Origin of the sequence: Thermococcus paralvinellae (assembly GCF_000517445.1) — an archaeon.
Classification (GTDB): Archaea; Methanobacteriota_B; Thermococci; order Thermococcales; family Thermococcaceae; genus Thermococcus_B; species Thermococcus_B paralvinellae.
In genome coordinates, this window is record NZ_CP006965.1 from 1,856,476 (window position 1) to 1,911,057 (window position 54,582).

65 protein-coding genes, 3 tRNA genes, 1 rRNA gene and 3 pseudogenes (2 of these 72 cut by a window edge) are annotated in these 54,582 nt (G+C 39.0%); 41 read left to right on the top strand and 31 right to left on the bottom strand.

Annotated elements, in window-relative coordinates:
* Together TES1_RS10120 and TES1_RS10125 are read right to left on the bottom strand one after the other, a co-directional pair.
* Positions 1–472, bottom strand: partial view of a mechanosensitive ion channel family protein gene (locus tag TES1_RS10120; RefSeq protein WP_173391304.1) — the 5' end (the start) only. It extends 596 nt beyond the left edge of the window; the window shows 472 of its 1,068 coding nt (coding positions 1–472); its start codon is at positions 470–472; its stop codon lies off the left edge, out of view.
* A 2-nt stretch (positions 473–474) separates the two neighbouring features.
* Positions 475–1,113: a DUF432 domain-containing protein gene (locus TES1_RS10125; protein WP_042682447.1), complete on the bottom strand. Its 639-nt coding sequence runs from the start codon at positions 1,111–1,113 to the stop codon at positions 475–477.
* A 104-nt stretch (positions 1,114–1,217) separates the two neighbouring features.
* Between TES1_RS10125 and TES1_RS10130 the strand changes: the two genes are divergently transcribed.
* A complete protein-coding gene (locus tag TES1_RS10130) occupies positions 1,218–1,988 on the top strand; it encodes an HD domain-containing protein (protein WP_042682449.1) in 771 nt (256 codons plus the stop codon).
* Entirely contained in the window at positions 1,988–2,656 is a 669-nt protein-coding gene (locus tag TES1_RS10135; protein ID WP_042682450.1) for a DUF434 domain-containing protein, read from the top strand. Before TES1_RS10130 ends, TES1_RS10135 begins: the two co-directional genes overlap by 1 nt.
* Here the strand turns inward: TES1_RS10135 and TES1_RS10140 are convergent.
* The 9 genes from TES1_RS10140 to TES1_RS10180 all read right to left on the bottom strand — a co-directional run bounded on the left by TES1_RS10140 (position 2,653) and on the right by TES1_RS10180 (position 8,523).
* Complete coding sequence (locus TES1_RS10140) at positions 2,653–3,522, bottom strand: DUF5305 family protein (RefSeq protein WP_144080615.1); 870 nt, start codon at positions 3,520–3,522, stop codon at positions 2,653–2,655. The two genes, TES1_RS10135 and TES1_RS10140, sit on opposite strands and share 4 nt — an antisense overlap.
* Positions 3,523–3,723: 201 nt before the next feature.
* A complete protein-coding gene (locus TES1_RS10145; RefSeq protein ID WP_042682454.1) occupies positions 3,724–4,641 on the bottom strand; it encodes a COG1470 family protein in 918 nt (305 codons plus the stop codon).
* Positions 4,638–5,702, bottom strand: a complete 1,065-nt coding sequence (locus TES1_RS10150; RefSeq protein WP_042682456.1) for a signal peptidase I — start codon at positions 5,700–5,702, stop codon at positions 4,638–4,640. The genes TES1_RS10145 and TES1_RS10150 overlap by 4 nt, the downstream gene beginning before the upstream one ends.
* On the bottom strand, positions 5,699–6,196 hold the full coding sequence (locus tag TES1_RS10155; protein WP_158505963.1) for a DUF1102 domain-containing protein: 498 nt from the start codon (positions 6,194–6,196) through the stop codon (positions 5,699–5,701). Before TES1_RS10155 ends, TES1_RS10150 begins: the two co-directional genes overlap by 4 nt.
* 68 nt (positions 6,197–6,264) lie before the next feature.
* The gene (locus TES1_RS10160; protein WP_042682457.1) at positions 6,265–6,801 is read right to left on the bottom strand and encodes a DUF1102 domain-containing protein; all 537 of its coding nucleotides are present in this window, start codon (positions 6,799–6,801) and stop codon (positions 6,265–6,267) included.
* 17 nt (positions 6,802–6,818) lie between these two features.
* Entirely contained in the window at positions 6,819–7,418 is a 600-nt protein-coding gene (locus TES1_RS10165; protein ID WP_042682459.1) for a DUF1102 domain-containing protein, read from the bottom strand.
* Positions 7,419–7,517: 99 nt separating this feature from the next.
* The gene (locus tag TES1_RS10170; protein WP_042682461.1) at positions 7,518–7,964 is read right to left on the bottom strand and encodes a DUF7344 domain-containing protein; all 447 of its coding nucleotides are present in this window, start codon (positions 7,962–7,964) and stop codon (positions 7,518–7,520) included.
* Positions 7,961–8,179 (bottom strand): hypothetical protein, encoded by a 219-nt coding sequence (locus TES1_RS10175; protein WP_042682462.1) that lies wholly within the window; start codon positions 8,177–8,179, stop codon positions 7,961–7,963. Before TES1_RS10175 ends, TES1_RS10170 begins: the two co-directional genes overlap by 4 nt.
* Positions 8,180–8,447: 268 nt before the next feature.
* Positions 8,448–8,523, bottom strand: a tRNA-Gln gene (locus TES1_RS10180).
* 148 nt (positions 8,524–8,671) lie between these two features.
* On the opposite strand from TES1_RS10180, the gene TES1_RS10185 reads away from it, so the two are divergent.
* Entirely contained in the window at positions 8,672–8,929 is a 258-nt protein-coding gene (locus TES1_RS10185) for a hypothetical protein (RefSeq protein ID WP_042682464.1), read from the top strand.
* A gap of 96 nt (positions 8,930–9,025) precedes the next feature.
* Here the strand turns inward: TES1_RS10185 and TES1_RS10190 are convergent.
* From TES1_RS10190 to rrf, 3 genes are all read right to left on the bottom strand, one after another.
* A tRNA-Lys gene (locus tag TES1_RS10190) sits at positions 9,026–9,103 on the bottom strand.
* Between the two features lie 128 nt (positions 9,104–9,231).
* A tRNA-Asp gene (locus TES1_RS10195) sits at positions 9,232–9,309 on the bottom strand.
* A 9-nt stretch (positions 9,310–9,318) separates the two neighbouring features.
* Positions 9,319–9,440 (bottom strand): 5S ribosomal RNA (rrf, locus tag TES1_RS10200).
* A gap of 93 nt (positions 9,441–9,533) precedes the next feature.
* Between rrf and scpB the strand changes: the two genes are divergently transcribed.
* The 4 genes from scpB to TES1_RS10220 all read left to right on the top strand — a co-directional run bounded on the left by scpB (position 9,534) and on the right by TES1_RS10220 (position 12,471).
* Positions 9,534–10,109, top strand: a complete 576-nt coding sequence (gene scpB, locus TES1_RS10205) for an SMC-Scp complex subunit ScpB (RefSeq protein ID WP_042682465.1) — start codon at positions 9,534–9,536, stop codon at positions 10,107–10,109.
* A gap of 123 nt (positions 10,110–10,232) precedes the next feature.
* Complete coding sequence (locus TES1_RS10210; RefSeq protein WP_042682467.1) at positions 10,233–11,300, top strand: OB-fold nucleic acid binding domain-containing protein; 1,068 nt, start codon at positions 10,233–10,235, stop codon at positions 11,298–11,300.
* Positions 11,300–11,671, top strand: coding sequence for a hypothetical protein (locus TES1_RS10215; protein WP_042682469.1), 372 nt, complete (start codon positions 11,300–11,302; stop codon positions 11,669–11,671). The genes TES1_RS10210 and TES1_RS10215 overlap by 1 nt, the downstream gene beginning before the upstream one ends.
* Positions 11,668–12,471 carry an OB-fold nucleic acid binding domain-containing protein gene (locus TES1_RS10220; RefSeq protein WP_042682470.1) on the top strand — a complete coding sequence of 268 codons (804 nt, stop codon included), beginning with the start codon at positions 11,668–11,670 and terminating at the stop codon, positions 12,469–12,471. Before TES1_RS10215 ends, TES1_RS10220 begins: the two co-directional genes overlap by 4 nt.
* Before the next feature lie 37 nt (positions 12,472–12,508).
* Here the strand turns inward: TES1_RS10220 and TES1_RS10225 are convergent, their stop codons facing one another.
* Genes TES1_RS10225 through TES1_RS10235 form a run of 3 tightly spaced genes read right to left on the bottom strand, consistent with a single transcriptional unit; the run spans position 12,509 to position 14,849 of the window.
* Positions 12,509–12,889 carry a hypothetical protein gene (locus tag TES1_RS10225; protein ID WP_042682472.1) on the bottom strand — a complete coding sequence of 127 codons (381 nt, stop codon included), beginning with the start codon at positions 12,887–12,889 and terminating at the stop codon, positions 12,509–12,511.
* Positions 12,886–13,731 carry a geranylgeranylglycerol-phosphate geranylgeranyltransferase gene (locus TES1_RS10230; protein WP_042682474.1) on the bottom strand — a complete coding sequence of 282 codons (846 nt, stop codon included), beginning with the start codon at positions 13,729–13,731 and terminating at the stop codon, positions 12,886–12,888. The genes TES1_RS10225 and TES1_RS10230 overlap by 4 nt, the downstream gene beginning before the upstream one ends.
* Before the next feature lie 47 nt (positions 13,732–13,778).
* On the bottom strand, positions 13,779–14,849 hold the full coding sequence (locus tag TES1_RS10235) for a Clp1/GlmU family protein (RefSeq protein ID WP_042682476.1): 1,071 nt from the start codon (positions 14,847–14,849) through the stop codon (positions 13,779–13,781).
* A gap of 167 nt (positions 14,850–15,016) precedes the next feature.
* On the opposite strand from TES1_RS10235, the pseudogene TES1_RS10240 reads away from it, so the two are divergent.
* Positions 15,017–15,489 (top strand): annotated as a pseudogene (locus tag TES1_RS10240) (Lrp/AsnC ligand binding domain-containing protein).
* On the opposite strand, the gene engB reads toward TES1_RS10240, so the two are convergent.
* Positions 15,461–16,033: a GTP-binding protein EngB gene (gene engB / locus TES1_RS10245; protein WP_042682477.1), complete on the bottom strand. Its 573-nt coding sequence runs from the start codon at positions 16,031–16,033 to the stop codon at positions 15,461–15,463. The pseudogene TES1_RS10240 and the gene engB overlap by 29 nt on opposite strands.
* Before the next feature lie 95 nt (positions 16,034–16,128).
* Between engB and TES1_RS10250 the strand changes: the two genes are divergently transcribed.
* A complete protein-coding gene (locus TES1_RS10250; RefSeq protein WP_042682480.1) occupies positions 16,129–16,791 on the top strand; it encodes a hypothetical protein in 663 nt (220 codons plus the stop codon).
* On the opposite strand, the gene TES1_RS10255 is transcribed toward TES1_RS10250, so the two are convergent.
* Positions 16,788–16,958: a preprotein translocase subunit Sec61beta gene (locus TES1_RS10255; RefSeq protein WP_042682481.1), complete on the bottom strand. Its 171-nt coding sequence runs from the start codon at positions 16,956–16,958 to the stop codon at positions 16,788–16,790. The genes TES1_RS10250 and TES1_RS10255 overlap by 4 nt on opposite strands.
* Positions 16,959–17,103: 145 nt before the next feature.
* Between TES1_RS10255 and TES1_RS10260 the strand changes: the two genes are divergently transcribed.
* The 9 genes from TES1_RS10260 to TES1_RS10300 all read left to right on the top strand — a co-directional run bounded on the left by TES1_RS10260 (position 17,104) and on the right by TES1_RS10300 (position 21,655).
* Positions 17,104–17,481: a 30S ribosomal protein S6e gene (locus TES1_RS10260; protein WP_042682483.1), complete on the top strand. Its 378-nt coding sequence runs from the start codon at positions 17,104–17,106 to the stop codon at positions 17,479–17,481.
* 90 nt (positions 17,482–17,571) lie between these two features.
* Positions 17,572–18,804: a translation initiation factor IF-2 subunit gamma gene (gene eif2g / locus TES1_RS10265; RefSeq protein ID WP_042682485.1), complete on the top strand. Its 1,233-nt coding sequence runs from the start codon at positions 17,572–17,574 to the stop codon at positions 18,802–18,804.
* Positions 18,805–18,838: 34 nt separating this feature from the next.
* Positions 18,839–19,249, top strand: a complete 411-nt coding sequence (locus tag TES1_RS10270) for a type II toxin-antitoxin system VapC family toxin (RefSeq protein WP_042682487.1) — start codon at positions 18,839–18,841, stop codon at positions 19,247–19,249.
* 83 nt (positions 19,250–19,332) lie between these two features.
* The gene (locus tag TES1_RS10275) at positions 19,333–19,869 is read left to right on the top strand and encodes an inorganic diphosphatase (RefSeq protein ID WP_042682488.1); all 537 of its coding nucleotides are present in this window, start codon (positions 19,333–19,335) and stop codon (positions 19,867–19,869) included.
* A gap of 48 nt (positions 19,870–19,917) precedes the next feature.
* Positions 19,918–20,487 (top strand): DNA-directed RNA polymerase, encoded by a 570-nt coding sequence (locus TES1_RS10280; protein ID WP_042682490.1) that lies wholly within the window; start codon positions 19,918–19,920, stop codon positions 20,485–20,487.
* Complete coding sequence (gene spt4, locus TES1_RS10285; protein WP_013468283.1) at positions 20,484–20,669, top strand: transcription elongation factor subunit Spt4; 186 nt, start codon at positions 20,484–20,486, stop codon at positions 20,667–20,669. Before TES1_RS10280 ends, spt4 begins: the two co-directional genes overlap by 4 nt.
* Before the next feature lie 2 nt (positions 20,670–20,671).
* Positions 20,672–21,214 carry a GTP-dependent dephospho-CoA kinase gene (locus TES1_RS10290; RefSeq protein WP_042682492.1) on the top strand — a complete coding sequence of 181 codons (543 nt, stop codon included), beginning with the start codon at positions 20,672–20,674 and terminating at the stop codon, positions 21,212–21,214.
* On the top strand, positions 21,204–21,503 hold the full coding sequence (locus TES1_RS10295) for a 30S ribosomal protein S24e (protein ID WP_042682494.1): 300 nt from the start codon (positions 21,204–21,206) through the stop codon (positions 21,501–21,503). Before TES1_RS10290 ends, TES1_RS10295 begins: the two co-directional genes overlap by 11 nt.
* A complete protein-coding gene (locus TES1_RS10300) occupies positions 21,503–21,655 on the top strand; it encodes a 30S ribosomal protein S27ae (protein WP_042682877.1) in 153 nt (50 codons plus the stop codon). The genes TES1_RS10295 and TES1_RS10300 overlap by 1 nt, the downstream gene beginning before the upstream one ends.
* Positions 21,656–21,736: 81 nt before the next feature.
* On the opposite strand, the gene TES1_RS10305 is transcribed toward TES1_RS10300, so the two are convergent.
* The gene (locus TES1_RS10305) at positions 21,737–23,023 is read right to left on the bottom strand and encodes a S8 family peptidase (RefSeq protein WP_042682496.1); all 1,287 of its coding nucleotides are present in this window, start codon (positions 23,021–23,023) and stop codon (positions 21,737–21,739) included.
* A gap of 172 nt (positions 23,024–23,195) precedes the next feature.
* Between TES1_RS10305 and TES1_RS10310 the strand changes: the two genes are divergently transcribed.
* Positions 23,196–23,795, top strand: a complete 600-nt coding sequence (locus tag TES1_RS10310) for a HemK2/MTQ2 family protein methyltransferase (RefSeq protein WP_042682497.1) — start codon at positions 23,196–23,198, stop codon at positions 23,793–23,795.
* On the opposite strand, the gene TES1_RS11000 is transcribed toward TES1_RS10310, so the two are convergent.
* The gene (locus TES1_RS11000; RefSeq protein WP_158505964.1) at positions 23,773–23,916 is read right to left on the bottom strand and encodes a hypothetical protein; all 144 of its coding nucleotides are present in this window, start codon (positions 23,914–23,916) and stop codon (positions 23,773–23,775) included. The genes TES1_RS10310 and TES1_RS11000 overlap by 23 nt on opposite strands.
* Positions 23,917–24,071: 155 nt before the next feature.
* Between TES1_RS11000 and twy1 the strand changes: the two genes are divergently transcribed.
* The 11 genes from twy1 (at position 24,072) to TES1_RS10365 (ending at position 37,453) form a co-directional block, all read left to right on the top strand.
* The gene (twy1, locus tag TES1_RS10315) at positions 24,072–25,055 is read left to right on the top strand and encodes a 4-demethylwyosine synthase TYW1 (RefSeq protein ID WP_042682499.1); all 984 of its coding nucleotides are present in this window, start codon (positions 24,072–24,074) and stop codon (positions 25,053–25,055) included.
* A 96-nt stretch (positions 25,056–25,151) separates the two neighbouring features.
* Positions 25,152–27,404 carry a prenyltransferase/squalene oxidase repeat-containing protein gene (locus TES1_RS10320; protein WP_051408225.1) on the top strand — a complete coding sequence of 751 codons (2,253 nt, stop codon included), beginning with the start codon at positions 25,152–25,154 and terminating at the stop codon, positions 27,402–27,404.
* 7 nt (positions 27,405–27,411) lie between these two features.
* Entirely contained in the window at positions 27,412–28,506 is a 1,095-nt protein-coding gene (locus TES1_RS10325; protein ID WP_042682501.1) for an FtsZ/tubulin family protein, read from the top strand.
* Complete coding sequence (locus TES1_RS10330; RefSeq protein WP_042682503.1) at positions 28,499–29,131, top strand: hypothetical protein; 633 nt, start codon at positions 28,499–28,501, stop codon at positions 29,129–29,131. Before TES1_RS10325 ends, TES1_RS10330 begins: the two co-directional genes overlap by 8 nt.
* A 3-nt stretch (positions 29,132–29,134) precedes the next feature.
* On the top strand, positions 29,135–29,791 hold the full coding sequence (locus TES1_RS10335) for a class III signal peptide-containing protein (RefSeq protein ID WP_320406863.1): 657 nt from the start codon (positions 29,135–29,137) through the stop codon (positions 29,789–29,791).
* A 2-nt stretch (positions 29,792–29,793) separates the two neighbouring features.
* Entirely contained in the window at positions 29,794–30,225 is a 432-nt protein-coding gene (locus tag TES1_RS10340) for a hypothetical protein (protein ID WP_042682506.1), read from the top strand.
* The gene (locus tag TES1_RS10345; protein ID WP_042682508.1) at positions 30,206–30,676 is read left to right on the top strand and encodes a hypothetical protein; all 471 of its coding nucleotides are present in this window, start codon (positions 30,206–30,208) and stop codon (positions 30,674–30,676) included. The genes TES1_RS10340 and TES1_RS10345 overlap by 20 nt, the downstream gene beginning before the upstream one ends.
* A complete protein-coding gene (locus TES1_RS10350) occupies positions 30,673–32,124 on the top strand; it encodes a hypothetical protein (protein ID WP_042682510.1) in 1,452 nt (483 codons plus the stop codon). Before TES1_RS10345 ends, TES1_RS10350 begins: the two co-directional genes overlap by 4 nt.
* A complete protein-coding gene (locus tag TES1_RS11140) occupies positions 32,121–34,289 on the top strand; it encodes a hypothetical protein (protein WP_042682511.1) in 2,169 nt (722 codons plus the stop codon). Before TES1_RS10350 ends, TES1_RS11140 begins: the two co-directional genes overlap by 4 nt.
* Positions 34,274–36,679: a DUF2341 domain-containing protein gene (locus tag TES1_RS10360; protein ID WP_084340047.1), complete on the top strand. Its 2,406-nt coding sequence runs from the start codon at positions 34,274–34,276 to the stop codon at positions 36,677–36,679. Before TES1_RS11140 ends, TES1_RS10360 begins: the two co-directional genes overlap by 16 nt.
* 6 nt (positions 36,680–36,685) lie before the next feature.
* Positions 36,686–37,453 (top strand): DUF2101 family protein, encoded by a 768-nt coding sequence (locus TES1_RS10365; protein ID WP_042682515.1) that lies wholly within the window; start codon positions 36,686–36,688, stop codon positions 37,451–37,453.
* A 299-nt stretch (positions 37,454–37,752) separates the two neighbouring features.
* Here TES1_RS10365 and TES1_RS10370 read toward each other — a convergent pair whose 3' ends face one another.
* From TES1_RS10370 to TES1_RS10380, 3 genes are all read right to left on the bottom strand, one after another.
* On the bottom strand, positions 37,753–38,319 hold the full coding sequence (locus TES1_RS10370) for a GMP synthase subunit A (RefSeq protein ID WP_042682516.1): 567 nt from the start codon (positions 38,317–38,319) through the stop codon (positions 37,753–37,755).
* Between the two features lie 9 nt (positions 38,320–38,328).
* Positions 38,329–39,252 carry a glutamine-hydrolyzing GMP synthase gene (gene guaA, locus TES1_RS10375; protein WP_042682518.1) on the bottom strand — a complete coding sequence of 308 codons (924 nt, stop codon included), beginning with the start codon at positions 39,250–39,252 and terminating at the stop codon, positions 38,329–38,331.
* A 136-nt stretch (positions 39,253–39,388) separates the two neighbouring features.
* On the bottom strand, positions 39,389–40,147 hold the full coding sequence (locus TES1_RS10380; RefSeq protein WP_042682519.1) for a sulfide-dependent adenosine diphosphate thiazole synthase: 759 nt from the start codon (positions 40,145–40,147) through the stop codon (positions 39,389–39,391).
* Between the two features lie 81 nt (positions 40,148–40,228).
* On the opposite strand from TES1_RS10380, the gene thiC reads away from it, so the two are divergent.
* From thiC to TES1_RS10395, 4 genes and pseudogenes are all read left to right on the top strand, one after another.
* Positions 40,229–41,518: a phosphomethylpyrimidine synthase ThiC gene (gene thiC / locus TES1_RS10385; protein WP_042682522.1), complete on the top strand. Its 1,290-nt coding sequence runs from the start codon at positions 40,229–40,231 to the stop codon at positions 41,516–41,518.
* Positions 41,518–42,177 (top strand): phosphoribosylaminoimidazolesuccinocarboxamide synthase, encoded by a 660-nt coding sequence (locus TES1_RS10390; protein WP_042682523.1) that lies wholly within the window; start codon positions 41,518–41,520, stop codon positions 42,175–42,177. The genes thiC and TES1_RS10390 overlap by 1 nt, the downstream gene beginning before the upstream one ends.
* A pseudogene (locus tag TES1_RS10885) lies at positions 42,174–42,296 on the top strand (DUF1246 domain-containing protein); the annotation flags it as partial. The gene TES1_RS10390 and the pseudogene TES1_RS10885, both read left to right, overlap by 4 nt.
* A 16-nt stretch (positions 42,297–42,312) precedes the next feature.
* Entirely contained in the window at positions 42,313–42,918 is a 606-nt protein-coding gene (locus tag TES1_RS10395) for an IMP cyclohydrolase (RefSeq protein WP_042682524.1), read from the top strand.
* On the opposite strand, the gene ribH is transcribed toward TES1_RS10395, so the two are convergent.
* The 6 genes and pseudogenes from ribH to guaB all read right to left on the bottom strand — a co-directional run bounded on the left by ribH (position 42,915) and on the right by guaB (position 48,079).
* A complete protein-coding gene (ribH, locus tag TES1_RS10400) occupies positions 42,915–43,376 on the bottom strand; it encodes a 6,7-dimethyl-8-ribityllumazine synthase (RefSeq protein ID WP_042682526.1) in 462 nt (153 codons plus the stop codon). The genes TES1_RS10395 and ribH overlap by 4 nt on opposite strands.
* The gene (locus tag TES1_RS10405; RefSeq protein ID WP_042682527.1) at positions 43,373–44,542 is read right to left on the bottom strand and encodes a bifunctional 3,4-dihydroxy-2-butanone-4-phosphate synthase/GTP cyclohydrolase II; all 1,170 of its coding nucleotides are present in this window, start codon (positions 44,540–44,542) and stop codon (positions 43,373–43,375) included. Before TES1_RS10405 ends, ribH begins: the two co-directional genes overlap by 4 nt.
* Positions 44,523–45,092: a riboflavin synthase gene (locus TES1_RS10410; protein WP_042682529.1), complete on the bottom strand. Its 570-nt coding sequence runs from the start codon at positions 45,090–45,092 to the stop codon at positions 44,523–44,525. Before TES1_RS10410 ends, TES1_RS10405 begins: the two co-directional genes overlap by 20 nt.
* Positions 45,077–46,120 (bottom strand): bifunctional diaminohydroxyphosphoribosylaminopyrimidine deaminase/5-amino-6-(5-phosphoribosylamino)uracil reductase RibD, encoded by a 1,044-nt coding sequence (gene ribD / locus TES1_RS10415; RefSeq protein WP_042682530.1) that lies wholly within the window; start codon positions 46,118–46,120, stop codon positions 45,077–45,079. Before ribD ends, TES1_RS10410 begins: the two co-directional genes overlap by 16 nt.
* A gap of 87 nt (positions 46,121–46,207) precedes the next feature.
* A pseudogene (locus TES1_RS10855) lies at positions 46,208–46,389 on the bottom strand (carboxylating nicotinate-nucleotide diphosphorylase); the annotation flags it as partial.
* Between the two features lie 232 nt (positions 46,390–46,621).
* Positions 46,622–48,079, bottom strand: coding sequence for an IMP dehydrogenase (gene guaB, locus TES1_RS10420; RefSeq protein ID WP_042682531.1), 1,458 nt, complete (start codon positions 48,077–48,079; stop codon positions 46,622–46,624).
* A 599-nt stretch (positions 48,080–48,678) separates the two neighbouring features.
* Here guaB and TES1_RS10425 point away from each other — a divergent pair.
* From TES1_RS10425 to TES1_RS11205, 4 genes are all read left to right on the top strand, one after another.
* Positions 48,679–48,903, top strand: coding sequence for a hypothetical protein (locus TES1_RS10425; RefSeq protein WP_051408227.1), 225 nt, complete (start codon positions 48,679–48,681; stop codon positions 48,901–48,903).
* A gap of 403 nt (positions 48,904–49,306) precedes the next feature.
* On the top strand, positions 49,307–49,483 hold the full coding sequence (locus tag TES1_RS10860; RefSeq protein ID WP_084340048.1) for a zinc finger domain-containing protein: 177 nt from the start codon (positions 49,307–49,309) through the stop codon (positions 49,481–49,483).
* A 13-nt stretch (positions 49,484–49,496) separates the two neighbouring features.
* A complete protein-coding gene (locus tag TES1_RS10430) occupies positions 49,497–49,772 on the top strand; it encodes an elongation factor 1-beta (RefSeq protein ID WP_042682533.1) in 276 nt (91 codons plus the stop codon).
* A gap of 101 nt (positions 49,773–49,873) precedes the next feature.
* Entirely contained in the window at positions 49,874–49,996 is a 123-nt protein-coding gene (locus tag TES1_RS11205) for a hypothetical protein (RefSeq protein WP_265100803.1), read from the top strand.
* Between the two features lie 14 nt (positions 49,997–50,010).
* Here TES1_RS11205 and TES1_RS10435 read toward each other — a convergent pair whose 3' ends face one another.
* Positions 50,011–51,024, bottom strand: a complete 1,014-nt coding sequence (locus TES1_RS10435) for a tetratricopeptide repeat protein (protein WP_173391306.1) — start codon at positions 51,022–51,024, stop codon at positions 50,011–50,013.
* A gap of 514 nt (positions 51,025–51,538) precedes the next feature.
* Between TES1_RS10435 and TES1_RS10440 the strand changes: the two genes are divergently transcribed.
* The 3 genes from TES1_RS10440 to TES1_RS10450 form a co-directional block, all read left to right on the top strand.
* Entirely contained in the window at positions 51,539–53,401 is a 1,863-nt protein-coding gene (locus TES1_RS10440) for an anaerobic ribonucleoside triphosphate reductase (protein WP_042682536.1), read from the top strand.
* 39 nt (positions 53,402–53,440) lie between these two features.
* Positions 53,441–54,160, top strand: a complete 720-nt coding sequence (locus TES1_RS10445) for an anaerobic ribonucleoside-triphosphate reductase activating protein (RefSeq protein WP_042682538.1) — start codon at positions 53,441–53,443, stop codon at positions 54,158–54,160.
* 380 nt (positions 54,161–54,540) lie between these two features.
* Positions 54,541–54,582 carry the 5' end (the start) of an alkaline phosphatase gene (locus TES1_RS10450; RefSeq protein ID WP_042682540.1) on the top strand. Its footprint extends 1,449 nt past the window's final position, so the window shows 42 of its 1,491 coding nt (coding positions 1–42); its start codon is at positions 54,541–54,543; its stop codon lies beyond the right edge, outside the window.

Genomic DNA, 54,582 nt, shown 5'->3' on the forward strand with positions numbered 1-54,582 from the left:
CAGTGAAACCGGCTATGTTAAGTGCTATTAAGAATGCAATGGTAAGGAGAGAATAATAGAATAGCTTAGCTTTCAGTTGCATTTCTGGTAGATTGCCTTTTTTTGCTCCACTCATTAAAAGATAATCCTTCGATTTCTTTGCAATGAGATATGAGAAGTAAAACACAAGAAAAGCCGTTATTATGTTACTTAGTGTTGTCCCGGCTATTCTAATAGACAAAATGCCCAGTGTATCAAGGGAGTATATCATAGCAATTACGATGACTAGCTTTTGTACCGTGTTAGCGGTGTCCTCATTAATTATCCACACATATTTCGTTGTTCTTGAAAGCTCGATAATCCATTTTTTGAGAAGGTTTGCTAATACTAAGCCAATAATGGCAATAGCTATGGCTTTTCCAACTGAGAGCATGGTTATATTGGCCAACGGCATTGAGGAGAGCAGTGCAGTTGTATTTAGTGGAATCTCCATCTTTACCACCTCATCAAGAAGTTGGGTAACGACAGTGCCTCTCTAGTGGGGGTTAATCCCTCCTTTGGGGGTTTTCCAGTATTGTTGACTTCGGGAGTGTGGTTTTTTGTAGTAATTATTAGGAGGGGATAATAGGCTTTATCACTTGTGTAGAACAATACACTGTCTTTTATCGGAAAGACTATCCTGTCGAGCATTTTCCATTCTTTAGAGGGATTACTAATAATTATCTTGGCTACCCCAATTGAATCAGGTTCTTTTATGTAAAAGTCACTCTTATGGTATCTTGTAATAACACCAACATCCATCGTTCCGTAAAGGGCATATTTCTCTTTTCCAAGCAGAAAGTGGTCTATTGTGAGATTCCCAACTTTTACATCAACTTCTATTGGTGCTTCGATATATCCAGAAATTGCATCCTTTGGGGGGACAGCAATTGGTTCGTTCAGCTTAACCATTAGAAGCCTAACTCCATAACCAACGGCTGGGGAGGGTAGAATTTTAAGTCTATCAGCTTTTTTTATTATTCGTCTAACCTCATCTCTCCGGTAAACAACAATTTCGTCAGTTTCTTCGGTGAGATGAATTTTTTTGTCCCAAACTTTGATGAACTTTGTTCTCAGCTCATATTCTCCAAACATAAAGAAAAATAGGAGTTGGAAGATTTAAATTTTGCTAAGTGTTTTTAAGGAGTTAAAAATGTTTAAATGAGAAAGCTAGAAACAAAATGATGGGTGGCTGAAAAATGTATGAAAGGGATAAGCTCTTAAGCGAGATTAAGTTTCTCATGGAAAATGACTACTTGTTTGAAATGTTTAAACGAACTTTTGAAAAGTATGAATACTACTTTAATACCACAAACTACATTGTCCTAAATGTTTATCAGTTTAATGATCATGGAAGTATTCATGTCCTTTTGACGACTAGAAGAGCATTGGAAATCCTAAGAATTCTCAAAAAATTTGGTATTCAAACAACAGCAGAAAAACTTGGCAAGCCTTTTGAGTGGAGCAAATTCATAGTTGCATTTGGTGCTTTGTTCCATGATATTGGAAACATGATTCACCGCGAGAACCACTACCTTTTCAGCACGATTTTAGCAGAACCAATCATAGATGAACTTGCCAAGGAGTTTGAGAAGACGGACTGGCTGCTTTTGAAGGCACTGACTCTTAATGCAATATATACCCATGATGAAGCAACGCAGTGCACAACAATTGAAGGTAGTTGTGTTACAGTTGCTGATGGCTGCGACATGGAACAGGGACGTTCAAGACTTGTTCACAAGAAAGACAAGGTTGACATTCATTCAGTTTCAGCACTTGCAATTGAGAAGGTTGAAATAAGCGAAGGAGACAGCAGAACACCAATAATCATAGATGTCAAAATGAAGCACCTATCTGGAATCTTTCAGGTTGACGAAATCCTGACTAAAAAAGTTAGGAACTCTTTGTTGAATGGAAAAGTTAAGATTAGGATTCATGCAGAAAACCAATTGCTGGAGAAGGTGGTTTAATGCTTTCTCCTCTTTTTGAGGCGTATTTGGATTTGAAGTATTTGCTCAATAGAGGATATAAGAAAAACGTTGCATTGAATTTTGTAGCTAATCACTACAAGCTGAAAAAGGAGGATAGGTATCTCTTAACTAGATGTGTGTTTAGTGATAAAGAAATAAAAGCCAGAGAAAAGAAGAGAAAGCCAATTGATTTTATACGAAATAAAGTCCTAGCTGTTGATGGGTTTAATGTTCTAATAACTTTGGAATCGGTTCTTGAAGGAAAAGCTATACTTTGCGAGGATGGTCTTGTTAGAGATTTAAAGTATCAAAGGGGATATAGGCTTAGTGAAAAAACTAAAGAGATGTTATTTTTCCTCTTGGAGTTTTTATCTAAGTTTAACCCAAAAGAAGTCATCCTTCTCTATGATAAGCCTATCAGCAAAAGTGGAGAAATTGCAAAGCTCACAAATGAAATTATGAAAAAAGTTGGTCTTTCTGGAACAGCAGAAGCCACAACTTCTGTGGATTTTGAACTTAAGAAATTTCAAATTGTTGCAACTTCGGATTTGGCTGTTGTTGATAAGGTAAAATATGTTGTGGATATACCACAGGAATTCTCAAAGAGTAAGGGAATTAAAATAAAAGAGCTCGAAGAAATTTTAAGAGCGGGAATAGAGATTTATTAACTCTCTTCTAAATCTCTCCTGTATTCATAGACGATTCCATCATCTACAATTGCATAGACGTCATTATCCCCTTCTTGATAATGCATTATTGGCTTATCAATCAAGTCAAATGTCTTTCTCAGGTCTTCTTCTGTAGCAAGTGTGATTTTCTTATCTACTTTATTTGGAATTCCTTTAATTATGTATCTCTTTAGGTCTTCGAGTCCATCTTTTGCACCATTTGCTTTTGCTGTGTACACCATTCCAAAGATTGGGAGAGCACTTAAAAGTGCTAAAATTGGGAATGCTTTCTTCGCTGTGCTGACACTAGTTGGTTTTCCGAGAACACTCAAGAAGTTTGTCTTAACTTCCCTGTCAACTAAGTTTTTCTTAGTTTTGACTTCCTCATTTGTGAAATATATGAGCCCGTTTCCTGAATCTATGACCATGTTAATGGTTTGCTCAAATTTTTCATTAACCTCCTTTCCGTTAACTTTTCCTTTGGCTGAAACTTGGACTATAATTTTTATGTCTCTTGAAAGTCTTTTAATGCCAAGACCCTCCGTAACTTCTGTTGTTCTCTTATTTATCTCATTTAGATCAAAGCTTATTGCCTCTACTATCATTCCATTTTCAAGATCTCCGCTTCTTTCTACGAGCTTTTCTTCCCAAAATATTATCTTTTCTTTGCCTTTTGATGTGTAATATGTTGTCACTATGGTGAGCTTGTATTTTCCAGTTATTTCCTCTCCAGGAGTGAGAGTGTAAACGTAAACTCCTGCTATTGACTCAGTTATGTCTTTTGGATAGTACTCCATGCTCTTTACGTTCCCATAAAGGGATACATTAGAAAAGAATGCTTTGTGCTGAAAAACACCTTTCTGCATATAGCTTCCCACATTCTTAGTGGTTCTTGTTACAGACTCTTTTTGAAAAGCTAGTACACTATAAGTTGAGAATAACAAAAAGAATATGAGTAGCATTCCAAATGTTATCTTGCGTTTCTTCGTCTTTATTTTTTTCAAATTAGTTTTCATCAACTTTAATACCTCCAATTTTGTTATCTATAATAATGAAAAATGTCAGCTCTATGGGCAGGGACAGCAGTGATCACAGTTGTCTATAGCTTCAACCTCTATCGAATCTGTTTCTATCTCATAACCCACAATCCAAGCACCATCATTGAGTGCATACGTTCCTTCACTTGTGAACTCTTGGTGTCCCGCAGGGTTAACTCTTGTATAAATTGTTATGTCCATATGTTCGCTTTCACCTTTTCCAACAGTTACTACCCATTCCATATGGGTGGAGCCCATATTCCCTCCTCCTTGTTTCACAAAGGTATAGCCTCCGTCTGTTGCTGAAGTTTGGCTTAGGTCAACTTCAAATTCTGCTGGAATGACGTCTTTAATTGTAAATTCTTCCTCTGGGCCGTAGTTGGTTATTTCTATCCTTATGGTCCAGCTTTGGTTTGTTTTTATTGGCACAGTTGTGTTTCCACTTATGAGAATTTTTGTTAGCTCTACTTGAGGCTCAATTACATTAATTTTCAGTGGACAGACACTTATCTCGGCATCTCCTCTATCCCACTCCGCATAAAGCATGATTGGAACTTCGTAGCTCCCTACTGGGGCATCACCGGCTGCACTTACATTTCCTTCAAAGGAGTATTCCTCTAGGTCAAACAGAATAACCCATCCACTTTCAAGGTCTACATTTACTCCAGAAGGTAAGCTTGAGTAGTCTCCTTCAATTCGTGCTTCTAACGTTTCTCCAAGCTGGTTTTTTATTGTTAGAGCATTAAATGTCAGAGACCTTCCCTGCTCTACTGTAACAACTGCAGAATAACCACTCTGAGTACACTGGTAACTTATGTATGATTTATTGCCTTGGACTATATCAACCCAAACTTTTCTTTCACTTTCATATTCTCTGAAATTCCCGCTAGAGCCAATGAGTATCATAGAACTCGCTAGCAAGATTAAAAACACTGCACTCCATTTCATAATCCAACACTCTCCCTGAGTTTATTAAAAATCCTTGAGCGATGAAGTCTATATCTGACTATGTCTTCGTTTCCAGTTCCTACTGCAAAGTAGAGGAGAGCCAAGAAGAATGATGCTTCTGCGAGATATGCAACAAATGGTAGATAAGGACTTACACGATAAAGTTTTGTTAGAGTTCCTTCAGGTAAAATTGGCAGATATGCATAGATGTTAATTTTCTCTCCATAGACTCTTGTATCTTCCGGAACACTTACCCGAACTTTTATCTTTTCTTTATTGTTTCCAGGTATCTTAAACGATTTTTCACCTAAAATTTCAACCCTATCCCCTTGGGCCTCAACGAAGTATAAGAATGGGTAAATGGCATTATTTTCTAATGTCAGCTCTTTTTCAAAAGTTGAGCCTGGCAAATACCATCCTTCTCTCTGACCACTGGCGAGGGTTGAGGAATAGCTGAAAGTTAAAGTTCCCCATGAGAGCATCATCGAGAGGATTAAAACTGCCACTATTAGGGAGGCAGTTACTGCATAAAGTGTTTTAAATTTCACTCTTATGTACTTCCTTTTACCCTTCTTTTTTCTCTCCTTTCCACTGGTTGTCAAGAGGATTGCTCCAAGAACTAAAAACACTATTGCAATATACAGGTTTGAGCTTTTTTTAGAGAGATCTTTTATATAATCTCCTGCTCTTGGTATCTTTAAAGGTTCTCCCCCAATTGTCACAACCTCGCCTATCACTGCATCTTGTGCTATCTTTGGGTTTTTGTCTTCTTGCTGATCCGTTGCAACATTATTGTCACCTTTTGTTATGTATCCCTCGTAATCTTTTGCATAGACCCTATGAACTGTCCATTCATTATTCATTTTAAAAACAATAATATCATTGACATCGCCTTTTGAGAATGGATTTATGAAAAACAAATCTCCTTTCTCCAATGTAGGCGTCATGCTATCCGAGTAAGCATAGGATATAAGGATTGGTCTATCAAGAACAAATCCAGCTATTGATGTGATCAGGAATAGACCAACAACAAATGTAAAAAGAAGCTCTAGAAATTTCATCCGCACGCACCTTCATAAGCTTGTATTTTAAAGCTTCCAGAAACTTCACCAAGGGTATAATTTGTGGTGTTAATATAGATACCAACATTCACTGACTCATATTCACCCAGTGTAAAGCTAATACTATCCTCGGGTGTCATGTTTGAGTAGTAAAATCTTAAGCCATCCATTTGTGAAGTAATAATTACGCAAATAACTGATGTTCCTGTTTGGGTTACATTGTTCTCTACTCTCATAACGTCATCAAACTTGTAAATTGCATCTCTCGACAACCCCTCTCCGTATCCGGGGTAAAATGGATTATCCTCACTAATATCAATTGTCAAATTTCCTCCATGATAGAGAAAAGCATACGGTGGGAGTGGTGTCTCAATAGTAAATGCACCATTACCATCTTCAAGAGCATAAGAAATAGGTACTGGTTTGTTAATGCTAATTGAGAAGAACAATACGAAAATTACTGCTACAGATAATATTATCTCCTTATTGATCACTTTTATCGCCTCACAAATAAAAACTAAAATATCTGAGAGCAAATGCTCTCAATAAACTAGATTCATCATCACGGGCATGCGCCTGCAATTGCATGTATCTGAAGTTGTGTTTGATAGGTTCCTAGTGCCATGTTTGTGTTGTCGAATATAAACCCAATTGGGACTGGGCTTCCATGGTATACTGTAAATGTTATTGAAGCAGCTGGACCTGCACTTGGGCTACTATAGTCGCCTGCGAATACTTCAACATCGTACGAACCTGAAACGCTGAGGGTTACACAAATTGGGTAGTCAGTTTGATTGTTTTCCCAAAGATCGTTGCTAACATTAAACATTTCTTCAAAAACATAGGTTGTGTTCGGGCTGAGTCCAAGTCCACCCCAAGCTGGCCTGTTTGGGTTATATTCGCTGATATCAATGTACAATTTTCCATTGCTTAAGCGTGCATATGGTTGTACTGGTGTCAAATCAATTAGCTCATTGTCATCTGCAACAATAGCAACTGTGATGTCTCTGTCTGCTTCATAATACCTAAAGTTGGCTCCAGCGCCAACCGCCAACATCATCCCTACTAAAAGTAGGGCCAAACCAATAAGTTTATTCATTTTTTATACCTCCTTACTCACTGTCCGCACTTGCCAACCAAAGCAGCTGGCTCTGTCCCAAGTCTGTAGGCTTTTATTCCCATAGCAACGTTCCATATGTCTCCTGGACTATCGCCATCTGCACTCAAGTCAAGACCAATCTTAACTGTATCTCCTGGTGTAACTACGAAACAAACATCCTCATCTGCTGTATCTGATGAACTAGCTATGGCTCCAGTTGCTACTTCATATACATCTCCCTCATGTCCGTAGAACTCTACGTTAGTGCTGTTTGAGGTTATCCTAACAACTATAGTCATGTTCTCCCAAAGGTCGTTGCTAACTTCAAAGACTTCATCAAAATTGTATTCACTTGATGGGCTTATTCCGTTTCCATATCCTGGATAGTTTGGGTTATTGACTGAGAAGTCAATTACTAGAACACCGGTTACGTCGTCTATGTATGCATAGGGTTGTATTGGTGTTAAATCAATTAGCTCATTGTCGTCCGGAACAATATGCCAGTGGACGCTTCTGCTTGCATTGTAATCACTAAAATTGGCTCCTGCACCAAGCACGAGACCAAAGGCCACTAAAAGGCCGAAAATTCCAAGTGCTAACTTTTTCACTTTTTTCATCTCCTTATTTTTCGGAGCCCCCTTGAATAGGGACTTCAAAGGAAATCTTTGCAACTGATGTATATAGGTAATTAGAAAATTCGAAAGGGTAATCGGTAATTACCTCTCTCCTTTTATGATTTTTCTTTCTTTCATCCTTTGAACTATGGATAAAGCCAAAAAGGCGCTTGAAATCACAAAACCCTCCCAGCTTTGTGCTATGTAACTCAATATCACTGAGCTAAGAGCAAGTATGGTATAAACAGTGGCCCATCTCACATCATTTTTATTTACAATCTCCATGTAGACATCAACGTTTTCAGGAATTCGGATGAGTTTAATGGTTCCATGCTTAAATTCTATTATTCCCTCCCTTTCCATCTTTGGAATGTGAGTTTGTATCAGGCTTACATAAACGCTTTTTCTGTGTTTCCTGTCAGTATTCCCTTCTTTTTCTGCAATGTATCTAACTAAATCTCTGAGATCAGCTTCTCCATTTGATTTCTGTAAGAACTCTATGACACACATTCTCCTATCGTTCCCCAAGATCATGGCTGAGGTAGTCATTTATCTCGCCTCAAACGGTAATGTCGCCGATGATTGGTGTTGATATAGTACACCTCTATTATGTTTTCTTTGATAAGGCTTCTAAGTACGCTTTCAACTTTTTGTCTCGTACACTCAATCCCTCTCTCGTTAAGCTTCCTAGTAAGAATAGCAACAGTTGAATAACCTTCTCTACGTAGAATATCAATGATATTCTCTCTAAGTTTCTGCTTCATACTACTCACCTTACGGTATTGTCGTATGCTTATACTATAAATACTTTCCTAAAAAGTCTGATTTTTAGAAAATTGTAAATTTTAGAGCATATAACTCTCAAAAAAAGAAAATTTGCTTTTTATTATTATTTAATCTTTCGCTTTTGAAATGGAGTAATTTGAAAAGTTTTTTAATTTTTGGAAAATTTACAATTAGTTTCATGAAAACAACAACTTGATTACTTGAAATCCAGCAATAAGAAAATTTTAAATCTGGAGCCCGGGGGTTTGGTAGCCCCGCGGGGATTCGAACCCCGGTCGCGGGATCCAGAGTCCCGCATGCTTGGCCGCTACACCACGGGGCTATGCCCATGAACATTCACACGATGAAGGTTTTTAAATTTTACTCCTTTTCTCTCTTTAGGTTTTTTCATGCTCCCAATACTCTCTCTGCATCTATGCAAAAGCAAAAATTTATATTTTTCTTCCGTGTAATCATTACCGGGGATTTCAATGGACTTTGCCCTCTTTATGGAAAGATATGGATACAAAATTCTGTTGCTGATTGTTAGCGCAGCTGTACTTGCAGTCATTCTCACGCCTTTTGTGATGACTTTCTGGGCCTTCAGCAGTAGCGGCATTGTGGCCGCGGTTATCGCGGTAATAGTGTTCGCAATAGGCATAGCATTAATGGTCGTCCCGAAATTCTCGAATTTTGCTGACAAGATAAGGCAGACTCACATCATTGAAGACTGGAACGAGAAAAAGTGAGTCTCTACAAGAAATAAGAAAGCAAATTTTACACTAATGAACAATTTTCGCTGATGCAAGGTTTAGCCAAGCAAACTGTTTGTTAGAAAAGTTTGTTGGCGGGCCGGGCGGGATTCGAACCCGCGACCACCGGGTTAAAAGCCCGGTGCTCTGACCAGGCTGAGCTACCGGCCCTCGCTTAGGGATAAGCCAATGTCATTTTATAAGCTTTACTATTGTTTAGTCCCAATAACAGTTGACCAACAGGAAGACTATTGTTCAATTTTGCACTCTTTCAAAGCTTTGATGCAGAAAAGTTTGTTTGGCGCCCGGGTCGGGATTTGAACCCGAGTCGCGGGAGTGACAGTCCCGCATGATGGGCCGGGCTACACCACCCGGGCGCTTTGAGTGGCCGGCGGCGTCCCCGGTTTCCCGCCCCCTCTCGGAGGGCAGTACACCCGGGATCGCTGGCGGGCTTAACTTCCGGGGTCGAAACGAGACCGGGTGTAACCCCGCCGCTATGGCCGCCGTACCGATACATACTCACCGTTAGTTGATTTATAAAGTTTGCGGTGTTGAAAAAGATTAATAATGCTGAACTCCTAAAACTTCAAAGGTGGTGATAATGGGATTAATTGAGGATAAGGCTTTAGTTGAGGCGGCTCTTTTCGTTGCCGGGAGGCCTTTGAGCATAAAAGAACTCTCAAAAGCGCTTGGAATAAGGTCTCTTGATTATCTAGAAAAACTGATTGAGTTAATTGCTGCGGAGTATGCTGAGAGAAAAAGTGCAATCGAAGTTGTTAGGGTTTTGGGAGATAAATATGTTATGCAGGTTAAGCAGGAGTACTCTCAGAGGGTAATTCACCTGATGCCAAAGCCTGACTTAAGGACTGGTGAGCTAAAAACCCTTGCATTAATTGCATATCTCCAGCCAATAGAGCAGAGCAAGATAATAAAACTCAGGGGAAGTCAAGCATATGAACACATCAAGCGTCTCCTTCAAATGGGGTTAATTTATGCTGAACCCTATGAAAGGACTAAGCTTCTAGGAACAACTCAAAAGTTTGCTGAGCTTTATGGATTTCCAGAAAATGACCCACTGCTAATTAAAGAGGCATTCAAAAAGGTTGTTCATGCTGAATATGCCGATTTAATCGAAAAACTTGAGAAAACTGAAAAAGGTGAAAAAGAGGCTGAGTAATTTCTTGGAGCTTTAGTTTTCTAATTTCTAAGCAAAAAAGAAAATTCGTGGTTATTTTGTAAAATTTGGAGCTTCAAAAAGTTTAAATACTTGAATTGAAAATTACTATCTAGGTGAGTGTATATGACCGTGTTGACCAAGGAACAGATTGTTGAGCTTATCCGAAAACAAAAAGGACTCAACTTAGATGAAATCGAGGAAAAAATTGCTGAAATAGTTCAAAGAGATAAAATCTCAGAGCATGCTGCTGCTCTATTACTCGCTGAGCAGCTAGGAGTTAACTTGGAAGAGACAGTTTCTCTGATGTACATCGCTGATTTAGTTCCAGGCATGAGGGATGTGAACATAGTCGGCAGGATTATGCGCAAGTATGGAGTCAGAGAGTACATTAAGAAAGATGGAAGCAGGGGGCAAGTTGCAAGCCTCTTAATTTATGATAGCACTGGAAGAGCTAGAGTAGTTCTCTGGGATGGGAAAGTTTCCGAATACTATAATAAGCTTCAGATTGGGGACATAATAAAGGTAATTGATGCAAATGTCAGAGAAAGCTTGGCGGGACTTCCAGAGCTTCATGTGAACTTCAGGAGCAGAATAATTGTGAATCCAGAAGACCCAAGAGTAGAAGAGATACCTCCGCTTGAAGAAGTTAGGACATATTCATATTCAAGAAGGAAAATTGCAGATATTATGGGTGGGGAAAAGTTTGTTGAGCTCAGAGGAACAATTGCAAAGCTTTACAGAGTTATAGTTTACAATGCATGTCCAGAGTGTAAGAGGAAAGTTGACTATGATCCAGGAATGGAAGTGTGGATTTGTCCGGAGCATGGGGAGGTAACACCGCTAAAAATGACAGTAATTGACTTTGGAATTGATGACTCAACAGGCTATATCAGGGTTACACTGTTTGGTGAAGACGCTGCTGAGCTTTTGGGGGTTGATCCAGAGGAAATAAGCGAAAAGCTAAAAGAGCTGACAGAGATGGGAATGACAATCAAGGAAGCTGGAAGAAAATTAGCCGAGGAAGAGTTCTATCCACTACTTGGAAGGGAAATAATCGTTAGAGGAAACGTTGTCGAAGACAGATTCTTAGGACTTCTCCTCAAAGCGTCTTCATGGGAGGATGTGGATTATAAAGGAGAGATTGAGAGAGTTAGGAGAGAGCTCAAAGGCATTCTTAAGGAGGTGTTCTGATGGAAGAGCTTCAACCACAAATTAGACGTAGAAAACCAGCTGTGGAGAGAAAAATCGGTGAGATAACTGAAGAAGATACAAGGGTTGCATTAATTGGAAAGGTAGTCAAAGTGGATAAGCTTGACTATTTATTCTGGCTGGATGATGGAACTGGTGTTGCTGTAATCGAGACAGAGGAAAATGTCCTTCCAAAAGTTGGAGAGACTGTTAGAGTAATAGGCAGAATAATCAGAAATGAGGGAATGCACATTTATGCCGAGGTTGTTCAAGACTTTGGTGACGCAGATTTGGAAGCTTTAGAAGAAATTCAAGAGCTTGAGAAAAAAGTTTTGCCAAAAATTGAAAATGCCTTGGCGTGGTGGTCAGAATGAAGAAGCGCTTACCCGCTACAAGAGTTTATATTAAAGACATCCTTGAGGGATTCTATGTCAAAAGCGAGGGTGACTTTGAGCCCAATTATCTAATCACAAAAGATGCGAGAAAAGTTTACAGAGCTAAGATAGTTGCAACTGTTGTGAGAGACCCAGTAATAGCTGAAGATGAGACGTATGGAAAGTTTCAAGTTGATGATGGCACTGGTGTAATCTGGGTTCTGGGATTCAGGGACGATACAAAGTTTGCCAAGCTCGTTAAAAAAGGCGACTTAGTGCAGATTATTGGAAAGATTGCAGAGTGGAGAGGGGATAAGCAGATTTTGGTTGAAGGAGTTTCAAAAGTTCATCCAAACATGTGGATTCTCCACCGCTATGAGACACTGAGAGATAAGGTGGAGCACATAAAGAAGGCCAAGATTGCGTTTGAAATCTACAACACATATGGCATAACAGCAAAAGCCAAGGTAATTGCAAAGAATAAGGGGATAAGTGAAGATTTGCTTGAAACAATTGATGAGCTCTATGCAATAATGATTGAACAAAGGGCAGAGGAAGCATTGGAAGAGGAAATGTTCGAGGAAGAAGAGAAGAAAGTTGATGAAACCCTTGAAGAGGCCAAAAAGGCTATACTTGAGATATTGAGATCAAAAGGTGAAAGACCAGTTTCAAGAAAGTATATAGAGAGAAAACTGCAGGAGAAGTTTGAGCCAGATGTCATTGATGACGCTATCAGGGAACTCCTGGCAGAAGGGGAAATCTACGAACCAGAAATTGGCTATTACAAGATTCTGGCTTGATTTTATTTCCTTCTTTGTTAAAAATAGAAAAATAAGCTTAATATTGTTCTCTCATTGTCCTTATTACTGGGTCATAAATAAGTGTTGAGGTTATGCTGTCCACACTCCTAAAAAATTCTTCCTTTCCTTCTTCAAACCTCATGTTATCAACTTTGATTATTTCACACCTGCTACCAAGAATCCACTTTCCGAGGATTATTTTTTCTTTTCCATTGTATGAGGCGTCAATTCTTATGAGGCCGTATGGTACATCTGCGGTCCACCAGTTTGCTTTAAAGTCTATTTTCCATCCTAGCTTTTCTAGTTCCTTAACCATAATATCCATTGTTTCTCCGGGACCATAAGGAGTTCTAAAAGTAATAACGAGCCATAACTCATCTCTCCCAAGATTTTCCTCAAATACCTCTTGAAAAGTCATAATCTCACCCCCGTTGTGATTGAACCAAGGAGGAAGCTAAACACAGCCAGATATATCGCGGCTTTTAATTTTTTCTGGGCCTTTCCAGCTATTTCAGGTGTTGGATTCTTCAAAAGCTCAAAAACTGCGGCTAAAATTAATCCATCAACAACTATCATTGGCAGATATCCGATTCCAATTCCCACTTTTATTGGCAAAAATGATGCCATAACTGTCATTATCCCAAATAAAGACGCCAAATAAGCAGATTTCTTAATTCCCCACACAATTGGTAGAGTTTTTGCTCCTTTCGCTTTGTCTCCATCAATATCTTCGATGTCTTTCATAATTTCTCTAGAGAGGTTTACCATAAAGGCGCACAATGCTAAATATCCGGCTAGTCCAATTTTGCCTACTGCAATTGCACCATAGAGAGGTGTTGCTCCTGTTAAGCTTGCAACCATGATATTCCCAATGATCGGCAGTGGCTTGAGCTTCCACGCGTAGATAAATAAGACAGAATATGCAACTACAGCTAGCAGAAATGCATATATGTTGAGTTGATAAGCTAAAACAAGCCCCACAATAAATAAGAACACAGCGTACCAAAAGGCAGTCTTCCTCGACATTGCCCCTCTTGGCAGAGGTCTTGTTGGGCGGTTGATTTTATCAATCTCATAGTCAAAGTAATCATTTATTGTATTCCCAGCACTGCATCCTAAAAATATAACTGCAAAGATTAGAAATGCTGTTTTTAACTCTGGAAAATGTCCTAATGCTACAATTGCGCCCAGTATACCAACTAATCCAGCGACAAAACAATTATGGGGTCGTAATATTTCAATAAAGGCTTTGGGCTCCACTATACGCACCTAATATAAAGAAAATTGTGGGGTATTAAAACCTTTTCCTAGAGGCCATTTCTGTCCAATAAGCCTAGTTCTTCTCCATCTTCTCTAACCCTAATTCTCCCGAATCTAATTTCACGAACTTCCTTCATTATCTCTTCATCTAAAGGGGTTAGGATTTCAGCTTTCAGTTCTTTGAAGTTTATGAACTTGAGAATTCCTAATCCCAGGCAGAAACCTTCTTTGTCAATTAAGCCAAGAAGGATATTGCTTAACTTTTCAAAATCAAAATACTGTAGAACATTTTTATCAATCTGCCTTGGAACATTTGCAATATCAACCTTTACAACAAAGTACTTTTCTCCAATCTTTCTCCCATGGATTATTAGCCATTTAAACAGAGTTTCTAGGAGGGATTTTTCATTCTCATTGATTTCTTCACCTTGAAAGAGCTGGGTTCCACTTATGATGAACTGATTTAGGTTAATTGTATATGGCCTTGAATCTTTAAAATACTCTTTCCATTTCTCTTTTCTTATCTTCTTCCTCTCCTCTCTGCTGAATTTTCTTGCCTTTTCGCTTACTTTCAGACGGAAAATTTGGATTTTTCCTTCAAATGGCTTTAATATGGGTTCTAGCTCATCTTTTCTTTGGAGTGCAATTAACACATCAGGTTTGACAGTTTCAATCTTCATTCTCTTAAGTTCAACACCTGAGCCACTAATTAATCCTGTTGTATCTATAATGATTACATCAGACTTTTTCTCTGCTTCTTCTGTAAGTAGCTTAACTCCCGCAATCATCTCTCCAAAAAATTGATTTGGAGTTATACTACCTACAAAGTAATGTTTGTACGCTTTTATATCTCCAAAAGACTCAAATAGCCCATCTGGGAATCCTAGGCTTATTGTGGCCGGAGGAAGAATGCCTTTCTGTCCAATGTCACTGTCAATTATCGCAACTCTGAATCCTAACGAAAGGAGCTCATTTGCTAAAAAAGTTGCTAAAGTTGTTTTGCCACTATCAACCCCACCCAAAATCATTATTTTAACTGGCTTTTTATGATTTTCAAGGATTGTTAAAATATCTCTTCTATCCTCTGGTACCTCTTGAGTGTACTTTGCCTTGTTCATGGTTTAAATTTCTCCTCCTAGAATAAAAAGTTAACTTAGGAAAAGCTTTATATTTGCGATCTAGTAAATGGGTGAATATATGGCTGTTCAGTTTACAAAAACCAAAAACTTTATTAAACTCTGAAAGCTTAATTTTATAATTGACAAGGAAAAATTAGGAGGGTTAAATGATGGAGGAAAAAGTTTCACTTACCACTAGACAAATCGAGCTCTTAAGAAAGCTCTACAAAGAGGGGAAAACAATTGAAGTCCATACGGTTGAGAAAACTCAGGATGAACTTGCAGAAGAGCTTGGAATTACAAGACAAGCACTGAGCAACCACCTTAAAGTTTTAAAGGATCTTGGCTATATAAGGACTGGAAGAGGCTTCATAGACCTCACAGAGAAGGCACTAGAACTTCTTGGTGAAAGAAAGGGTGACGTTTTTGTCTTTGTGAAGATCGAGCCAACGAAGAGAAAGCAGGTTTACGACGCGATAAAGAAGCTTAAGGTCAAGAGGGTTTACAGAGTCACAGGAGATATTGAATTGATTTAATTGTAGAGGCTGATAAGACTAGACTTGACGAAATCCTTGAGGAAATCGCTTCATTAGACGGGGTAAAGGAGACAGTTACTCACGTAGTCCTTGAGACTTTCTGAGTTTTTTATCTATAATTTTTTTCAATTCCTCTATGTTTGTTCCAAATTTGGCTGATACTGGGACAAAAAGCTCTTTGTAGTCCTCCCAAGTTCCGCTTAAGCCAAATTTTTCTATCAGCTTGTTGATTGTTAAATTTACATTTTTTATTTTATCGAGTTTATTAACAGCGACTATCGTGGGAATTTTAAGCTCTTGTAAGAACTGGAAGAATTCGACATCTATTGGTATTTCGCCTCTCTTTTCCCATCTCTCAATGATTTCTAAGGCGCTTTTACCATCAATAACTAATATCGCCAGCTCAATTTCGTCTGCATGTTCTTCAATAAAGTGGACAATTTCTGTTTTTATTTTTTCTTGAACGTGTTTTGGAAGCCCGCTCATGAAGCCAAATCCTGGCATATCAATCACTCTCTTATTTCTCCATACAATCTCAACAGGTTTTCTCGTAACTCCTGGTTTCTTCCCTCTCCTCACCTTTTTTCCGGTGAGTTTATAGATTAACGTGCTTTTACCAACGTTTGAACGTCCCACAAAGATTATCATTTTATCTCACCATATAGCTCTAATTTTTCCCTTTAAAGCTTAAGAACCAAAAATACTTAAGTGATAAATACTTCAAAAATATTTAGGTGGTTGTCATGGCTGAGCAACAAACTCAAACAAATCAGCTTGTTAATAAGTTTGTAATTTCTCTTGTTGACGGAAAAATACTTGGATATGTTGCAGATATTAACGTTGAAGTTGAGGGAGATCAGTTTTACTTCATACTTCGAATGAAAACTTTAGAAAACCTCAGTAAGACGGGAGAATTTCATTCAGGAATGTTTTCAACAGAAAGAAAAATCAGGATTAGACCAGGTGATATAGTTAATGTCGGTAGGGATGTGATAATCCTAGGTAATGGAAAAGTTCCCCCTCTTAGAGAAATTGAACGCCTCCATCAAATAGCAACTGAGTACAATACCCTTGTGAGAGAGCTTGAGCAAAAAGATATGGTAATAAAGGAGCTTAAAGAGGAAAACAAACAACTAAGTAAACAAATTGACGAACTTATGAGGGAGCTTAGAAAACTCCAAGTAATAAAAGAGGACTTTGAGCACTTAAAGGAGCAATTAATAAAGCAAGAAGGCCAATTGGAGATGGCAAAAGAATATATCAGGCTTCTTGAAGGACTTAGACATGATATTGATAAGATAAAAGCTGATGTAGAAAGGTTAGTTAAGGGATATCTCGAGGATGCAGTGAGAAGAATAGTTAACGAGGAGCTAAATGCAAGAGGTTTAAAGAAAACACTACTTTAGCCAAGGAGTTGGACTCCAAAGACATGTAAAAGTATTTCAATTGCTATGAAAATCAGCACGAGAGCTATTGCCCCTCTTGGACTTATCTTTATTGCTTTTGTGTCCTCATCGAAGAACCTCATCAAACCAGCACCAGTTGGTGGTAAGGTTGTCTTTTCCTTTGCCATTATTCTCACCCCTTGTGTGTTGCTAAGTTTTGGAATATAAAAAAGTTTTTGTTAGAAACCTTTTTAAATGCACTAACTCAATGGCATTCGGATAAGGGGCTACCCCAATGAATCCCGCTAATGAAGATCTAAGAGGTGGGAGGAAATGGCTACATTCAAGCTTGTAATCTCAGACCCAAAGAGCGGAATTGCAAAGCAGATTGAGATTAGTGGGCCAGAAGCAGAGAAGCTGATCGGCAAAAGGATAGGTGATGAGATTCCAGCAAAGGAACTTGGGCTTGATCTAAGTGCAATCTTTGGTAAAGATATTCCAGCAGATGCAGAGCTCCTCATTAGGGGTGGAACTGATAAAGATGGCTTCCCAATGAGACCAGACGTTCACGGACCAAGAAGAGTTAAAATCCTTCTCTCAAAAGGTCCAGGCTTCAGACCAAAAGAAAAGGGTGAGAGAAGGAAGAAGACCGTTAGAGGTAACACAATCAGTCCCGACATTGTCCAGATTAATGTCAAGCTAGTATATTGAATTTCTCCATTTTTACTTTTAATTTCCTTGGTCTTCTTTGTGGTAAGGTTAATAAAGGATTCTCCCATTTTATTTTTGGAGGCGAGAGCCATGGCAAAGAAGAAGTTTAAACAATCTGAGGTTAATATCGGAATGGTTGGTCACGTTGATCACGGTAAAACGACACTAACTAAGGCTTTAACCGGAATTTGGACAGATACTCACAGTGAGGAATTGAGAAGAGGTATTACAATTAAGATAGGATTTGCTGATGCTGAGATTAGGAAATGTCCAAGCTGTGGAAGATATTCAACTTCTCCTGTTTGTCCATATTGTGGAGCCGAGACTGAATTTGAAAGGAGAGTCTCATTCATTGACTCTCCGGGCCACGAGGCATTGATGACAACAATGCTCGCTGGAGCTTCGCTGATGGATGGAGCAATTCTTGTAATAGCAGCAAATGAACCTTGCCCAAGACCACAGACGAGGGAGCATTTAATGGCTCTCCAAATCATCGGCAACAAAAACATAATAATTGCCCAGAATAAGATTGAGCTTGTGACCAAGGAGCAAGCTTTAGAAAACTACAGACAGATTAAGGAGTTCATTAAGGGAACAGTTGCTGAAAACGCCCCAATAATTCCAATCTCAGCTCTTCATGGGGCGAATATTGACGTTCTCATAAAGGCAATTGAAGATTTCATACCAACTCCAGAGAGAGACCCCAATAAGCCTCCAAAGATGCTTGTTTTAAGGAGCTTTGATGTCAACAAGCCAGGAACTCCACCAGAAAAACTTGTTGGTGGTGTTATTGGAGGTTCAATAGTTCAAGGAAAGCTTAAAGTTGGAGACGAAATTGAGATAAGACCTGGTGTACCTTATGAAGAACATGGAAGGATAAAGTATGAGCCAATAACGACTGAAATTGTTTCTCTACAAGCAGGAGGAAGGTTTGTTGAAGAGGCCTATCCTGGTGGATTGGTAGGAGTGGGAACAAAGCTCGACCCATTCTTGACTAAAGGTGACCTGATGGCAGGAAACGTTGTTGGAAAGCCTGAAAAATTGCCTCCAGTATGGGAGGAGCTTCGCTTAGAAGTCCACCTCTTAGAGAGAGTTGTCGGTACGGAAGAAGAGCTTAAGGTTGAGCCGATAAAGAAGAGGGAAGTTCTCCTCTTAAACGTTGGAACAGCGAGAACTATGGGTCTTGTCACAGGACTTGGAAAAGATGAGGTAGAACTCAAACTCCAGATTCCAGTATGTGCGGAAGTTGGTGAGAGAGTAGCAATAAGCAGACAAGTCGGCTCAAGATGGCGTTTGATTGGTTATGGATTCATTAAAGGCTGACTTTTCTTCTTAATTTTAATTTGTGGTGATTTTGATGAGAAAAACTTGGCTTGTTCTTGTTGATACAAACTTTCTTCTAGTTCCCGGTCAGTTTGGAGTTGATATAATCAGTGAGCTTAATCGAATTCTTGATGTTAAGTTTGAGATTGCTGTTCCGAATATAGTTCTCGATGAGCTCAATGTTATAGAGCATAAGGCTAAAGGAAAAGATCTAATGGCCATTAGAATGGCCAAAAAGCTAGTTGAGAGGTTTAAAGTTGTTGAAATTGGGAAATTTGGGGAAAAACCAACTGATGTCCAAATTTATGAATTTGCCGTGAAAAACCCTAATGTTGTTGTTTGTACAAACGATAAACTCCTTAAAAAGAAGCTCAGGGAGAAAGGAATTCCTGTTGTCTATCTCAGACAAAAGAAAATTCTTGAGCTTGAGGGTATGTTGGAATAGCGACAACTTTAAAAGCTAATTCTTAAAGCTAAATGCAGAAAAACTTTTAGGTTAGTTGATAAAAGGTTTGAGAGGTGGTAAAGATGAATCCGTTCCACGACCTTGAGCCAGGACCAGAGGTTCCAGAGGTTGTTTACGCATTGATTGAGATTCCAAAGGGGAGCAGAAACAAGTATGAGCTTGATAAGAAAACAGGTTTAATAAAGCTTGACAGAGTTCTTTACAGCCCATTCTACTACCCAGTTGACTATGGAATCATACCACAGACATGGTATGATGACGATGACCCATTTGATATCATGGTTATCATGAGAGAGCCCACTTATCCTGGAGTTCTTATAGAGGCAAGACCAATAGGGTTGTTCAAGATGATTGACAGCGGAGATAAGGATTACAAAGTCCTAGCAGTCCCAGTTGAGGATCCATACTTCAACGACTGGAAAGATATAAGCGATGTTCCAAAGGCATTCCTTGATGAGATTGCCCACTTCTTCAAGAGATACAAGGAGCTACAAGGAAAGGAGATCATCGTTGAAGGATGGGAAAACGCCGAGAAAGCAAAGCAAGAAATTTTAAGGGCTATTGAGCTTTATAAAGAGAAATTTGGAAAGAAGGAGTGATTTCTTTCTTTTTATCTTTAAAATAATTAAAAAGCGGGAGGTAGCGGGATGTACAAGCTTTTGACAGTTAAAGATGTTGTGAGAATTCCTCCAAGAATGTTTACAATGGATCCAAAAGAAGCCGCAAAAATAGTTCTGAGAGAGACTTATGAGGGAATTTATGATAAGGATGAGGGAGTTATCTTGGCAGTTCTTGATGTTCATGAGGTTAGTGAGGGGGTTATTGTTCCTGGTGACGGTGCAACTTACCATGAGGTTGTTTTTGATGTTCTCGTGTGGAAGCCTGAGATGCATGAGGTTGTTGAGGGAGAAGTTGTCGATGTTGCTCCTTACGGTGCTTTCATAAGAATTGGGCCAATGGACGGTCTCGTTCACATTTCACAGCTTATGGATGACTATGTGGTCTTTGATGAAAAGAACAAGCAATTCCTTGGAAAGGAGAAGAAATACCTTCTCAAGCTTGGCGATGAAGTTAGGGCAAGAATAATTGCTATCAGCGTTAAGAGCAGGATAATCAGAGAGAACAAGATTGGTCTAACGATGAGACAACCCGGTCTTGGAAAATTTGAGTGGATTGCAAAAGAAAAGAGAAAGAGCAAAGAAGGTGAGGCTGGATGAAAGAAAGAGCCTGCAGACACTGTCACTACATAACAACCGAGGACAGATGTCCAGTCTGTGGGAGCAGGGATTTAAGTGATGAATGGTTTGACTTGGTTATAATCATGGATGTTGAAAATTCAAAAATAGCACAAAAATTGGGCGTGAAAGTTCCAGGAAAGTACGCAATAAGGGTCAGATAAAGATGTGCAAGGAATTTTACTTCAAACTCCCTCCTTCTCTTAGAAATGAGCTTAAAAAGCCGTTGGGTGAGTTGGTTAGAGGTGAGCTTCCCCATCCTTATATTTTGGTAAAAGAAAAGCTTGAAAAAGCTCCCTACCTCATCACAGTTGGGGATGTTGTTACGGAAAATGTTTTAAAGCTCGGCATAAAGCCCAATGTGGCAATATACGATCACAAGACTGAACGAAACGAATATAACCCTGAAATTGAGCCCAATGCAGTAATACTGACAGCCAGCAACCCACCAGCAACCATAACGAAAGCTTTATTAAATGCAATCCGAAAATCCATCGAGCTTGCCAAGAGAGGGTTGAGAGTCCACATTAAAGTTTATGGTGAAGAAGATTTAGCCGCGATTCCCGCGGTGCTTTATGCTCCCCTCAATGCGTTGGTTATTTATGGTCAGCCCAAGGAGGGCATAGTGCTTATAAAGGTAACACCGGAATGTAAGCGTAGATGTGCTGAGATATTGCGTAAGATGGAGGTGGTTTACGATGGAGATTAGAGTTACTGAAATTAAGGAGAACAAGCTCCTCGGGAGAAAGGAAATTTACTTCGAGATTATCCATGAAGGAGAACCAACTCCCTCAAGAAAGGACGTAAAAGGAAAGCTCGTTGCAATGCTTGATTTAAACCCAGAGACAACAGTTATTCAGTACATTAGGTCTTACTTTGGTAGCAGGGTTTCAAAGGGCTATGCAAAGGCTTATGATAGCAAGGAGAGAATGCTCTACATTGAGCCTGAGTACATTCTAATTAGAGATGGCATAATTGAGAAGAAGGAGGGAGAATGATGGGGCAGAAGTGGAAGCTTTATGAAGTTAAGGATGGCAAAGTTGTAAGGAAGAACAAGTACTGCCCAAGATGCGGTCCTGGAGTCTTTATGGCAAATCACAAGGATAGATGGGCTTGTGGAAGGTGCGGCTACACTGAGTGGAAGAAGTGATTTCTTTTCTCTAATTCCTTCGATCCCTTGAATCTTTTCTGCAGGATATTAAATTCTAAGAGAATAAGAGAAAAAGAAAAATCAGCCAAGGGCAGCTTGGACTGCTAAATCTGCTCTGACTATCCCATAGCCATAGTAGATGTCCCATCCTGGATCTCCAAGGTCATCAGCAGTAACGTGAAGTATTCCTCTAATTGTGTTTGTTGTCATGTCGTCAAATGTTCCCACGGGCAATACTGTACCATATTTGTTGTAATAGGCGGCTTGAATAAGTGCAATGACACCACTTACATGTGGAGTTGCCATTGAAGTTCCGCTAAGGGTTTCATAGTCATCATTTGGATATGTGCTGAGTATATCAACACCTGGAGCGCTGACTTCTGGCTGAAGGTTGCTGAACCAAGCTATTCCGTCGGTAGAGTTTGTGGCGCCGACAGCAATAACTTCTGGATAGATTGCTGGATAGCTCGGCTGGTCTGCGGCTTCGTTACCTGATGCAGCAACAATAACAACACCATAGTTGTACGCTGTAATAATCATGTCATGGAGTGCTGTATCATCAACAGGACCACCGAGACTCATTGAAATGACCTCAGCAGCATCGTCGTCCGGATCCCCAACAATTATGCCGTCTCCGTCTGCATCTAACACTCCATCCGGGCCGAGCAATGCCTGTTCAATACCAAGCATTATATCACTGTAAGTTCCAGAACCTCTATCATCGAGAACCTTAATTGCATAGATTTCTACTTTTGGAGCAACACCAACAACACCAATATCATTGTTAAGAGCTGCAATTGTTCCAATAACGTGAGTTCCGTGGCCGTTTCCATCGTACCAGTCTGCTGGGTCTGTTGAGACAACTCCACCAATTGTACTTACTTCCCATGCAATGTTTGCTGCGAGGTCTGGGTGATCCCAGTCAACGCCTGTATCAAGAACTGCAACTTCAATGACGCCATTTGAAGCGCCAGTTGTTATGCTCCATACATCAGGTGCATTAATTCTGTCAATTCCCCATGGGATTACCTGTGGCGGCTGGGTTGGAGTGTACCACGGAGGTCTTCCCACTCCATTCCCCGGATATGCATATGCCACTTTATCAAGCTCAACTTTCTTAACCCCTCTTACTGATTTTAGCTTTTCAATAGCATTTTCTGGAATCTCAATTACAACAGCTGGAATGAGTTTATATCTTATTTTAATCTGCCCACCAAGTCCTTTTACTGCTTTTTCGTCAAAAGAATCTCTGTCAATCATCACAATAACTTTGACTTTCTCTGACTGCTGTGCTGTTGCTGGTTTAAAGGCTAGTGATGCTACCACTAAAATTGTCAACAAGATACCTAACAATGCTTTAAGACGCATTTAATTTCCCTCCTGTATATATTTGATCTTCGTCGGATATTCAATTCAATTAATAAATTTTTCGGTGAAATTTATGTTTTCGTTTACGTTTGTATAGGAAATAATTGGAAAATTTTTATATGACATATGTAACGAAAAGGCTAAATATCTTTGCAATTTTCTTCATTATGCAATGTATTTCACATACAAAGACCTCAAACTAAAGCTTCACCCTCAGGTTTATGAGCCTGCTGAAGATACCTTTTTGCTAGCTGAGAATTTGAAAGTTAAAGAGGGTGATATTGCTTTAGATATTGGAACAGGAACAGGGATAATTGCTCTTTTGATGGCAAAAAAGGCAGAATATGTTCTTGGGGTTGATGTTAATCCAATAGCCATTGAACTAGCAAAGGAAAATGCAAAAATTAATGAAATAAAAAACGTTGAGTTCCGTGTAAGCGATTTGTTTGAAAATGTTGAAGGGAAATTTGACGTAATAACTTTTAATCCTCCCTATCTACCGGGAAGACCTGAAGAGTTGAAAGAACCAATTGACTTAGCCTTAATTGGTGGGAAAAGAGGAAGAGAAGTTCTTGATAAGTTTATTGATCAAGTTATTGATTACTTAAAACCAAATGGAAGAATTCAAATTGTTCAATCATCAATAACAGGTGTTGAAGATACCATAGAAAAGTTCACAAAATTGGGGTTTAAAGTGGAGATTACCGCAAAAGAGAGATACTTCTTTGAGGAAATTGTTGTTATCACAGCTAAGCTAGATGAATCCTTCTAACTTCTTGAACAAACCTGACTTTTGGTTTATTCTCAGAATCATAATCTTCTTCGAAAAGCTCAATTTCAAATTCCTTTTCACGTGTTTTGATGATTAAAGTAGGTTTTATATGGCTCAACATAATTGCCACTACTTTTTAGTGTTTTTAAACTTTTTTGTTAATCGCCGAACTATTTATCGACGATAAAATATTATTGCTGATGAAGTTAAATGGCCAAAGTTGTGTTGCAAAAATTTTTAAACACACTCTTTTACTCCATCTTAGGTGAACCTAAAATGAGTGAGACGATAAAACCCAACATGCCTGAAGAAATTGCGAGACTCTTTAAAAAGCAGCATTATGCTCTTGTTGGTAGGCATAGTGGAGTCAAGTTATGCCATTGGTTAAAGGAGAGTATAAAACATAATAGAGTCTGCTACAAGCAGAGGTTCTACGGTATTCACTCTCATCGCTGCCTTCAGATGACACCAGTTTTAGCATGGTGCACCCACAACTGCATATTCTGCTGGCGCCCAATGGAAGGCTTTTTGGGGACAGAACTGCCGCAGCCTTGGGATGATCCAGCGTTCATTGTCGAGGAAAGCATAAAAGCACAAAGAAAGCTATTAAGTGGATTTGGTGGAATAAAGGACAGGATTAACGTGAAAAAATTTGGAGAGGCACAAGAGCCTAAGCATGCTGCCATCAGCTTATCTGGAGAGCCTACCATATATCCCTACATTGGAGATTTAGTTGAGGAGTTTCATAAGAGAGGATTTACAACATTCATAGTAACGAATGGTACTGTTCCTGAAGCAATAGAACAGATGAAAAAGGAGAACAAACTACCAACACAGCTCTATGTCTCCTTGACAGCCCCAGATATCGAAACATACAACAGAGTCAACATTCCAATGATTCCAGATGGATGGGAAAGGATACTTAAAACTCTTGAGCTAATGAGAGACTTACCAACGAGAACTGTAATAAGACTGACTCTTGTTAAGGACGAAAACATGCACAATCCAAAGGGTTATGCAGAGCTAATCATGAAAGCTAAGCCAATGTTCGTTGAGGCTAAAGCTTACATGTTTGTTGGCTTTTCAAGAAATCGCCTGACAATCAATAATATGCCCAAGCACGAAGAAATTAAGGCATTTGCTGAGGAGCTTGTAAAATACCTGCCAGGCTATCACATTGAAGATGAGTATCAGCCAAGCAGAGTAGTGTTGATAATGAGAGATGACATAAGCAAAGAGGAGCGCTTCATAAAACATTGATAATTACAGGACAAATTTTATTTGTTCTTTTCACATTATTTTTGGAAAAACTTAATTTGTTCTAAAGAGATATTACTATGTGAGAGGTGCTAAATAATGAGGCATGTAATATCACTGGTATTAATTGTACTCATGATAACTCCTCATGTGGGAGTTAGTGCGAAGCCGCTGTTAGATGGTTCTGTAGAGTTTTTGGTAAAAACAGAAAACTTAGCAAATACTACTAAAGATATAAGTTTGGCATTGATGGCTTTAGTAGCTGCTCACGAAAAAGTTGACGATGATTTAACTAATAATATCACAAGGCTTGTTGATTTACTAATTTCACGTCAGAATTATGATGGAGGGTGGGGATATTTCGCTGGAAGCACTAGCGATGTTGTTGATACCTCCTATGCAGTTATTGCTCTGAATAAGGCTCTTGCTCTTTACAAAAAAGGAACTTCTAAGTATTTAGAAATCTCGCGCTCTGTGGATAGTGGGGTTGAATTTATTTTAAATGCTTATTCTGGAAAAGGTTGGGGGTATGTTAGAGGCACTGCACCAGAATTTTATCCTACTGTTATGGCAGTCTGGGCATTAGGAGAGAGAGGGTTCAAAGCGAATCATCCATATATAAAGAACGCTCTTATTTATCTAGAAAATACCAAAAGTTATGAGATGGGTGAATATAGAGCATTAGCACTGAAGATTTTAGCTTTTAGAAGTGTTGGGTATCAAGTAAATAGAGAGTTAATTGAGAAAGTGAAAATGATACTAAACTCCGAGAATTTAACAGTAAGTGATAGGGCATTTCTAACTTATGTCCTTGTAACATATGAGGGCATAAATTTTGATACTGTAAGAGCCCTTTTAATTTTAGAATCTATAAAACAGGGAGAGAACATGTTTTATTGGACAGACAAACCTTCAATATTCGCTCCTACACACATATTTGAGGCTTCATCTTATGCTACTTTAAGTTATGCTTTGGTAAGTGATAAGCTTAGTGAGGAAATGGAAAACCCATTTAGGACGTCATGCTCTGCATTAAAAGAACTTCAAAATCCCGATGGGGGCTGGGGATACCGCGATGGATTTCCCTCAAGTGAGAAAGCGACCTATTATGCATTAAAAGCTCTTAAATTATGCTACTTTAGAGATCCAAGCATTGAAAGGGGTTTAGAATGGGTAAAATCAAAGTATGAAAAAGACAAACTAATCATGAAAGAGAGTCATGAGATATACTCACCTTACGTTTATACTCTTCTAACACTCCTTGAATTTAATATACTGAACGAAACTGAAAAAGCAGAAAATATTGAGCTTATAAAGAGTGTTAAGATGGACACTGGAAAGTGGGGCAACTTCTTGGGACCTCAGCCTTATGATACTGCTCTGGCAATTAAGTCCCTTCTCGCTCTAGGAGTTTCACCAGACGATGCTGACATCCAGAAAGCTAAGGAGTGGCTACTTTCACTCTCAAAAACTGGATGGGGAACATATGTAGGTAAGGGATTTTACTCCCATATGCTTCCGCCAGAAGTCTCAGTTACCCTTGAAGTCCTTGAAGCTTTAGCTCCAGTTTCAACAAAAGAGGAGCTTGAATCACATCTTGAATGGCTTATTGAGCAGAGATCTGAAGAAGGAGGTTGGGCTAACATAAAGGAACACTATCTGTTTGGAATACTTCAGTATAAAGAAAAACCAACAGTCGAACTCACGATAAGGACTGTGGAACTGTTAGCAAAATTTGGATATGATTATAGACAAGAGATTTTAAACTGGCTTATGGGTAAGGAGCATGATAGTTTATGGGGAAACACGATTGTTGATTCAGCTTTAGCCATAATGTTTCTCTCACAATGTAAGCCCATATCGAGGATTAACCTCTATGATGTGATAAGACTAATTCCAGAGCAGAAATTCTACTTGGTTTACACAGATGACAGGAATTTGACAGCTCAACAAGTAAAGGCTTCTATTAACAAGCTCTTTGAAACGAATATAACTGTTGAGAAGTTCCAGGAGTTTGAAAACGCAAGTTACATAGTGCTGGCGGACTTTGAAGACTTTAACATTGGAGATTACAATCCTTATGTCAAGCTCAAGGTGAAGAACGAAACGATATATATCAATGGCAAGGAATATGAAACTAAAAATACAGTTGTCCTGATTCCAGGAAAAATCGATACCGGTTATGTACTCTTTGTCTTTTATAATAAAGGTCTTGATGATGTTGTAATCAAGCTCTTTGACTCTGGCTTAGTGAAATATCTCAAAGGTAATGCGCTGGTTGTAATCTATGAAGACAAAAACCAAAATGGGGTAGTTGATTTGGATGAGTTAACTGTAGAGTTTTTGAGGTGATTAAATCGTGAGGGCTTTGATAGTAGGGATTGGCCAGTGTGGAACTAAAATAGCAGACTTGTTTGCATTGGTGGATTTTGAGGCATTGGCAATAAACACCTCTAAAAGTGACTTGGAGTATCTTAGACATATTCCCCGTGAGCGACGAATACTTATTGGAGAAAGTTTAACAGGTGGGAAAGGCGTAAATGCAAATCCAGTATTGGGTAGAGAGGCTATGAAGCGAGATTTACCTTTGGTTATGAGAAAGATAAAGCTGATGAGTGGGTATGAAGACGTTGATATATTCTTTCTTACTTTTGGCTTTGGTGGAGGTACAGGGGCTGGAGGAACACCGGTTTTAGCTGAAGCTCTCAAAGAGGAATATCCAGACTCTCTTGTTGTAGCTATAGGAGCCTTGCCTTTAAGAGAGGAGGGAATAAGGCCAACTATAAATGCAGCAATAACAATTGATAAGCTCTCAAAGTTCGCTGATTCAATAATTGCAATAGACAACAACAAGCTGAGAGAGGCTGGAGTTGGCATAACTAGAGCTTATGAAAAGATTAACTACACAATAGTCGAGCGTATTGCTTCTCTATTAGCGTTAATTGACATTCCGGGTGAGCAAACACTAGATGCTAGCGATTTGAAATTTGTTCTCAAAGCTTTTGGTAGCTTTGCCACTGTAGGTTATGCAAAAGCTGAGGCAGATAAAATTAAGAGTCTTTCTCGTTTAATACTCAAGTCATTTGAAAATGAGGGACTTTACCTTGATGCAAACATAGAGTCTGCATTGTATGGGTTGGTCGCGATTCATGGGCCTCCAGAGGTTTTAAAGGCAAATGAAATATTTGAGGCTCTCGATTATCTCATCCAGAAAATTAAAGGAAAGCAAATATTTAGGGGCTTTTATCCTGACTCAAGAGAAAGGGAAGTCGAAGTTGTTACTCTTTTAAGTGGAATTTATGAGAGCAAGAGTATAGAGGATATAATATTAACAGCAAAACGGTATGCACAATCATTTATGAGAGCAAAAGAAGAAGCAAAACTGAAGAAGAGAGAACTTTTATCTGGTCTGCCCGATTTTGATGACCTATATCCTGGTGAGATACATGAGTGAAATACTAAAAGATTCAGTTGAGATTGCACTTGAGCTTGACGAAAAAGGAGTTTACTCTCATATAGCTCATGAAAGTGCAGAGGATATAATCAGGATAATATCTTCTCTTGACGCTGAAAGGGCTAAAAATAGAGGGGAAATTATATATTATCAAGACGATTGGGACGAGTTGATCAGACAGAGAATACAAAAAGGAAAGAGGCATACTGCTTTTGATTTCTATAATCCTGCTTTGTTAAATATTTGGGAATCCAAGATAGAATACCTAAAAAAAGTCAAAAATTCTGTAAAAGTAGCAATGCTGGGTGTTGTGAGTTTTTTGATGGCAACAGTAATTTTATCTCTATTTTCTGGCAGTCCATGGTTTTTAGTTGGGGTTAGTGTTCTTCCACTGTTGATGTTCCTCAGTTCATATAAAAAAGAGAGACTTGACTTTACGTATTACCAACTTACACAGTTCTTTATAGATGAACTTAGAGAGCTTATTATTAGACATCAGTTGGACAATACAAGATACAAGTTTAAAATATTCACATATGACTATTTTGGAGTCCTAACAAGAAAAATAGGTTCGAATATCTTTGCACTAGTCAAAATTGAGGATGATACGACTAATGTTGAATAAGAATTGTTAAATATTGTTTTAGATTCTAATAATAGTGGAAGTGAAAATATGGGAAGGGCACAAATATCATTGGAGTTTGTGCTGATATTTGGTATAATGCTTATCTTACTAGCTTACTCTGTTAACAATGTAACATTCACACAAAATTCTCAGACAGTTGGAACTCTTAAAGTTCAAGTTAGCTTGGAAGCTAAGAATTTTGCAAATTCGATTTCAGACACCATTTCTCAAGTTTATGCTCAAGGGCCAGGTTCAAAAGCAACAACCTATGTCACTTTGAAGTATCTCAATGATGAAAATTACCTGAAAAAATCATTTAATTTGAGTGGAAATCCTGAGATCTTCATAACTTATCTCAATGGAACTTATGTTGGGATTATTGATACAACTAATAATACCCTTGTGACATCAGGGATTGCAAAAAACACTTTTTGGAGCCAGTCTTTATATAGGACCAACCTTATGGTGAGCACAGGATTCACACCAAGTGGAACTGCTATTTATGATGGAAGCACAGTTAATGGCCTTTTAATTGTAAATCCAAGTCAGCTTCCTAAAAATCTTGTAATTGTTGTTGAATGGGTTCCAGGAAATGGAAACACTTGGACACTTGATATAACGACTGGTGAACTTAGAATAAACATAGATCCCGGTGGATGAGAATGAAAAAAGGACAATTGAGTCTTGACCTTCTATTTGCAGTCTTGTTGGTAATGATAATTATTACAAATATCACATACCTAGCTACCAGTGAGATTGGTCATGCTGAGACCTTTGATATCCTCACAAAGGTTAAACTTTTCTCTTCTACATTGGTGGATCACACTGCTAAGGTTTATGCAATTGGAGAGGGATATAAAATAAGAGAAGTTGCTCCAGATTTAAATGGTGGGACAATTAGAGTTGTTTTTAATGGTACGACAAATAGGATAATAGTAAATGTAACAGTTAATGGCAGAAGTTTTTGGATTACAAGAAATTCTACGGTGCCCTTGTATACTTCCACTGTGAACTTAAGTAGCAATGAAGAATTTTGGATTGTTGCCTATTATGATACAACTGAAGGGATGCTCTATGTTAAGGTCGAGAAATAGAGCTCAAACTGCGCTTGAAATGATGTTCATTGCCGGTATAATTATTGTGGGAATCATGTTAGTTGTCCCTACATATCTGGAAGAAAGTAGGGATATATCAATTGTCGCATATGTAAGGGCTTCAGCTTCTCGTGCATGTGATTATTTAAATATGGGTGTTCTCTCCAATGATTCGAGGTATTCTGTCTTAAATCCAGTTCTTGAAAGATTAAATGGACTCAGTCCGAATCTGAGAGTGCTCAAACTTGAAACTTCACAATTTAACAACACGATAACAATTACTGTTGTCTTGACAACTCCCTACTCCACCATAGATAATGAAACTTTAGCTTCTGCCATTGAGAATTTTATTTTACATGACTTGAACACAACAACTAACTTAGTTCTTTCAAATGGAACTTTAGTTTATGGAGACACTGTAGTAAATATTGTTGTGAGGGTAGAAAAATGAGGAGAGGTCAAATCTTATCCTTAGACGCTTTACTTTCGCTTGTAATTGTTGTCATGGTTATTGGTGTGGTTATAAATGCAAATGACATGATAAAAGCTGGTATTACAAATTTAGTTGAGTGGTATGATAAGACTAACATAGCAAATAACATGCTCGATATTCTGACGAAAAGTCCGGGGTATCCAAGAGATTGGGAGAAAAATGTAACAGCGGTCAAGGTTGTTGGACTAAGGAGTACTGAATATTCTTATGCTCTGGATTATGATAAGCTTATGAAGTTAAATTCATCAATAAATGTTGTCAACGTCAAAAATAGTCTTGTAAACTTGAGCGGAGGGAGAGACTTTCAGCTGGAGTTTTACCTAACGACAAAGAATGTTAGTGTCAGTGGAAATTTTCCAGAAATAATTAATGTAGTTCTGGAGAGTTCTTCTGGTTCTGGAGGAGTTAACTTAAAAATAGATGGAGGGAATGACAGAACCTTTAATGTTAAATGGGTCATTCTTAATAAGAAAGGAAGGGTTTATGAAAATGAGGATATATGTAACCTCGTACGAGGTGTAAACGTGGATTTGGCAGTTGGGGATATTCTGAGCTTAGAAACAAGTGAAACGATCTATGTATCTGCAATAAGACAGGGAGGTCAAGCGAGCTATACCCTACCTCCAGGCACTATAGTAACGATTGAGATATTGAATGTTGATATCGGTCAAGGGAGTAATATTGAAGTAAATTATGGTGGAGGTTCATGCCCCTACGAGTTTAAGATTGTTGGTCAAGGCAATGTCAGAGTTAAATTCCAAGCTGAAATCTTGGAAGATTTATCAATCTCGTCACAATTTATATATCCCACTAATTCATCAGAGCCAACTTTTAACTTTGCAATAATTAATGGAACTGTTGTTAATAGTATTGATACTATTATTAAGTCCAAAAAAGCTTCACCTTGGATTGAATACCAAGAGAGAAGGTTTGTAGTTGCAAAGCTGATTTATAGTAAGACTATACAAATAATGCAAAACCAAAAGAGAGAGCTCATAGTTGGGAAACTTAAGCAGAATATTCCTAGCTATGCTTATCTTGAGATTGAAGTTCCTCAAGAGGCAGGCAATGTGACATTTGTTATATTGGATGGTGAGACTCCAAAGGGATTATTGATCAAAAAAGATACACCCGACTCAAACATTACTGCAATTTTGGCTTGGAAAGAGGGAACACAGAACATTATAAAATTTTATGAGGGAAACATAACTACCGTTAGGATACCTTGGGGAGATATATTTAGTGAGTTTAATCCAGAAGATGGTGCAAAACCTGTGGAATTCTGGCTTTATGAAAATAACTTTAGTGGAAATGTGATTTTGAGGGATCGAGGCAATATCGGTTTGCTCTTAGAACCGAAGTTTGAACCGATTCTAATAAAGCTCTGGGTGTGGGATGACAGATGAGGAGAGGCTTTGTATTTACCCTTGATGCATTGCTCTCATTGCTCCTAGTTATGATATTTGTGACGAGCATAGTTGCGATAGAAAGTAATACTCAAGTGTATACCACTTATATGAGAGAACAGAGCAAATACATAGCTGAAGACATTCTAACAACCCTTAGAACTGTATCTCTAAAGGACTTGGTTCCACCTCAGAAAATTGAAGAATGGCTTGCTGATGGGACATTAAACACTACCCTCGTTTCTCCAGATATGAGTCCTTTGGAAATAGTTGCCACATATTGGGCTACTGAACCATTATATCCCTCTGCAGATTTGCGGCATAAAGCTGAAATAATCTTGGGTTATGTTCTAAATAGAACATTAAAGGGGTATAGTTATGAACTTATGATAAACAACTACACAAGTCCTTACCTGAGAAAAGTTGGGAGTAATTCCTCAAAAGTCCCCAATATCTCACCTGCAACATTAGTTTTAAGCGGCTATGCCTACAATCAGACGCCAAGAGGATATATGGTGAGAGCCTATTTGACGAAGTTAGGGAGCAAGGAAACGGAATATACCTATATTGGCATGTACTATGAGGCACCTGGATGGACAATGACAGATTATTTGACAATTAAACAACCTATTCCTCATGAAGGTGCTTTACCATCGGATGCTAACATAACTGAAGTGCGTTGGTTGCCTCTTCCAAAATGGGCTAAAGTGGGAAGATATTACACCAAAATGCAGCTATATATAGATGGGGAGGGTGTTACTTGTGGTCAGTTTAGAGCGAATCAATGGGTTGATGTGAAAAAATGGGAGGTGCTTATAGATAATGACCCCAACGATCCAAGAACATGCAATATGCTTGAAATAATTTTGAAACATTCAAATCTGAAACAGCATGTCTTTGAAATTAGGATTTATAATCCCGCCGGTCTGTATAATCCAACATACTATACAGCCGGTATAGTTAACAACTTCATCTCAATTTCATATGTAACCTCCTCTTTCACTACATTTAAGTATCAGAAGATATTCTATTTTGACAATGTTACATCTTATCACTTGCCCCTATCCATTGGCAGGGCAATATTTATACCTGGAAACTTAACTTATATGAAAGTCCAATTGGCCTTTAAAAACCTTCCAAGTGATGTAAAACCTGTGCTGTATATCGATGGATACTACATCGGGATTGGGAAAGAAATTTCGTCGGGAGTATTTGTGTGGGACAATGCTACAATTTCAGCAAAAGCAGAGTATTCTGCACTTTCACAGACTTATCCATATATAATAGTTACGGCTGGTGAGTCTATTAGAAATCTGGATCCTCCCTTACAGCTCGATGGTGAGAATTCATATGTTAAAATTGATTACATATTTAATCCAGTAATATTGACGCCCTACTCGATTGATCTCACAAAGCAGATAACATCCAGTGATATAACGGACTCATCAAATTGCAGATATGACTCAACATATGGAGTCACTCTGTGTAGGGATCTAACGTGGGGTTACTTTATCCATCAAAAAGTATCCCCTATATGGACGAAATTTCACTTTATAATTCTCCATGATATCAATGATCCAAATACTCACATGACAGTAGAGATAAGCAATCCCAATATTACAGCAACTAAAATCTGGGATAACTCGGATAGCATTTCCTTTATAGGAATAAGTTCGCTAACTAAAGATGTTAATGGTAATCCAATTGATCCCGTTTTTGCTCCCGGAACTAACTACATACATGCTTATACTGATACCGCGTACGAAATTGCAAAGGAGTTATCTTCTGGTGAGTTCACGTATATAATCCAAGCTTATGCTGGCTATGGGGATGTATTTCCGAAACTCCTTAGAAGTGGATGCAATGGATACAATATAACATACTATTGGGGAAATCCTGAAAATCCAAAGGTGGGACATGTTCTCGCAGGGAGTGATCCATATTGCAGTGTTACTGCAGCAGACTTAATAGCTGGGAAAAGTATATACGCTGTCGATGATGCGATAGTAAGGTTGTTCAATAATCTTGGAGGAGATGGTACGAGTACGAACCCTCTACTGATTGAACTTCCGCCCAATGTTAATATAGAATTTGCCTCAATGGGAGAGATTCCCGGATTATCTAGACCAATAACAATTACATTGAGAGTATGGAGGGAGCAATAATGAGGAGGGGTTTTTTCCTGAATTCTGCAGTTTTACTGCTTTTAATTCCACTCCTCCTGCTTCTGGCTACCTATGAGGATGTTTCCTCCCAAGTTATTCAGGCTCAAAGTATAAGAACTCAAGCTGAAAGAACGTATAGAGTTGTCTCTTATTTAGAGTTGGATTTTCAAAAAGCTTTAGAGATTTCAGGAAAAAGGGCAATTGTTGCTGTTGTTGATTATGTTTCTGTTACTGGTAATTTTATATCTCCCACATACATGGTAAATAATACAATCAAGGATTTAGTTCTTGAAGGAAATTCCACGAGTTTATCAGGATATAATTCAAACAGAGTTATGAGAGGGCAGTCACTAAGAGAATGGCTTATGAACATAACTGAGGAGCTTAATAAGCAGGGTTTTGAGGTTTCTCCAACTATTGATGATATTCTAAATAGCATAGAGCTTACAGTTGCTCCTTTGGACTCTTTCAGAATAGTCATAAAAGCAAGAATACCAAATATAACTATCAAAGATGCTTCGGGAAGAATAGTGTATACAGGCTCAATACCGAGCAATGGGGGTTATATATACTCTATAGTCGATTTGCAAAATCTTGAGGATCCTCTGTTCTCAGCAATGACAGGAGGAAGATATCATAGATCTATCAGAGCCTGTCGGTATTCATTTCCAGAGATTTTAGAAAAGCCAATTAAAGTTTTGGAAGGCAATAGCAGTAGCACAGCTTCCCATGTAGTAGGAACTCTTTCGCAAACATTAGATACTGAAAAAATATTCTTTGGGGATTACTATCCTGGAGAAGGTGCTAAGGCTTATGTTTTATTGAATGAACCTGACCAAAATGTTACGGTGCCAATTGTTTTTAATACTACGTTAAATGGGGTAAGAACCTCCCCACTAAGTGTTTTCAATGAAAATGATATGGGAGTTTTAGTGTTTGAAAATACGAGCGGAACAAGCGGTGGAACAGGAGCAACTGTGACTTGGTGTTCTCTGCTCGGGTATAGATTAAATCTAACCATTCAAAATAATGTTGGCACAAACTTAGTGAACTTCCAAGTTCCAATCTATATTGATAGATTTCATTTGGATCTAATAACGCTAAACACCTTCTTTAGCACTGCTGATTCAGATAGAGATAATGTTCCAATACTAGAGATATATGATGAAAACTGTAATCCAATAAACTTTTGGGTGGAAAAGTGGGATACCTCTAATCAACAAGCGGTTATATGGGTTAATGTTACAATTCCTGCGAACTCTCAGATAACTCTTGGAATTTATTTTGACTCTACGGGAACTGAAACTTTGGGAGATCCAGATAAAGTATTTGATTTTTATGATGATTTTAGTGGTACCACATTGAATACTTCAAAATGGGAGCAATACAATGCACAAGTCTCAATTATTAACGGGGTGCTGAAAATTACAAATGCTTATGCTGGAATATATACAAAGAAGACTTTTAGTCCGCCGGTTATAATTGAGTTTAGGCAGAATATAAAAAACAGATGGGCCGAGTTATATATTGCTGTCAGACAAAACAATTACCCCTACGCTTGGGGTCCGTTGTGGTGGGTAAGAGCGAATTGGATACAGCCTGCGAGCTGGGCATATTTAGACGATCATGATTGGGGGCTCTATTCTAATGTTATTGTAAACTTGCCAACAGGATGGCATGAGGGGACAATATACTGGTTTAGATATAACTCGGTATTGGAATGGGATACTGGGGCAATAGCTTACAATCCATTTAACTTTTATCAAGACTACAATGGAGCAATTGCATTAGGAACATGGGATCGAAATCAAGAGTGGGATTGGATTAGAGTTCGCAAATATGCATCAACTCCTCCAACTGTCACAGTATCCCGGACTATAGAAACAAAACCTTCATCCACAGTGACGACTACAGCAACAGTGACAAGTGCGAGAGCTTACGACATCCAACCGTTTATAAACTGCATTATGGATCAACGTTACTTTGGTATTTATAATGCTCCCTCTTTCTTTGAGCGCTTAGAGGGTAGTACTATAAACCATGATGAGTATGAGACACTAGCTCATCAAATTCAGGATGAATTAGGAATTAAATATGGAGATCAGTATTATCCGATTGGATTAGTAAGCTTTATGATACCTCACGCAACTTATGATGAAAAGCTCTTTAACTTGTTCAATACATTGGGCATAGCTTTAGAAGAAGATCAAACAAGCTTTGACTATTATTTCCTCCAATACTATTTTGGGGGAGGATCTAAAGTTGTAGGGTATAGAGTTTATGGAATTTCAGACAGTCCAGATAGGAGTAGCGTTTATTTCTTCTTAGATAATCAGACAGCTGTGGCTATATTTGGAGCGCAAGGGGCTCAGGATTTACTTCAGAGGTGAAATAAAATGAACGTTGAAGACGTATTCTACAGGATAGGTGGATTTGTAGAATCGGCATGGAAGAAGATAAAGGATTTTATAAATCCAAAATCTCAGGATAGTCCTCCTACTTTTGAATTTCTAAGAAAAATTGTAAAAAGAAAAGTTACAGTTCATGAATTATTAGTTCTAAAGCTTCAGTTAGCTTTTATCTCCTATTTGCTTCTATCCTTACTCCTCGTAGTTTTCTTGCCAAACGAGTTATATTTGGTTGCCTTAACGGCTGTGTATTTCATATATTTGAGAACAATATTCCGCAAGTATAGAGAATTCTTCATCGAGTATAGGCCGTATCAAATGTTCTATTACTCAATCAGCGTCATAGGCTTTCTAGCATTTTTTGGATACTCACTTTTGAAAAGATTTTCTTTAGGCATTCATTATTCGTTGGGTTATCTTGTTTTTGTTTCTGTTGTGGTTATCATGTTTAGGTTTTATTTCAAGTCCAAATACGGCAGAAACTGGACTTACGGTGTCATAGAGGAGATTAAAGAAAATGTTGTGAAAATTAGTGTACACGATGACATAAGAGCGAACGTTAGGCCTGGTGAATACTGGGTTGATAAGGTTCCAGATGTGAAAATCGGAAGAGTAGTGAAAGTTTTAGTTGAGGAAAGAGCATTTAGAGGAGCTGTACCGACGAAAATAATTGAGGTTTACCTAAGTGACCAGCCTTCATCATCAAAGGCCTCAACGGAAGCAAAAAAAGAGAACGAAACTAACAGTAGCTTATAAATCCCAGTCCAAGGCTGTTTTTTGTAAGTCTTTGCAGAAAGCCACTCATCTTCTTTAATTCTCATTGGTTCCACAGAGTTAGTTGGTGGTCTTATTGATATTTCTGCACCCTTTTCATATATGGTGAAACCAAGTTCTTCTAAAATTGGCTTTATCACTTTTGTAGCTAGTTTCCTGTCTCTAAATTTTATTTTGTAGTAGATTGTATAACCCATCTTTAGACCCTCATTAGTACTCTTAAAAAGAGTAAGAATGGAAACTTTAAAAAGTTTTCTATTTTACTATTGTGAATTAAAAAATTAAAGCTCACCACAGAGCTTAGCAAAATTTCTGTAGATTTCGCTTCCTTTTTCTGTGTGTGCAACCTCTGGATGGAACTGAACTCCATAGATTGGCAGTTTTTTGTGCTTCATGGCTTCAACTTCACAGAACTCACTCTTAGCTAAAAGCCCAAAATACTTTGGCAGTTCTTTTACCTCATCCATGTGACTTTCCCATACCTTTAAACGTCTTGGCAAACCTTTAAAGATGTCATTTTCCTCTAAGATCTCGACCTCAACTAAGCTGTACTCTGCTTTTTCTCCTCTCCCAACTTTTCCGCCAAAGTGCTTTGCTATTAACTGATGGCCGAGGCAAATTCCCAGAATGGGAACATTGAAGTTTTCATAATTTTCGAGTATAGCTTCACAGTTACCTGTTCTTTCCAAGCTTGGTCCTCCTGAAAAAATTATCCCTTTTGGATTCATGGCTTTGATTTCTTCTAGAGATGTTGTATTTGGTATTATCTTTGCCTCAACGCCTAAATATCGTAAAGTTCTCCAAATTCTGTGAACGTATTGCCCGTGGTTGTCCATTATAATTATCATCTTTATCCCTCACTCAAACTCTATCGTCGCAGGAGGTTTGTTTGTAATGTCGTATAAAACTCTCCCAACCTGCGGGATTTCGCTTGTAATCCTAAAAGCTATCCTCTGCAGAACTTCCCACGGAACGTTCATTGCGTTTGCAGTCATCCCATCTAAGCTCTCAACGATTCTAACAGCTATTGTCTCTTTGTAAGCCCTTATATCACCTTGAACTCCAACAGTCTTCACATTTAAGAGCACGGCAAAAGCCTGCCAAGGCTTTAGCTTAGCTTTTTCAACTTCTTCCTCTACTATGGCATTTGCCTCTCTAACGATTGCAACTTTTTCGGGAGTTACTTCACCGAGAACTCTAACAGCCAATCCTGGTCCTGGAAAAGGCATCCTATTGTAGATTTTCTCTGGCAATCCGAGTTCCTTCGCTAATTCTCTTACTTCATCTTTATAGAGATCTCTTAAAGGTTCAATTAGCTTTAGATTTAATCTCTCTGGAAGGCCCCCAACGTTGTGGTGGCTCTTAATCTCCCCTTGACTCTCAATCCAGTCTGGAGCAATTGTTCCTTGAATCAAAAACTCTGCATTGATTTCCTTTGCAACTTCTTCAAAGACGTCAATGAAAGTCTTTCCAATTATCTTTCTTTTCTCTTCAGGATCAGTTACACCTTTTAATGCCTCAAAGAATCTATCTTGGGCATCAACGTAAATTAAATTTAGGCCAAATTCATCTCTAAAGGTTTTTATGACGAATTTTGGTTCTCCTTTTCTAAGAAATCCAGTATTTACGAATACTGCATAGAGTTTATCCCCAATTGCTTTGTGAGCTAAGATGGCTGCTGTTGAGCTGTCAACTCCTCCGGATAATGCTATTATCGCCTTTCCATCTCCAACTTTCTCTCTAATCTCCTCAATCTTTTCTTCAATGAATTTTTCCCACATGAGCATCACCTTTTCTTTTGCGTGGATTTCATAAATTTATAAATTTATGCCTAGATTGAGAAAGATATAAATATTAGTTAGGCATTTTTATGTTAAATATCAGAAAAAAGTCAGTGAAAATTGGGAAACAAAAACATCATTTCTTAAGCTTCTCAAGTATCTCTAAGGCCGCCTTCCTTCCGCTCAGGAACATACCTCCGAATATTGGCCCCATTCTTGGCGCTCCAGCAACAGCATTGGCAGCCATTCCAGTGACGTATAAGCCTGGGTAAACCTCTTTGGTGTGCTCTACCGTGAGCTTCTCTCCCATCTCTGCCCACATCGCGCCCTCACCGGGAACCCTCTCTATTAAACCTCTCTTCTCAAGGAGCTGGGTTATCTGTGCCCCATGACCTGCCGAATCAATCACAAACTTAGCTTCAACCGTAAGCGGGTCAACGTGAAGGCTTGTCATTTTAACAGGCGTCCAGTTTATGACGATTCCAGCTACGCGGTTCTTCTTGATGACTAAATCCTCGACCTCTATCATGTTGAATATCTTTACTCCAGCCTTTACTGTCTTGCTCGCTATCGTTGTTGCCGCTTCAATAGCATCGGCAACATAATAACCCCTCTCAAATTCGTCATACCTTACTTCGAACTCGTCAAGTATTTCCTTAGCCTCCTCTTCTACTACTATTTTATTGAAACCCATGGCTCCACCCCATATTCCTCCGCCTGTGCTTAGCTTCTTCTCGAAGATTGCCACCTTTGCACCGCCTTTAACAAGATAATAGGCAGCAACCATTCCTGATGGACCAGCTCCAACTATAGCAACGTCGAGGTTTAAATGCTCCAAAAGCTCTCTGAAATAGGTTTCGATTATTGCCCTACTTATCACGACATCCTTCAGCATCTTCATCACCCGAAAATTTCATAAAGGTCGGCTAAAACTTAGTATTGAAATTTAAAAACCTTGTTATATGTGGTGGCGAAAATGACCCAAATGGATGAAGCTAAGCGGGGGATAATAACAGAGGAAATGAAGTTCATTGCTGAACGCGAGGGTATAAGTGCCGAAAAGCTTAGGAGAAACGTTGCCAAGGGCTACACAGTCATCTTCCGAAACATAAGACATGATTGGGTTAAGCCAGTTGCTGTCGGTGCTGGGGTTAGGGTGAAGATTAACGCCAACATAGGGACCTCAAGGGACATTATCAACGTTGAAGAGGAGATAGAGAAAGCAAGAATTGCAATTAGGTATGGAGCAGATACAATAATGGATCTATCCACTGGTGGAGATTTGGATGAAATTAGAAAGAAAATCATGAGAGCTGTAGATGTGCCAATCGGGACAGTTCCAATTTATCAAGCTGCCGAAGAAAAGTTGGCAAAAGGCAAGGCAATCATTGAGATGACCGAGGACGATATGTGGAAGGCAGTAGAAAAGCACTTCAAAGATGGTGTTGATTACGCAACAATCCACGTTGGAGTTACTAAAAAAGTTGTAGAAAAGATGAAAAGAGTTAAGAGAGTTGTTGGAATGGTCTCGAGAGGTGGCACTTTCTTAGCAGCTTGGATTCTCCATTGGGAAAAAGAGAATCCCTTCTATAAAGACTATGATTATCTCTTAGAGCTTGCTAAAGAATATGACGTAGTTTTGAGCTTAGGGGATGGTTTAAGGCCCGGTGGTTTGCCAGATGCTGGTGATGAACTTCAAATGAGCGAGCTTTTTACCTTAGGGCGCTTGGTAAGAAGGGCGAGAGAATTTGGAGTTCAAACGATGGTTGAAGGACCAGGGCATGTGCCAATAGACCAAATTCCCATGCAGATAAAGATAGCGAAGGTCGCGACGGACAACGCACCCTTCTACGTCCTTGGGCCTTTAGTTACGGACATATTTCCTGGCTACGATCACATAGCTGGAGCAATTGGGGGAGCTATAGCCGCTCTAAATGGTGCCGATTTCCTCTGTTATGTTACGCCAGCGGAGCACTTAGGATTACCAGATAAGGAGCACGTGCGCTTGGGAGTGATAGCTTCAAAGATAGCGGCGCATGCTGTTAATTTGACGCGCTTTGAGAGCGACTACAAGAAAGATTATATTATGAGCTTAGCCAGAGGCTCCCTAAACTGGGTAAAGCAGTTTGAAATGGCGATGGATAAAGAGCGCTTTGTGGAAATTAGGAAGGAGAGGCCAACCTCAACTGAAGCTTGTAGTATGTGCGGCGATTTGTGTGCAATAAAAATTATCAATGACATGCTTAGAAGAAAAGGTGAGGTTTAATGCGTTTAATTTACAAAGGGAAGACCAAGGATGTCTATGAAGACGGCGACTTTCTAATCTTTTACTTTAAGGACAGCATCTTGGGCTTTGGGAATAAAGAAGACACAGGGGGAAACGAGGTAATTGGGGAAAGAGAAGGCAAAGGAAGTATAGTTTTGAAACAAACGGAGTTTTTCTTCAAGCTGTTGGAAAAGAACGGCGTAAAGACCCACTTTGTCGAGAAAATTGACGAAAGAAGAGCGAAGTTTTTAAAAGCTGAAAAAATACCTCTCGAGGTAATCTACCGCTACAAGGCTTATGGAAGCTTCCTAAGGCGTTATGGTGAATTCGTTAAACCTCTCCAAGAGCTGAACATCGTTGAGTTTACGCTAAAAAGCGACGCTTTAGGTGATCCCCTCATTTGTGAAGAAGCCATAGAAACGCTCGGCATTGCAACTAAGGAAGAGATTGAGGTGATGAAAAAAACAACAAGAAAAGTTGCTCAAATTTTGAAAGAATTTTTCAAAAGCAGAGGTCTCGAGATAATTGACTTCAAGCTCGAGTTTGGGCGAAAAAATGGTGAACTTTTGATTATTGACGAAATAAGCGGTGATACTATGAGAGTTATGAGAGATGGGAGAGTTTTGAAGCAGGAAGAGGTTTTGGAGGTTGTTGAATGATCATCTCCACAATAGCTTCTCACTCCTCGCTCCAAATAATTCAAGGCGCAAAGAAAGAAGGCTTCAAAACCCGTTTATACGTTTCTCCAAAGAGAAAGAACTTCTACTCTTCGCTTCCATAGTCAAGATAATAACATGAGGTATGTTGGGAGAATGGTTGGCGTTGGGCTAAAGGATGGTAAGCCTTTCGCTTTCTATCGTGTTAGCTCTCGCTCTTTTCCTAATAGAACGGCAAAACTTAGAGGAGACGAAGTTGCCGTACTAAATCTAAGGGAGACAACTAATCCATATGTGAGCTACACAGCTGTGAAAATTTTCAGGGACTATGCAGTGATTAGTAATGGTTCCCACACGACATTTATTGCTCATGCTTTGGAGTGGGAAAAACCAAAAAAAGCCCTGATTCACGTTTTGGACGCTATGGATTATGAGAGAGATGTCCTAAACACGCCAAGAATTGCTGGGATAATCCAAAGAGACAAAAATGAGGCATTTTTGGGCTTCGCGGGAAAAGATGAGTTTTGGGTCAAAAGAGTTAAGCTCAATGAAGGAAAAGCATTCTTTACGGCAACTTACAACGTTGAAGGTATTGAAACGCTTAGCTTGGACTTTAAAGATGAAAATGACTTAGCTGAAAGGGTTGTTTTGGAATTAAAATTTGCTCACCCAGTTTTGGCAATTGGAGTTGTTGATTTTGGAGATAAATTTAAAATAGGAATAAGAGGAGTGAAAAACCTCTAAGGCATCTTCTTTAGTTTTTTCTTTAAATTCGCCATCTCTAGAGTCGCTAAAGCGTATTCAAAGCCTTTATTTGATTTTATTCCAGCCCTGTCCAGCCCTTGAATTTCGTCATCAACGGTTATGACACCAAATATCACAGGAGTTTCGTATGTTAAGTTTATATGAGCTACTCCTTTAGCAACTTCATTGGCAACGAGTTCAAAGTGGTATGTTTCGCCCTTAACAACGGCTCCTAAGGCTAAAATTGCGTCGTAGTTTCCCTTTTTCGCTAATTCTTTTGCGATAAATGGAATTTCAAAAGCTCCGGGAACTTTGAAGATGTCTATGTCCTCAACCCCATGTCGCTTAAAACAGTCTAATGCACTATCTAAAAGCTCCTTAGTAAGCAAATCGTTAAATCTACTTACAACTATCCCTATTTTCAAGCCTTCACCTTTATATTCCCCTTCGTAAATCATTCTTCCCCCTCCAAAAGAGGTTTTAAATTGTGTCCAAGCTTGAGCATCTTAGCTTCTAAATATGGTTTGTTAACCTCATTAACTTCTCCAAAAATCGGAATAACTTCAACAACCTCTATCCCAAACTCTTCTAAAGCTCTAACCTTCCTTGGATTGTTCGTCAAAAGCTTAACTTTTGAGACTCCTAAAGCTTTGAGCATTTGGTAAGCAACACTGAAATCCCTCTCATCTTCATTAAAGCCTAGTATTTTATTCGCTTCAACGGTGTCAAAGCCTTTATCTTGAAGTTCATAGGCTTTGATCTTGTTTTTTAATCCGATTCCTCTTCCTTCCTGCCTTAAATAAAGTAAAATTCCACCCTCCTGGGCAATCATCTTTAATGCATTAGCTAATTGACTTCCACAGTCGCACTTTAGAGAAGCCAAGGTATCGCCTGTTAAGCACTCCGAGTGTATTCTAACCAAAGGAACGTCGTAAGGCTCTTTTATTATGGCTATATGATCTTTAAAGTCAAGTTGGTTCTCAAAGGCGACTATCTTAAAGGTTCCGTATTTACTAGGTAGATTTGCTTCAGCAAAAACTCTAACGAAGCTCTTTCTCTTCACAACTTCTTTAAGCACTTCTTTAATTGTGATCATTGGTAAATCATGCTTCTCTGCAAAGTTTCTTATAAATTCAAAGTTGTGAGAATTTCCTTCTTCATCTAAGAGCTCGATTATTAGGGCATATCTCTTAAACCCGAGCATTTCCATAAGCTCAAGGGAAGCTTCCGTGTGTCCCTTTCTTTTATTTATGCCAACTCCCCCTAAAAGGTGCAGATGACCTGGATAGCGAAAGTGCTCAATGCTTAGTCCTTCGGCAATCTTTTTAGCAGTTAAAGCCCTCTCTTCGGAACTTATGCCCGTAAACGTTTCTTTATAATCAACGCTTATTAAAAAGTTCGTCTCGTTGTCTTTTGAGGGAAGCTTAAAGAAGCCTCTCCTTAAAGCTTCTTCTTCATCCATAGCCAGACAGAGCATCCCTTTAGCTTGGAGCATGAAGTTTAATGTTTGGGGAGTTATTATTTCAGCGGGATAAACTAAATCCGCTTCAACTTCTCTATCTTCGTCAATTAAAACTATTGGTTTACCCTCAAGAAGGCTTTTCCTAAGCTTTTCCAAGTCCATATCTATCACCCAAAATACCCTTCAAATATCTCGCAACAATATCTATCTCGTAGTTTACTTCCTCTCCAACCTTTAGGAACTTCAAGTTGGTGTTTTCCCAAGTGTAGGGGATTACCTGAACCCAGAATTGGTTCTTCTCAACTCTAGCAATCGTTAGGCTTATCCCATTCAGGGCTATGCTTCCCTTTTCCACTATGCCAAACCTTTCCTTAGGCATTTCAAAGGCTAGCCAGTAAGTATTTCCTCTCTTTAGAACTCTCCTCAGCTTTAGAGTTCCATCGACATGTCCAGTAACCAAATGTCCGTCAATTCTATCTCCAAACTTTAGGGTTCTTTCAAGGTTAACGAGCTTTGCTTTCGCTAAGTTAGTCCTCTTTAGCGTTTCCTCACCAACGTCGAAGACTATTTGATGCCCAATTTCACTCACCGTTAAGCATGCTCCATTAACAGCAACGCTGTCTCCTAAATTCACATCTAGAACATTCTCCACGTAGAGCTTTCCCCTTGAGTAGCGTGCCTTTGCAACCTTCTCTATTATCCCTGAGAACATGGCCTTGCCTCCACGTAAAAGCTGTCCCCAAAGCTTTCAAACTTGAGAAACTCGACTTTAAAGGCATCATTAACATTATCAACGTTTAAGCACTCAAATGGGGAAATTCCTTTTCCAAAGAGCTTGTTCCCATAAAATAAATGTATCTTATCTGCAAAGGGCAAGAACTGGCATGCTATTCTTCCCCCCTCAATTAAAACGCTGTCTATTCCTTTTTCGCCAAGGATTTTTAGTATTTTCTCAGGATTCGTTTCCCTAATGACTTCTGCATTATCCCACTCTTTTTCGCTCTCAGTGAAGACTATAACCCTTCCATCCTTAAAGGCCCTAAAATTTCCATTAGCAGTTAGTCCATGTCTATCGAGAATTACTTTCACCTTTTTACTGCATCCTTCTATTCTGCAAGTCAACCTTGGATTGTCTTTGAGGATTGTATTAGCTCCAACCATTATTGTCATATACTTTTTCCTAAGCTCTTGCACTTTTTTCCTTGCTTTTTCGCCGGTAATCCATTTTGAAGAGAAGTTTCTTGTTGCTATGAAACCATCCAAGGTCAAAGCAAGCTTTATTGCTACAAAAGGCATTTTCGTGGTTATGTACTTAAGAAACACTTCATTCAGCTTTCTTGCATCATCTTCAAGAACACCAACTTTAACCTCAATGCCAGCTTTTTCAAGGTTTTCAATGCCTCTTCCATTAACTAAGGGGTTAGGATCTTTCATTGCTATTACAACTCTTGAGAAGCCCTCTTCTATTATTCTATCAACACAAGGCGGTTGCTTTCCCCAGTGAGAACAGGGCTCTAAAGTGACATACATTGTTGCTCCTTTGAGAGAATAACCTTTGCTCTTTGCGTCTTCTATGGCGTTAACCTCTGCATGTTTCCCTCCAAAGTATTGATGGTAGCCCTTACCGATTATTTTGCCATCTTTGACTATAACAGCACCAACCATTGGGTTTGGGTTCACTCTTCCCTCGCCTTTTTTGGCTAACTCCAAAGCTAAGCTCATGAAGTATTCATCATTCATAACCATCGGTAATTCAATAGATGTTCCAAATTTAAAAAATTTTGTTCTAAAAATGGAACATATCTAAAACAAAAATAAGGGCAAAATTTAATCTCTCACAATCTCCAATCTCACATCAAAGTTTTTCCACCGTATGTAAGGGCTCCAAGACTTATAACGTTGATATCGAGCTTTGCATAATCTTGAATATTCTCCTGTGTTATCCCACCGCTCACTTCGATTTTTACTTCCTATCTTAAACCTTCAAGCTTTAGAGCCTTGAGTGTTTTTTGACTTTTCTGAACCATGTCTCCCTAAACAGATGTTTGAAGATTTTCATAGTCAGATTTGAAGAAGACCTTGAAAAGCTCAAGAAAATTTTTCAAAGACTTTGCAGTCATTGGAGAAGGGAAGGAAAATGGTTTTTAAGGAAAACGGAATAGAAACCATAAGAATAAGTTTAAAAGAGGCAGACGAATTTTACAATTCACTTCCGAAGCTTTTATGTGAGTGATTTTCTTTTTATTTCCCAACTGGGTAGTTCGGTGCTTCATTTGTTATGAAGATGTCATGTGGATGGCTTTCCTTAAGTCCAGCTTGCGTAATGATTACGAATTCTCCTTTTTCTTTCAGCTCCTGAATGTTTTTCGCTCCAACGTAGCCCATTCCTGCCTTTAAGCCGCCAACTAGTTGGTATAGGACTTCGCTGACACTACCCTTGTAAGGAACAACTCCTTCAACGCCCTCCGGAACGAACTTTCTTGTCTTCATATAGCCGCCTTGGTAGTATCTTTCTGCCCCTCCTTTCATCATTGCTCCTAGAGAGCCCATTCCTCTGTACTGCTTGTATTTCCTTCCGTTTATAGTGACCTCTTTACCCGGTGCCTCCTTTGTTCCAGCTAAGAGGTTCCCGAGCATTACAGCATCAGCTCCGGCTGCAATGGCTTTCACGATATCTCCACTGTACTTTATTCCTCCGTCTGCAATGACCTTAATTCCGTATTCTTCTGCTCTGTCTGCAACCATTGCTATTGCCGTTATCTGCGGAACACCAACTCCAGCTACAACCCTAGTTGTGCATATACTTCCAGGCCCTATTCCAACTTTAACGGCATCTGCAAAGGTTAAATCGTCAACTGCCTTTGGATTTGCAATGTTTCCAACTATTAAGTCAGCATCAACTTTGGCTCTTATTTCTTTCATGGACTTAATTGCCTTAAGGTTGTGGGCATGAGCGGTGTCAATAACTATGACATCGACACCTGCTTTGTCTAATGCCAAAGCTCTCTTCAAATCAAAAGGTCCAACTGCTGCAGCGACTATTAAGTCCCCGTTTTTATCTCTTACTGCATTCTTGAACTTCTTCCTCAAAACTAAATCACTCATAGTTATCAGTCCTATCAGTTTGCCATCACTATCCACAACAGGCAGTCTGTCTATCTTGTTTTCTACCATTATTTTCATGGCTTCTTCAACACTCACGTCTTCGCTTACTGTTATGACTTCCTTTGTCATGATGTCCTTCACTTTCTGTCCTTCTTTCGTTGCAATGTCCTTCTTTGAGAGAATTCCGATAACTTTATCCCCTTCAATCACGGGCAAACCGTCAATTCCTTCCCTCTCCATCAAGAAAAGTGCATAATCAACTGTTTCCTCTGGGCTTATGGTTATGACGTCCTCTATGATAAGGCGCTCTGCTCTCTTGACTTTTTTTACCATCTCAACTTGCTTTTCTATGCTCATGTTTCTGTGAATAACACCTAAGCCTCCTTCCCTTGCCATTGCTATTGCCATCTCCCACTCTGTAACGGTATCCATAGCTGCGCTCAGAATTGGGATATTGAGCTTTATGTTTGGCGTTATTTGAGTAGAAACGTCAATGTCTTTAGGTTCAACCTCTGTTGCCTGGGGAGTCAAAAGAACATCATCAAAAGTGTAGCCTTTAATTGAATTAACAAGTTTTTGTTTAAATTTTCCCATTATTTCTCATCCCCCCTGTCTTTTTTAACATAAACCTGGCAAGGGGTTTTTAAGATTTTTGTCTACAAATTATATACTCTATGAAATTTCCAAGAGAATGGATAATTTATGAAAAATAAATCAACTGTCTGAGTTTCAACGCAAAGCGATTTTTAGTGGCAGTTTTTTAACATAATTGATATTTTCCGAATGTTTTTGCACAGTTTGCCAACTTTACAAACGTAAAGCTTATAAACCCAAGGCAATGCCTAGGAATGAACACTCTCTCGAGGTGAGGAGAATGAACAAGACAAAAATGATACTTGCCCACATAGCACCAATTGCAATCGTCTTAGTCCTGCTGGCACTCATATGAAAATCCGACAATCACGCTCATAATTCATTTCCAAAATTTTGTCTTTTCTCTTTCTATTCTCTCATGCATTGAATATATGACAACTAATTTGGCAAAAAATATAATAAACAACTGGCTTATCCTTTAGCGGTGGTTTCCATGGTAAGGGGGGAGTACGAAACCAATTAGAAAGGAAATTAAAAAGGTCTATTCTGAAGTAGAGCTTCTAGGGGAAATTTTAAGAGAAGGAATTTATTGGGCTTTTATGGGCCGTCCGTTTGAGGTGCTGCCGTTTTTGAGGGGCAAGCTTTTAAGTGAAGCAGCAAAGCTAAACGGTGCAAGTGAAGATGCAAGAGTTGAAATTGAGATGCTTTTGAAAGAACTCGAAGAACTTTATAAGAAAATCAGCATGTCAGAAAAAGTCAGCGAGGAACAGATAAAGGAAATTCTAGCATACAGGGAGAAACTCGTTAAGGTCGTGTATGGTTGAGGTAGGTTTATAACCTCCTCTCTTCTATTATTCTTGGGATGATGACGGAGATTTCGCCCGATGGATGAGGATACTCGCATGGGCTGACCAATTTCCATACAAGTTTTTTCTTTCTTGGAATTTGAATAAGTTTGTGCATCTTTTAGAATTGCCTCTTTAATAATGTTCTCCCTTTCTAACGTGTAGTTTAAGCTTCGTTTTCTTATTTTTGCGCTCCCAAAAAATACGCCAAATTAAGAGAAATACATCACAAGTGGCCTTTTTTAGAAGGATGTACAAACCTTGATCAAACTTAGTGAAGGCGGAGTTTGTTAGAGAAAGGTTTATAAATCATCCCCATGAACAGCCTAAGGAACTTCACGATAATGGGAATTAAAAACCCCGCTTCTTGGAGGTGTTAGGAATGGAGGCTGTCAAGATACCCGTATGTACATCATGTGGAAAGGAGATAACTCCAAGGGAGCACGCGACACACTTCATCTGTCCCAACTGTGGGGAAGAGATAATCTGGAGATGTGAAAGCTGCCGCGTATTGGGGACAACGTACAAGTGCCCCAAGTGCGGATGGGAAGGACCATAAAGAGGTGATTTAAATGAGTGATTTCAACATTGTTGGTGTTATTAAAGTTATGCCCACAAGCCCAGAGGTTGATCTGGACAAGCTTGAGGAAAACATAAAGAAGGCAATCCCAGAGAAGTACGGCTTTGTTAAGATCGAGAGAGAGCCAATAGCATTCGGTTTGGTTGCTCTCAAGGTTTACGTCCTTGCCAAGGACGAGGAAGGTTACTCCCTTGACGAAGTTGCTGAGGCATTTAGAAAGGTTGAAGATGTTGAGAGCGCTGAGGTAGAAAGCGTTTCAAGAATCTGAGCTTTTCTTTACTCTTTTTGTGGATGTAGCATAACCTTGTAAACTGTTTTAAGTTTATTTGTTAATTAATTACAAACTTAGCTCTTTTTAGTTTTTTTAAAATGCTGAAGGTGAATTTTGAACTGAACGATAAACAAGCTGGGATAATCCTATTTACCATCCATTCGTTTGGATTTATAAACAAGAAGGAAGAAATTGAGGGAATTGGAGTTGTTGTGAATTAATTAAGTTTGAAACTTTAAAGGGATAACAGCCCTAATTTAGGCTTCTTTAGCTCATCAATGAACTCTCTGAGTTCTTCTGGAACCCTATTGTAAACCTCCTCAAATTTGTTCTCTTCACCAAGTTTAAACTTTGCAAGCTCTCTCAAAGCTTCAAAGAAAGCCTTATACTCCTCATCCTCTTCAAAGGCATTCACGAACACATCCAATGTGTCTTTAAGCTCTTTGTAAAGGCCTTCATCAAAGAGGCTCTTTATGAAATCAGTGACTGTTTCAAAAGTGTATTCGAAAAGCTCCTCATCTTCTTGGGCTTTTAGGAGGGCTTTGCTCAAAGATTTAAATGCACTCTTGTAATCGTCTCTGCTTGAGTAAATCTCTGCTTCAACGAGCCTTGCATTCACTTCAATCTCTTTATCCCTCGGACTCTTGAGGACTTCTCTTATAAATTCCTCAGCTTTCTCATCTTCTCCTTTCTCATAGTAGAAGTGAGCCAAATCAATTAGACTTATTAGGTAGTTCCTCTCATCTCCTAGTTCTTCAAACAGTTCTCTTGCTCTGTCCATAAGCTCAATTGCCTTATCTAAATCGCCGAGCTCTTCGTAGTTTATTGCTATGTGTGCCAAGGTTAGAGCTTCTTCTTTTTTGTCCCTTCTTCCTCTTTCCAGTTCTAGTAATTGTTCATAGACTTCTATCGCTTTATCAGGCATGCCGAAGTGCTCATAAGCATCTGCCAGATAATACAGTGCTTCACTGTACTTTTCTTCATCGCTCTTGTAATTCTCAGCCAACTTTTTATAGAGTTCAATGCCTTTTTCAATTTCATCAAGGTGTGCATAGATGTGTGCAATCTCATGGGCGAGTTCATAGGCTGATTCGCCTTCGCATTCTAAAACTAAATTCTCAAGTTTTTTGAGCAGTTCTCTAAGCTCGTCCTCTTTTTCAATTCCCTCAAGGTAATCGTCAAGATACTCAAGGACTACTTCGCAGTCCTTCCTTTCTAGGGCCTTTTCAAACTCCTTCACCTTTCTCACCAAAGAAAAGTTTATTTTCATAGGGTTAAAAATGTATGGTAAAATAAGGTAGATTTGTTGCTCTTTTTCTTCTCATTTAGAGGAATTAGCATGTTCGATGATGGCTTCTAAGGAATTGGAAGATAAAGTTGAGCTGAAGTTTATCGAAATGTTGAAGTTTAAGGGGAGAATAATTTCTGTTATTTGAACTTTGTGGGTCAAACTTCTTTTTGAGGGATCACTAAAAGGAGGGGGTTTCGAGGTCAATCCATTTGAAATAATGTCTCTCTTATCGACAATAAATTATAAAAAGAATTTGTTGTAATGACAAAATTCTTGAAATCTGAATTACAATAAAAATTCATGATAAAATATATCCTGTCATTTTCCCAATTATATGCTAATTCTTATGTTGTTTTCTACTGACTAACCTAAAAATGTATTGTCAACTAATCATTGTAGTAATCAGCAATTATTATTAACACCCGGAAAGCTCTCCCAATATTGGATAAAATATCCAAATTGGGTGATAAGGATGTCCGAAAACATGGGAGTTTCATTAGGAAGGGAAGCTATAGAGGAATATGCAAGCTGGAACAGTTTAGATGTTCTTGAGAATGCGAACCGCTATCCAGGTCCTACTGGCTTTTTTGCTTACATAATGGAGGAAGCCCTAAAGGAACATCTCGTGCTCATACCTAAGGAAGGTCGAGAAGCCCATTTTAACGGAGATATCTACATCCACAAGCTTCCCTACAGTCTTTACATACCGTACTGCACTGGACACAGCACAGCGAGGCTCCTTGAGACAGGATTGAGAACACCTACAGTAATCTCAAGACCCGCCAAGCACTTTGACACCTATGTTGAGCATATAGCCAACTATCTCATAACGATGCAGCACTACTTTAGCGGCGCTCAAGCATTATCGAGCGTTGAGTGGTATGCTGGACCATTCATCAGAAAAGATAGACTGGACGACAAAAAGATTCAGCAGCACATTCAAAGACTTGTCTTCAACCTGAACTATCCGAGCAGAATAGGGCTACAAACCTCATTCACCAATTTTACAGTAATGCTGGACGCTCCGAAAAGAATGCTCGCAGAAGACTATGCAATTTATGACGGCAAAGAAATTGCACCACTTGGAGAATACGAAAAAGAAGCAAAGAGATTTGTAATTGCTCTTACAAACGTCCTTAAAGAAGGAGACGCAATAGGACAACCATTTACATTCCCAATTCCAACACTTATGACAACTGCAAGGATGCTTTGGGAAGATCCAGAAGTGTTTGAGGCAGTGTTTACAACAGCAGCCAAGAGAGGAAGCTTTTACTGGCTTAATACTAACGTTGTTGATCCCGATGCAAGCTATGCCATGTGCTGCAGGCTTGCAATTAACAAAACAGAGATGCAGTTTACATTTAGCGGCTTTGGCCTGAGAAAGGCCGAGGACTCATTTGTCGAAGAGATGGAAAAGAGAAGATTTGGTGGCTTATGGGCAATGCCCGACATAACAGGCTCCATAAACGTCACTACTGTCAACCTTCCTAGACTTGCACTAAAGGCTAAAGGAGACGACGACAAGTTTTGGGAAGAGTATGAAAAAACTCTCGAAATAGTAAGATTCACAACAGATTGGTTCAGAGAAAGATACATCAGACTAATAACAACTTACAAGGCGATGTACAGAATGATTCACATTTATCTAGAAGGATTCCCCAAGAGCCATTTCAACACAATCGGAATCCTCGGCTTGCCAGAAGCAACTGCTATTTACCTGAACGAACCCAAACTCTGGACTGAAGGAAGCAGAAAAGACTGGAAGAAGGCAGCAGAGCTTATGAAGAAGATGGTCGAGTTTGCAACAGCTAAAGCGAGAGAGTGGATGCGTGAGAGTGGAGTTCCATGGAACGTTGAGGAAGTTCCAGGAGAAAGCGCTGCAGCGAAGCTTGCAATAAAAGACTTTAGAGAGTTTCCAGAGCTCAGAGATTATCTCAGTGATGTTAACAATCCAATTTACTCAACGAGCATAGCTCCCTACTATGGTGCACTTGAGCTTGCTGATAGAATCATGGTGGAGGAGAAGGTTCAGAGGAGCTTTACTGGTGGAGTCATGATGCACATCTTCCTTGGAGAAGAGCCGGATCCAGAGGCTTTAGCGAAGCTGACAAAGAGGCTTATGAAAACAAACCTCGTCTATTGGAGCTATACTCCAGCCATTACAGTCTGCAACACTTGCGGTCACTCGACAACAGGCTTGCACACCCATTGTCTAAAGTGTGGAAGCGAGGACGTCGAGATATGGAGTAGGATTATTGGCTATTACAGGCCTTTAAAGAACTGGAACCCCTTCAGGAAAAAGGAGTTCTGGACGAGAAGACACTATAGAGAATAGCCCCTTTTCTATTTTTAGTTATCTCGGGGAGGTGATCCAATGCTCATAAGTGGCTGGAAATCAATTAGCATGGTTGACGTTCACGGAAAAGTAACCTTTACTCTCTGGCTCTGCGGCTGCAACCTCAAATGTCCTTTTTGCCACAACTGGAGAGTCGCGGAGAGTAAAGAATGCTTTCCTCTCGATAAAAAGGCGTTGCTTGAAGAGGTTGAAACTTCTTCCTTTCTGATAGACTACTTTCATGTTACTGGTGGAGAACCTTTAATACAGTGGAAAGAGCTTGGAGGTCTGTTTGCTCAGGTTAAACTGCTTGATATTCCTATAAGTTTGAATTCCAATCTGACGATAATCAAACCTCTTGAAAGACTTGTCAAAGCCGAACTTATTGATCATATAGCAACCGATCTAAAAGCTCCTCCTACTAAGCTCTATGGTCTTCCGGAGAATGTGAGTATTAAGCTCTGGAAGCTGTTCCTCAAGGGACTTGATGTAGTTTCACAGTATTCTCTGCCTCTTGAACTCAGAATTCCTGTTGCTAAAGGCTTCGAAGCTTGGAACTGGATTGAGGAGGGACTCAGTCATATCAGCACTGATTTTTACGTTGTCCTCAATCCTCTGGTTGGAAAGCCCCTTACATATCCGAGAGACGAAGAGTGGTGCTCAAAGCATTGCTGGCCAAGGAAAGAGGTTGATAATCTTAAGAAAAGACTTGAAGAGCTTGGCATTGAGGTTTATGTGAACAGCTGGAGTTCTCAATAATTAGTGCTAGTCCAAAGGAACCTATAGGTGGAATTTAATAAAATAAAAAGAACTCCTGAACTTGATGAAGTCCTTAAAAAAGTAAAGAAGAGTTGTCTAAGGCTCTTCGAGACAGTAGAGAAAGGAACAAGGCATGCGACTTTAAAATTTGTTTTTTACATAGTTTTAACTTTCTTGCCTTATTAGATTAGATATTAAGAAAACTTTGAAAACTTTTAATTATCATAATCAAAGACATTAAACATTTTGAACAATATCTAACTATTTTTGTTAAAATTCAAGAGCAAAAAGCTTTAATATTTATTTTATCAAATAAAAAACAATTTACACTCCCATGCTTTGATATGGGGGCTTTTTAATTACAAATTGGGGTGGTCAATATGAAGAAGGTATTTGGGCTATTGTTAATTATTGGGCTATTG

Excerpts from the sequence above, each read along its gene's own strand:
- TES1_RS10125 (WP_042682447.1), bottom strand. The coding sequence starts at position 1,113 with ATGTTTGGAGAATATGAGCTGAGAACAAAGTTCATCAAAGTTTGGGAC.
- TES1_RS10130 (WP_042682449.1), top strand. The coding sequence starts at position 1,218 with ATGTATGAAAGGGATAAGCTCTTAAGCGAGATTAAGTTTCTCATGGAA.
- TES1_RS10135 (WP_042682450.1), top strand. The coding sequence starts at position 1,988 with ATGCTTTCTCCTCTTTTTGAGGCGTATTTGGATTTGAAGTATTTGCTC.
- TES1_RS10140 (WP_144080615.1), bottom strand. The coding sequence starts at position 3,522 with ATGCAGAAAGGTGTTTTTCAGCACAAAGCATTCTTTTCTAATGTATCC.
- TES1_RS10145 (WP_042682454.1), bottom strand. The coding sequence starts at position 4,641 with ATGAAATGGAGTGCAGTGTTTTTAATCTTGCTAGCGAGTTCTATGATA.
- TES1_RS10150 (WP_042682456.1), bottom strand. The coding sequence starts at position 5,702 with ATGAAATTTCTAGAGCTTCTTTTTACATTTGTTGTTGGTCTATTCCTG.
- TES1_RS10160 (WP_042682457.1), bottom strand. The coding sequence starts at position 6,801 with ATGAATAAACTTATTGGTTTGGCCCTACTTTTAGTAGGGATGATGTTG.
- TES1_RS10165 (WP_042682459.1), bottom strand. The coding sequence starts at position 7,418 with ATGAAAAAAGTGAAAAAGTTAGCACTTGGAATTTTCGGCCTTTTAGTG.
- TES1_RS10170 (WP_042682461.1), bottom strand. The coding sequence starts at position 7,964 with ATGACTACCTCAGCCATGATCTTGGGGAACGATAGGAGAATGTGTGTC.
- TES1_RS10175 (WP_042682462.1), bottom strand. The coding sequence starts at position 8,179 with ATGAAGCAGAAACTTAGAGAGAATATCATTGATATTCTACGTAGAGAA.
- TES1_RS10185 (WP_042682464.1), top strand. The coding sequence starts at position 8,672 with ATGGACTTTGCCCTCTTTATGGAAAGATATGGATACAAAATTCTGTTG.
- scpB (WP_042682465.1), top strand. The coding sequence starts at position 9,534 with ATGGGATTAATTGAGGATAAGGCTTTAGTTGAGGCGGCTCTTTTCGTT.
- TES1_RS10210 (WP_042682467.1), top strand. The coding sequence starts at position 10,233 with ATGACCGTGTTGACCAAGGAACAGATTGTTGAGCTTATCCGAAAACAA.
- TES1_RS10215 (WP_042682469.1), top strand. The coding sequence starts at position 11,300 with ATGGAAGAGCTTCAACCACAAATTAGACGTAGAAAACCAGCTGTGGAG.
- TES1_RS10220 (WP_042682470.1), top strand. The coding sequence starts at position 11,668 with ATGAAGAAGCGCTTACCCGCTACAAGAGTTTATATTAAAGACATCCTT.
- TES1_RS10225 (WP_042682472.1), bottom strand. The coding sequence starts at position 12,889 with ATGACTTTTCAAGAGGTATTTGAGGAAAATCTTGGGAGAGATGAGTTA.
- TES1_RS10235 (WP_042682476.1), bottom strand. The coding sequence starts at position 14,849 with ATGAACAAGGCAAAGTACACTCAAGAGGTACCAGAGGATAGAAGAGAT.
- engB (WP_042682477.1), bottom strand. The coding sequence starts at position 16,033 with ATGATAATCTTTGTGGGACGTTCAAACGTTGGTAAAAGCACGTTAATC.
- TES1_RS10250 (WP_042682480.1), top strand. The coding sequence starts at position 16,129 with ATGGCTGAGCAACAAACTCAAACAAATCAGCTTGTTAATAAGTTTGTA.
- TES1_RS10255 (WP_042682481.1), bottom strand. The coding sequence starts at position 16,958 with ATGGCAAAGGAAAAGACAACCTTACCACCAACTGGTGCTGGTTTGATG.
- TES1_RS10260 (WP_042682483.1), top strand. The coding sequence starts at position 17,104 with ATGGCTACATTCAAGCTTGTAATCTCAGACCCAAAGAGCGGAATTGCA.
- eif2g (WP_042682485.1), top strand. The coding sequence starts at position 17,572 with ATGGCAAAGAAGAAGTTTAAACAATCTGAGGTTAATATCGGAATGGTT.
- TES1_RS10270 (WP_042682487.1), top strand. The coding sequence starts at position 18,839 with ATGAGAAAAACTTGGCTTGTTCTTGTTGATACAAACTTTCTTCTAGTT.
- TES1_RS10275 (WP_042682488.1), top strand. The coding sequence starts at position 19,333 with ATGAATCCGTTCCACGACCTTGAGCCAGGACCAGAGGTTCCAGAGGTT.
- TES1_RS10280 (WP_042682490.1), top strand. The coding sequence starts at position 19,918 with ATGTACAAGCTTTTGACAGTTAAAGATGTTGTGAGAATTCCTCCAAGA.
- spt4 (WP_013468283.1), top strand. The coding sequence starts at position 20,484 with ATGAAAGAAAGAGCCTGCAGACACTGTCACTACATAACAACCGAGGAC.
- TES1_RS10290 (WP_042682492.1), top strand. The coding sequence starts at position 20,672 with ATGTGCAAGGAATTTTACTTCAAACTCCCTCCTTCTCTTAGAAATGAG.
- TES1_RS10295 (WP_042682494.1), top strand. The coding sequence starts at position 21,204 with ATGGAGATTAGAGTTACTGAAATTAAGGAGAACAAGCTCCTCGGGAGA.
- TES1_RS10300 (WP_042682877.1), top strand. The coding sequence starts at position 21,503 with ATGGGGCAGAAGTGGAAGCTTTATGAAGTTAAGGATGGCAAAGTTGTA.
- TES1_RS10305 (WP_042682496.1), bottom strand. The coding sequence starts at position 23,023 with ATGCGTCTTAAAGCATTGTTAGGTATCTTGTTGACAATTTTAGTGGTA.
- TES1_RS10310 (WP_042682497.1), top strand. The coding sequence starts at position 23,196 with ATGTATTTCACATACAAAGACCTCAAACTAAAGCTTCACCCTCAGGTT.
- TES1_RS11000 (WP_158505964.1), bottom strand. The coding sequence starts at position 23,916 with ATGTTGAGCCATATAAAACCTACTTTAATCATCAAAACACGTGAAAAG.
- twy1 (WP_042682499.1), top strand. The coding sequence starts at position 24,072 with ATGAGTGAGACGATAAAACCCAACATGCCTGAAGAAATTGCGAGACTC.
- TES1_RS10320 (WP_051408225.1), top strand. The coding sequence starts at position 25,152 with ATGAGGCATGTAATATCACTGGTATTAATTGTACTCATGATAACTCCT.
- TES1_RS10330 (WP_042682503.1), top strand. The coding sequence starts at position 28,499 with ATGAGTGAAATACTAAAAGATTCAGTTGAGATTGCACTTGAGCTTGAC.
- TES1_RS10340 (WP_042682506.1), top strand. The coding sequence starts at position 29,794 with ATGAAAAAAGGACAATTGAGTCTTGACCTTCTATTTGCAGTCTTGTTG.
- TES1_RS10345 (WP_042682508.1), top strand. The coding sequence starts at position 30,206 with ATGTTAAGGTCGAGAAATAGAGCTCAAACTGCGCTTGAAATGATGTTC.
- TES1_RS10350 (WP_042682510.1), top strand. The coding sequence starts at position 30,673 with ATGAGGAGAGGTCAAATCTTATCCTTAGACGCTTTACTTTCGCTTGTA.
- TES1_RS11140 (WP_042682511.1), top strand. The coding sequence starts at position 32,121 with ATGAGGAGAGGCTTTGTATTTACCCTTGATGCATTGCTCTCATTGCTC.
- TES1_RS10360 (WP_084340047.1), top strand. The coding sequence starts at position 34,274 with ATGGAGGGAGCAATAATGAGGAGGGGTTTTTTCCTGAATTCTGCAGTT.
- TES1_RS10365 (WP_042682515.1), top strand. The coding sequence starts at position 36,686 with ATGAACGTTGAAGACGTATTCTACAGGATAGGTGGATTTGTAGAATCG.
- TES1_RS10370 (WP_042682516.1), bottom strand. The coding sequence starts at position 38,319 with ATGATAATTATAATGGACAACCACGGGCAATACGTTCACAGAATTTGG.
- guaA (WP_042682518.1), bottom strand. The coding sequence starts at position 39,252 with ATGTGGGAAAAATTCATTGAAGAAAAGATTGAGGAGATTAGAGAGAAA.
- TES1_RS10380 (WP_042682519.1), bottom strand. The coding sequence starts at position 40,147 with ATGCTGAAGGATGTCGTGATAAGTAGGGCAATAATCGAAACCTATTTC.
- thiC (WP_042682522.1), top strand. The coding sequence starts at position 40,229 with ATGACCCAAATGGATGAAGCTAAGCGGGGGATAATAACAGAGGAAATG.
- TES1_RS10390 (WP_042682523.1), top strand. The coding sequence starts at position 41,518 with ATGCGTTTAATTTACAAAGGGAAGACCAAGGATGTCTATGAAGACGGC.
- TES1_RS10395 (WP_042682524.1), top strand. The coding sequence starts at position 42,313 with ATGAGGTATGTTGGGAGAATGGTTGGCGTTGGGCTAAAGGATGGTAAG.
- ribH (WP_042682526.1), bottom strand. The coding sequence starts at position 43,376 with ATGATTTACGAAGGGGAATATAAAGGTGAAGGCTTGAAAATAGGGATA.
- TES1_RS10405 (WP_042682527.1), bottom strand. The coding sequence starts at position 44,542 with ATGGACTTGGAAAAGCTTAGGAAAAGCCTTCTTGAGGGTAAACCAATA.
- TES1_RS10410 (WP_042682529.1), bottom strand. The coding sequence starts at position 45,092 with ATGTTCTCAGGGATAATAGAGAAGGTTGCAAAGGCACGCTACTCAAGG.
- ribD (WP_042682530.1), bottom strand. The coding sequence starts at position 46,120 with ATGAATGATGAATACTTCATGAGCTTAGCTTTGGAGTTAGCCAAAAAA.
- guaB (WP_042682531.1), bottom strand. The coding sequence starts at position 48,079 with ATGGGAAAATTTAAACAAAAACTTGTTAATTCAATTAAAGGCTACACT.
- TES1_RS10425 (WP_051408227.1), top strand. The coding sequence starts at position 48,679 with ATGGGCCGTCCGTTTGAGGTGCTGCCGTTTTTGAGGGGCAAGCTTTTA.
- TES1_RS10860 (WP_084340048.1), top strand. The coding sequence starts at position 49,307 with ATGGAGGCTGTCAAGATACCCGTATGTACATCATGTGGAAAGGAGATA.
- TES1_RS10430 (WP_042682533.1), top strand. The coding sequence starts at position 49,497 with ATGAGTGATTTCAACATTGTTGGTGTTATTAAAGTTATGCCCACAAGC.
- TES1_RS11205 (WP_265100803.1), top strand. The coding sequence starts at position 49,874 with ATGCTGAAGGTGAATTTTGAACTGAACGATAAACAAGCTGGGATAATC.
- TES1_RS10440 (WP_042682536.1), top strand. The coding sequence starts at position 51,539 with ATGTCCGAAAACATGGGAGTTTCATTAGGAAGGGAAGCTATAGAGGAA.
- TES1_RS10445 (WP_042682538.1), top strand. The coding sequence starts at position 53,441 with ATGCTCATAAGTGGCTGGAAATCAATTAGCATGGTTGACGTTCACGGA.